Source organism: Evtepia sp. (assembly GCF_056797215.1).
Map to the genome: position 1 here is coordinate 1 of NZ_JBQILM010000007.1, position 54143 is coordinate 54143.

The 54143-nt window shown below is 59.9% G+C and carries 60 protein-coding genes, 1 tRNA gene, 1 pseudogene and 1 other annotated feature (1 of these 63 running past the window's edge); of the genes and pseudogenes, 33 read left to right on the plus strand and 29 right to left on the minus strand.

The genetic code is table 11. The features are described from left to right. A partial coding sequence (gene lysA / locus ACTOZL_RS02635; protein ID WP_482476530.1) for a diaminopimelate decarboxylase occupies positions 1–1258 on the plus strand: 1258 nt, incomplete at its 5' end. Between the two features lie 78 nt (positions 1259–1336). On the opposite strand, the gene ACTOZL_RS02640 is transcribed toward lysA, so the two are convergent. From ACTOZL_RS02640 to ACTOZL_RS02665, 6 genes are all read right to left on the minus strand, one after another. Next, positions 1337–1627 (minus strand): type II toxin-antitoxin system YafQ family toxin, encoded by a 291-nt coding sequence (locus ACTOZL_RS02640; RefSeq protein WP_482476531.1) that lies wholly within the window; start codon positions 1625–1627, stop codon positions 1337–1339. Next, the gene (locus ACTOZL_RS02645) at positions 1624–1899 is read right to left on the minus strand and encodes a type II toxin-antitoxin system RelB/DinJ family antitoxin (protein WP_482476532.1); all 276 of its coding nucleotides are present in this window, start codon (positions 1897–1899) and stop codon (positions 1624–1626) included. Before ACTOZL_RS02645 ends, ACTOZL_RS02640 begins: the two co-directional genes overlap by 4 nt. Before the next feature lie 139 nt (positions 1900–2038). Further along, entirely contained in the window at positions 2039–2299 is a 261-nt protein-coding gene (locus ACTOZL_RS02650) for a Txe/YoeB family addiction module toxin (RefSeq protein ID WP_482476533.1), read from the minus strand. Between the two features lie 6 nt (positions 2300–2305). Then, positions 2306–2557: a type II toxin-antitoxin system Phd/YefM family antitoxin gene (locus ACTOZL_RS02655; protein WP_482476534.1), complete on the minus strand. Its 252-nt coding sequence runs from the start codon at positions 2555–2557 to the stop codon at positions 2306–2308. 132 nt (positions 2558–2689) lie between these two features. Next, entirely contained in the window at positions 2690–4027 is a 1338-nt protein-coding gene (locus tag ACTOZL_RS02660; RefSeq protein WP_482476535.1) for an MATE family efflux transporter, read from the minus strand. Between the two features lie 40 nt (positions 4028–4067). After that, a complete protein-coding gene (locus tag ACTOZL_RS02665) occupies positions 4068–5408 on the minus strand; it encodes an MATE family efflux transporter (protein WP_482476536.1) in 1341 nt (446 codons plus the stop codon). Positions 5409–5553: 145 nt separating this feature from the next. On the opposite strand from ACTOZL_RS02665, the gene ACTOZL_RS02670 reads away from it, so the two are divergent. The 3 genes from ACTOZL_RS02670 to ACTOZL_RS02680 all read left to right on the plus strand — a co-directional run bounded on the left by ACTOZL_RS02670 (position 5554) and on the right by ACTOZL_RS02680 (position 8855). Further along, positions 5554–6408 (plus strand): MerR family transcriptional regulator, encoded by an 855-nt coding sequence (locus tag ACTOZL_RS02670; protein ID WP_482476537.1) that lies wholly within the window; start codon positions 5554–5556, stop codon positions 6406–6408. 147 nt (positions 6409–6555) lie between these two features. Next, positions 6556–8172 (plus strand): Na+/H+ antiporter NhaC family protein, encoded by a 1617-nt coding sequence (locus tag ACTOZL_RS02675; RefSeq protein ID WP_482476538.1) that lies wholly within the window; start codon positions 6556–6558, stop codon positions 8170–8172. A 107-nt stretch (positions 8173–8279) separates the two neighbouring features. After that, positions 8280–8855, plus strand: coding sequence for a Uma2 family endonuclease (locus tag ACTOZL_RS02680; RefSeq protein ID WP_482476539.1), 576 nt, complete (start codon positions 8280–8282; stop codon positions 8853–8855). Between the two features lie 56 nt (positions 8856–8911). Here the strand turns inward: ACTOZL_RS02680 and ACTOZL_RS02685 are convergent, their stop codons facing one another. From ACTOZL_RS02685 to ACTOZL_RS02715, 7 genes are all read right to left on the minus strand, one after another. Next, positions 8912–9493, minus strand: coding sequence for a hypothetical protein (locus tag ACTOZL_RS02685; protein WP_482476540.1), 582 nt, complete (start codon positions 9491–9493; stop codon positions 8912–8914). A gap of 838 nt (positions 9494–10331) precedes the next feature. Continuing rightward, entirely contained in the window at positions 10332–10670 is a 339-nt protein-coding gene (locus tag ACTOZL_RS02690) for a type II toxin-antitoxin system PemK/MazF family toxin (RefSeq protein WP_482476541.1), read from the minus strand. After that, positions 10664–10927, minus strand: coding sequence for an AbrB/MazE/SpoVT family DNA-binding domain-containing protein (locus ACTOZL_RS02695; RefSeq protein ID WP_482476542.1), 264 nt, complete (start codon positions 10925–10927; stop codon positions 10664–10666). The genes ACTOZL_RS02690 and ACTOZL_RS02695 overlap by 7 nt, the downstream gene beginning before the upstream one ends. 84 nt (positions 10928–11011) lie before the next feature. Beyond that, positions 11012–12457 carry a cysteine--tRNA ligase gene (gene cysS / locus ACTOZL_RS02700; protein ID WP_482476543.1) on the minus strand — a complete coding sequence of 482 codons (1446 nt, stop codon included), beginning with the start codon at positions 12455–12457 and terminating at the stop codon, positions 11012–11014. Next, on the minus strand, positions 12444–13133 hold the full coding sequence (cysE, locus tag ACTOZL_RS02705) for a serine O-acetyltransferase (RefSeq protein WP_482476544.1): 690 nt from the start codon (positions 13131–13133) through the stop codon (positions 12444–12446). The genes cysS and cysE overlap by 14 nt, the downstream gene beginning before the upstream one ends. A 398-nt stretch (positions 13134–13531) precedes the next feature. Then, positions 13532–13831 carry a hypothetical protein gene (locus ACTOZL_RS02710; RefSeq protein WP_482476545.1) on the minus strand — a complete coding sequence of 100 codons (300 nt, stop codon included), beginning with the start codon at positions 13829–13831 and terminating at the stop codon, positions 13532–13534. 155 nt (positions 13832–13986) lie between these two features. Beyond that, positions 13987–15117, minus strand: coding sequence for a DUF5022 domain-containing protein (locus ACTOZL_RS02715; protein ID WP_482476546.1), 1131 nt, complete (start codon positions 15115–15117; stop codon positions 13987–13989). Positions 15118–15591: 474 nt separating this feature from the next. Between ACTOZL_RS02715 and ACTOZL_RS02720 the strand changes: the two genes are divergently transcribed. Then, positions 15592–16122 (plus strand): hypothetical protein, encoded by a 531-nt coding sequence (locus tag ACTOZL_RS02720; protein WP_482476547.1) that lies wholly within the window; start codon positions 15592–15594, stop codon positions 16120–16122. Between the two features lie 89 nt (positions 16123–16211). Here ACTOZL_RS02720 and ACTOZL_RS02725 read toward each other — a convergent pair whose 3' ends face one another. From ACTOZL_RS02725 to ACTOZL_RS02740, 4 genes are read right to left on the minus strand one after another with little or no spacing between them, the layout of a single operon-like run. Beyond that, positions 16212–16685, minus strand: a complete 474-nt coding sequence (locus tag ACTOZL_RS02725; protein WP_482476548.1) for a GerMN domain-containing protein — start codon at positions 16683–16685, stop codon at positions 16212–16214. Continuing rightward, positions 16682–18118, minus strand: coding sequence for a sensor histidine kinase (locus ACTOZL_RS02730; RefSeq protein ID WP_482476549.1), 1437 nt, complete (start codon positions 18116–18118; stop codon positions 16682–16684). Before ACTOZL_RS02730 ends, ACTOZL_RS02725 begins: the two co-directional genes overlap by 4 nt. Before the next feature lie 34 nt (positions 18119–18152). Continuing rightward, complete coding sequence (locus ACTOZL_RS02735; protein ID WP_482476550.1) at positions 18153–18851, minus strand: response regulator transcription factor; 699 nt, start codon at positions 18849–18851, stop codon at positions 18153–18155. Further along, entirely contained in the window at positions 18829–19272 is a 444-nt protein-coding gene (locus ACTOZL_RS02740) for a ComEA family DNA-binding protein (protein ID WP_482476551.1), read from the minus strand. The genes ACTOZL_RS02735 and ACTOZL_RS02740 overlap by 23 nt, the downstream gene beginning before the upstream one ends. Before the next feature lie 117 nt (positions 19273–19389). Between ACTOZL_RS02740 and ACTOZL_RS02745 the strand changes: the two genes are divergently transcribed. The 10 genes from ACTOZL_RS02745 to hydG all read left to right on the plus strand — a co-directional run bounded on the left by ACTOZL_RS02745 (position 19390) and on the right by hydG (position 30573). Then, positions 19390–20916 (plus strand): D-alanyl-D-alanine carboxypeptidase family protein, encoded by a 1527-nt coding sequence (locus tag ACTOZL_RS02745; protein ID WP_482476552.1) that lies wholly within the window; start codon positions 19390–19392, stop codon positions 20914–20916. Positions 20917–20967: 51 nt separating this feature from the next. Further along, positions 20968–21702 (plus strand): NAD-dependent protein deacylase, encoded by a 735-nt coding sequence (locus tag ACTOZL_RS02750; RefSeq protein WP_482476553.1) that lies wholly within the window; start codon positions 20968–20970, stop codon positions 21700–21702. A gap of 21 nt (positions 21703–21723) precedes the next feature. Beyond that, entirely contained in the window at positions 21724–22467 is a 744-nt protein-coding gene (locus tag ACTOZL_RS02755) for a Sir2 family NAD-dependent protein deacetylase (protein WP_482476554.1), read from the plus strand. Positions 22468–22503: 36 nt separating this feature from the next. Continuing rightward, the gene (fumC, locus tag ACTOZL_RS02760) at positions 22504–23868 is read left to right on the plus strand and encodes a class II fumarate hydratase (protein WP_482476555.1); all 1365 of its coding nucleotides are present in this window, start codon (positions 22504–22506) and stop codon (positions 23866–23868) included. Positions 23869–23994: 126 nt separating this feature from the next. Then, positions 23995–25164: an NAD(P)-dependent malic enzyme gene (locus ACTOZL_RS02765; RefSeq protein ID WP_482476556.1), complete on the plus strand. Its 1170-nt coding sequence runs from the start codon at positions 23995–23997 to the stop codon at positions 25162–25164. A gap of 163 nt (positions 25165–25327) precedes the next feature. After that, the gene (locus ACTOZL_RS02770) at positions 25328–27040 is read left to right on the plus strand and encodes an S-layer homology domain-containing protein (RefSeq protein ID WP_482476557.1); all 1713 of its coding nucleotides are present in this window, start codon (positions 25328–25330) and stop codon (positions 27038–27040) included. A 110-nt stretch (positions 27041–27150) separates the two neighbouring features. After that, a complete protein-coding gene (locus ACTOZL_RS02775; protein ID WP_482476558.1) occupies positions 27151–27555 on the plus strand; it encodes a hypothetical protein in 405 nt (134 codons plus the stop codon). A gap of 248 nt (positions 27556–27803) precedes the next feature. Next, on the plus strand, positions 27804–28067 hold the full coding sequence (locus ACTOZL_RS02780; RefSeq protein WP_482476559.1) for a TM1266 family iron-only hydrogenase system putative regulator: 264 nt from the start codon (positions 27804–27806) through the stop codon (positions 28065–28067). Continuing rightward, the gene (gene hydE, locus ACTOZL_RS02785) at positions 28064–29131 is read left to right on the plus strand and encodes a [FeFe] hydrogenase H-cluster radical SAM maturase HydE (protein ID WP_482476560.1); all 1068 of its coding nucleotides are present in this window, start codon (positions 28064–28066) and stop codon (positions 29129–29131) included. Before ACTOZL_RS02780 ends, hydE begins: the two co-directional genes overlap by 4 nt. A 23-nt stretch (positions 29132–29154) precedes the next feature. Further along, positions 29155–30573 (plus strand): [FeFe] hydrogenase H-cluster radical SAM maturase HydG, encoded by a 1419-nt coding sequence (hydG, locus tag ACTOZL_RS02790; protein WP_482476561.1) that lies wholly within the window; start codon positions 29155–29157, stop codon positions 30571–30573. A 150-nt stretch (positions 30574–30723) separates the two neighbouring features. Here hydG and ACTOZL_RS02795 read toward each other — a convergent pair whose 3' ends face one another. Both ACTOZL_RS02795 and ACTOZL_RS02800 read right to left on the minus strand, forming a co-directional pair. Then, the gene (locus ACTOZL_RS02795) at positions 30724–30972 is read right to left on the minus strand and encodes a helix-turn-helix domain-containing protein (protein WP_482476562.1); all 249 of its coding nucleotides are present in this window, start codon (positions 30970–30972) and stop codon (positions 30724–30726) included. Between the two features lie 8 nt (positions 30973–30980). Further along, entirely contained in the window at positions 30981–31208 is a 228-nt protein-coding gene (locus ACTOZL_RS02800; RefSeq protein WP_482476594.1) for a helix-turn-helix domain-containing protein, read from the minus strand. Between the two features lie 71 nt (positions 31209–31279). On the opposite strand from ACTOZL_RS02800, the gene ACTOZL_RS02805 reads away from it, so the two are divergent. After that, on the plus strand, positions 31280–31447 hold the full coding sequence (locus tag ACTOZL_RS02805) for a hypothetical protein (protein ID WP_482476563.1): 168 nt from the start codon (positions 31280–31282) through the stop codon (positions 31445–31447). Between the two features lie 88 nt (positions 31448–31535). Here ACTOZL_RS02805 and ACTOZL_RS02810 read toward each other — a convergent pair whose 3' ends face one another. Both ACTOZL_RS02810 and ACTOZL_RS02815 read right to left on the minus strand, forming a co-directional pair. Continuing rightward, positions 31536–31769 (minus strand): helix-turn-helix domain-containing protein, encoded by a 234-nt coding sequence (locus ACTOZL_RS02810; RefSeq protein WP_482476564.1) that lies wholly within the window; start codon positions 31767–31769, stop codon positions 31536–31538. An 11-nt stretch (positions 31770–31780) separates the two neighbouring features. Then, complete coding sequence (locus ACTOZL_RS02815) at positions 31781–32962, minus strand: response regulator transcription factor (protein ID WP_482476565.1); 1182 nt, start codon at positions 32960–32962, stop codon at positions 31781–31783. 253 nt (positions 32963–33215) lie between these two features. On the opposite strand from ACTOZL_RS02815, the gene ACTOZL_RS02820 reads away from it, so the two are divergent. Beyond that, positions 33216–34448 (plus strand): thiolase family protein, encoded by a 1233-nt coding sequence (locus tag ACTOZL_RS02820; RefSeq protein WP_482476566.1) that lies wholly within the window; start codon positions 33216–33218, stop codon positions 34446–34448. Positions 34449–34528: 80 nt separating this feature from the next. Beyond that, positions 34529–35476: a 50S ribosomal protein L11 methyltransferase gene (prmA, locus tag ACTOZL_RS02825; protein WP_482476567.1), complete on the plus strand. Its 948-nt coding sequence runs from the start codon at positions 34529–34531 to the stop codon at positions 35474–35476. Between the two features lie 99 nt (positions 35477–35575). Here prmA and ACTOZL_RS02830 read toward each other — a convergent pair whose 3' ends face one another. The 3 genes from ACTOZL_RS02830 to ACTOZL_RS02840 all read right to left on the minus strand — a co-directional run bounded on the left by ACTOZL_RS02830 (position 35576) and on the right by ACTOZL_RS02840 (position 37227). Continuing rightward, the gene (locus tag ACTOZL_RS02830; protein WP_482476568.1) at positions 35576–36508 is read right to left on the minus strand and encodes a helix-turn-helix transcriptional regulator; all 933 of its coding nucleotides are present in this window, start codon (positions 36506–36508) and stop codon (positions 35576–35578) included. 111 nt (positions 36509–36619) lie between these two features. Next, a complete protein-coding gene (locus ACTOZL_RS02835; protein WP_482476569.1) occupies positions 36620–36976 on the minus strand; it encodes a type II toxin-antitoxin system HicB family antitoxin in 357 nt (118 codons plus the stop codon). Next, positions 36973–37227, minus strand: a complete 255-nt coding sequence (locus tag ACTOZL_RS02840; protein WP_482476570.1) for a type II toxin-antitoxin system HicA family toxin — start codon at positions 37225–37227, stop codon at positions 36973–36975. Before ACTOZL_RS02840 ends, ACTOZL_RS02835 begins: the two co-directional genes overlap by 4 nt. Before the next feature lie 237 nt (positions 37228–37464). Between ACTOZL_RS02840 and ACTOZL_RS02845 the strand changes: the two genes are divergently transcribed. The 5 genes from ACTOZL_RS02845 to obgE all read left to right on the plus strand — a co-directional run bounded on the left by ACTOZL_RS02845 (position 37465) and on the right by obgE (position 40755). Then, positions 37465–38316, plus strand: coding sequence for an AraC family transcriptional regulator (locus tag ACTOZL_RS02845; protein WP_482476571.1), 852 nt, complete (start codon positions 37465–37467; stop codon positions 38314–38316). 169 nt (positions 38317–38485) lie between these two features. After that, entirely contained in the window at positions 38486–38794 is a 309-nt protein-coding gene (gene rplU / locus ACTOZL_RS02850; protein ID WP_482476572.1) for a 50S ribosomal protein L21, read from the plus strand. Beyond that, the gene (locus ACTOZL_RS02855) at positions 38794–39123 is read left to right on the plus strand and encodes a ribosomal-processing cysteine protease Prp (protein ID WP_482476573.1); all 330 of its coding nucleotides are present in this window, start codon (positions 38794–38796) and stop codon (positions 39121–39123) included. The genes rplU and ACTOZL_RS02855 overlap by 1 nt, the downstream gene beginning before the upstream one ends. 2 nt (positions 39124–39125) lie before the next feature. Continuing rightward, positions 39126–39413: a 50S ribosomal protein L27 gene (gene rpmA, locus ACTOZL_RS02860; RefSeq protein ID WP_482476574.1), complete on the plus strand. Its 288-nt coding sequence runs from the start codon at positions 39126–39128 to the stop codon at positions 39411–39413. Positions 39414–39474: 61 nt separating this feature from the next. Then, complete coding sequence (gene obgE / locus ACTOZL_RS02865) at positions 39475–40755, plus strand: GTPase ObgE (RefSeq protein WP_482476575.1); 1281 nt, start codon at positions 39475–39477, stop codon at positions 40753–40755. 75 nt (positions 40756–40830) lie between these two features. Here obgE and rbr read toward each other — a convergent pair whose 3' ends face one another. The 5 genes and pseudogenes from rbr to ACTOZL_RS02890 form a co-directional block, all read right to left on the minus strand. Then, a complete protein-coding gene (gene rbr, locus ACTOZL_RS02870) occupies positions 40831–41373 on the minus strand; it encodes a rubrerythrin (protein ID WP_482476576.1) in 543 nt (180 codons plus the stop codon). A gap of 88 nt (positions 41374–41461) precedes the next feature. Further along, positions 41462–41590, minus strand: a pseudogene (locus ACTOZL_RS02875) (winged helix-turn-helix transcriptional regulator); the annotation flags it as partial. A 57-nt stretch (positions 41591–41647) separates the two neighbouring features. After that, positions 41648–41724: transfer RNA gene (locus ACTOZL_RS02880), tRNA-Val, on the minus strand. A gap of 73 nt (positions 41725–41797) precedes the next feature. Next, positions 41798–42370, minus strand: coding sequence for a TetR/AcrR family transcriptional regulator (locus ACTOZL_RS02885; protein WP_482476577.1), 573 nt, complete (start codon positions 42368–42370; stop codon positions 41798–41800). 18 nt (positions 42371–42388) lie between these two features. Then, positions 42389–42976, minus strand: coding sequence for a TetR/AcrR family transcriptional regulator (locus ACTOZL_RS02890; RefSeq protein WP_482476578.1), 588 nt, complete (start codon positions 42974–42976; stop codon positions 42389–42391). A gap of 144 nt (positions 42977–43120) precedes the next feature. Here ACTOZL_RS02890 and ACTOZL_RS02895 point away from each other — a divergent pair, with 144 nt between their 5' ends. The 10 genes from ACTOZL_RS02895 to ACTOZL_RS02940 form a co-directional block, all read left to right on the plus strand. Beyond that, positions 43121–45151: a coiled-coil domain-containing protein gene (locus ACTOZL_RS02895; protein ID WP_482476579.1), complete on the plus strand. Its 2031-nt coding sequence runs from the start codon at positions 43121–43123 to the stop codon at positions 45149–45151. 15 nt (positions 45152–45166) lie between these two features. Further along, positions 45167–47329, plus strand: coding sequence for an efflux RND transporter permease subunit (locus tag ACTOZL_RS02900; protein ID WP_482476580.1), 2163 nt, complete (start codon positions 45167–45169; stop codon positions 47327–47329). Positions 47330–47394: 65 nt separating this feature from the next. Further along, positions 47395–47655, plus strand: coding sequence for a type II toxin-antitoxin system Phd/YefM family antitoxin (locus tag ACTOZL_RS02905; protein ID WP_482476581.1), 261 nt, complete (start codon positions 47395–47397; stop codon positions 47653–47655). Next, positions 47645–47956 carry a type II toxin-antitoxin system RelE/ParE family toxin gene (locus tag ACTOZL_RS02910; protein WP_482476582.1) on the plus strand — a complete coding sequence of 104 codons (312 nt, stop codon included), beginning with the start codon at positions 47645–47647 and terminating at the stop codon, positions 47954–47956. Before ACTOZL_RS02905 ends, ACTOZL_RS02910 begins: the two co-directional genes overlap by 11 nt. 176 nt (positions 47957–48132) lie before the next feature. Continuing rightward, a complete protein-coding gene (locus tag ACTOZL_RS02915; RefSeq protein ID WP_482476583.1) occupies positions 48133–48555 on the plus strand; it encodes an RrF2 family transcriptional regulator in 423 nt (140 codons plus the stop codon). 108 nt (positions 48556–48663) lie between these two features. After that, positions 48664–48914, plus strand: a binding site (T-box leader). A 111-nt stretch (positions 48915–49025) separates the two neighbouring features. Then, the gene (locus ACTOZL_RS02920; protein WP_482476584.1) at positions 49026–50030 is read left to right on the plus strand and encodes an ABC transporter substrate-binding protein; all 1005 of its coding nucleotides are present in this window, start codon (positions 49026–49028) and stop codon (positions 50028–50030) included. Between the two features lie 86 nt (positions 50031–50116). Further along, positions 50117–51055, plus strand: coding sequence for an ABC transporter permease (locus ACTOZL_RS02925; RefSeq protein WP_482476585.1), 939 nt, complete (start codon positions 50117–50119; stop codon positions 51053–51055). Then, entirely contained in the window at positions 51048–51812 is a 765-nt protein-coding gene (locus ACTOZL_RS02930) for an ABC transporter ATP-binding protein (RefSeq protein WP_482476586.1), read from the plus strand. Before ACTOZL_RS02925 ends, ACTOZL_RS02930 begins: the two co-directional genes overlap by 8 nt. Positions 51813–52066: 254 nt before the next feature. Continuing rightward, positions 52067–53353 (plus strand): O-acetylhomoserine aminocarboxypropyltransferase/cysteine synthase family protein, encoded by a 1287-nt coding sequence (locus ACTOZL_RS02935; RefSeq protein WP_482476587.1) that lies wholly within the window; start codon positions 52067–52069, stop codon positions 53351–53353. Between the two features lie 40 nt (positions 53354–53393). Continuing rightward, a protein-coding gene (locus ACTOZL_RS02940) for a DMT family transporter (protein WP_482476588.1) crosses the window boundary here: on the plus strand, positions 53394–54143 show its 5' portion. Its footprint extends 123 nt past the window's final position; 750 of the gene's 873 nt are visible here — the first part of the coding sequence; it begins with the start codon at positions 53394–53396; its stop codon lies beyond the right edge, outside the window.

Consider the following 54143-nt stretch of genomic DNA (forward strand, 5'->3'; position numbering starts at 1 on the left):
CCTGACCATTGGGGGCCTGGACGCCACGGCGCTGGCAGAGGAGTTCGGGGCGCCCCTGTATGTCCTGGACGAGGACCGGGTCCGGGCCAACTGCCGCCGCTACACCCAGGCCATGGGGGCGTCTATGCCTGCCGGGTCCCAGCCCCTGTTTGCCGGGAAAGCCCTGTGCTTCAAGGGCCTCTACCCTGTGCTGAAGGAGGAGGGCATGGGGGCAGACGTGGTCTCCCCAGGGGAGATTTACACCGCCCTGGCCGGGGGCTTCCCCCCAGAACAGCTCTACTTCCACGGCAACAATAAGACCGACGAGGACATCCAATACGCCCTGGACCAGGGGGTGGGCCACTTCATCGTGGACAACCCCTTGGAGCTGGCTCAGTTGAACCACTTTGCCGGGGAACGGGGGAAGCGGCAAAAGGTCCTCCTCCGGGTGACCCCGGGGATCGATCCCCACACCCTGCAAGCCATCAACACCGGGCGCATCGACTGCCAGTTTGGCGTCCCCATTGAGACGGGGCAGGCCGCTGCCTTCGTGGCAAAGGCCCTTACCATGGAGCACTTGGAGGTGGAGGGCTTCCACAGCCACATTGGTTCCCAGATTTTCGAGGCAGAGCCCTTCTGCGACGCGGTGGACATCCTGCTGGACTTCGCCCAAGGGCTGCGGGAGACCCTGGGCTTTACCGCCCAGGTGCTGAACCTGGGGGGCGGCTTTGGAGTTCGGTATCAGGAACAGGACCCCCAGGTGGACATCCCCGGCAACATCCGGGCTCTGGCGGAGCATTTGGAGGCGGGATGCAAGGAAAAGGGCTATCCCCTCCCCCGCATCCTCTTGGAGCCGGGACGGAGCATCGTAGCGGACGCCGGGGTTACCCTCTATCGGGTGGGCGGGGTCAAGACCATCGAGGGCTACCGCAGCTATGTGACCGTAAACGGCGGCATGACGGACAACCCCCGCTATGCCCTCTACCAGGCCCCCTACACCGTCCTGCCGGCAGACCGGATGAACGATCCAGCAGACTTCCTCTGCTCCGTGGCGGGGCGCTGCTGTGAGAGCGGGGATTTGATCCAGGAGAACATCCACCTGCCCCAGATGCAGCGGGGGGACCTCCTGGCGGTGCTCACCACAGGGGCCTATAACTTCACCATGGCCTCCAACTACAACCGCCTGTGCCGCCCAGCCCTGGTGATGCTCCGGGACGGGAAGGCTCACCTGGCGGTGCGGCGGCAGACCTTTGAGGATTTGACCGCCTGCGAGCTTTGAACAAATACGATAGAATAAGGCCCGCCCTGGGTGTGTTCCAGGGCGGGCCTTGCGTATGCCATTGCGGAGGCTTGCCGCCTATTCTCCAAAGATATCGCTGTGGGAGCCGGTGCGGGATAGGGTCAATATCAGCACATCGTCCTCAAAACGATAGACCAAAAGCCAGTCGGGAAGAATGTGACATTCCCGGTGGCCTACCCATTTTCCCACCAGGGCATGATCCCGGTGCTTTTCCGCCAAAGTTTCGCCCATGGAAAGGGCTGCAACGATGTCCTCTAACAATCCTACATCCATGTGCCGCTTTATGGCTAACTTGTAATCTTTTTTGAATTGCTTGGTTGTTACAACCGTGTAAACTGTCTTTCTCATGCGCGTAAATCAGCAAACAACTCATCTAAATCAGTATACCTTTTTACAGATGGGTCCGTTGCAATCCGTTCCGCCTCCAACATGGCAGCGATGGTTTCTTTATTGGGCCTAGGCATTTTGACCTCAAAGGGCAAGCCCCCTGTGTGGAGGGATTGGCGCAGGAAAACATTGATGGCAGTGGTCAGGGTCATACCCAGTTGGCCAAAGAGTTCCTCGCATTCCTGTTTGATCTCGCTGTCTATACGGACGCTGAAGGTTGTTGTATTCGCCATAGTAAACACCCCTTTGCATTCGGATTTATTGATATTATATGGCATTTGCAGCACAAAATCAATGCATTTGATGAGAGGAAGGCAAAAATACGCCCATCCCGGCCTCCTTCAAACCGCCCATACAAGGCGGCAGAGGGCGTTATTCATAATGGGTCCACATACGCAAGACCTTTACGATTGCCTCTTCCTCATGCACAGAATAGACAAGCCGATGCTGAATGTTGATGCGGCGGGAATAGAAGCCAGACAAATTCCCCACCAGCTTTTCATAGGGTGGTGGATTTTGGAAGGGGTTTTCAGACATAACGGCAAGCAGCGCCTTTGTCCGCTGTTCAAGCCCCGCTTGCGCAATCAACCGCCGGTCCTTCATGGCCTGTTTTGAGAAAACGATCTGGTACATTGTGCATTACCATGCCTCGTCCGGGTTGTAGGGGGTGCATTCCTCTAGTGGCTCAGCGGCAGCGGCTTTGAGCTTTTCCTCCATACCAGGGATGGAGGAGAGATGCAGGGTTTCTACCATGCTGTTATAGTCTTGTTCGCTGATGATGACCGCGTTTCCATTTTTTGTGGTTACGTTGACGACATCACCATAGCTTACGGCCTGATTCACAAATCCAAACACGTTTTTCCGAAAGGCTGTAATGTTTGTGTTTGTCATGTAGCTCACCTCCAACGGTATTATATGTACAGTATAGCGTACATAAGCATGGCCGTCAAGTTTTTTGAAACAGGGGGGATGCGCTGAATGGGCCGCCTGGATACCCAGACGGCCCACGGACCATTGATTTACTTATCCCTGGCTGGCTGCCAGCACCGGCTGGCGGTGCTCCGCCCGCCGCAGCAGGGCGAAGCCCAGCAGGACACTGAGGACCTCCCCCGCCAGGGCGGCCATCCAGATGCCGCTGCCGCCGGTGAGGGCATTCAGGGCCAGGAGGGCGCCGGGCAGGAGGATGAAGCCCCGGCCCAGGGAGAGCAGCATGGAGGAGGGGCCCCGGCCCAAGGCCGCGAAGTAACCGGCCAGGGCGATGGAGAAGCCCGTCAACAGGTAGGACAGGGCGTACTGCCGCAGGGCAGAGACCGCGTCGTCGTAGAGGACGTTCTCCCCTTCCAGGAGGATGGACACCACCGGCCCTGGGGCCAACTGGCAGATGAGCTCCAAAATGACACCCGTTACCACCACGGTGATGAGGCATTTTCGCAGGAAGTTCCGGCTGGCGGCGTGGTCGTTGTGGCCCTCCGCCAGGCTTACCAAGGGCATCATGCCCTGGGCGATGCCCTGCATCAGGAAGAACACCAGGATGGTGATGTAAGAGATCACCGCGTAGATGGGCAAGCTCTCTTCCCCAAGGGTCGCCACGATGACGTGGTTGTACAGCATGGTCAAAAAGCCCAGGACGAACTCCACGGAGCAGTCCGCCACCCCCAGGGGCAGGCCCTCCACCACCTTTCTCAGGTTCCACTTGAACTTACGGAACCGCAGGTTGGACTTGCCGGAGAGGAAGTAGGCCAGGAAGAAGATCAGGCTGCCGGTATGGGACAGCCCTGTGGCCAGGGCGGAGCCCAGGACTTCCAGGTGCAGGTGGAAAATGAAGATATAGTCCAAGCCGATGTGGATAACAAAGCTGATGGCCATGCCGATCATAGCCAGCTGGGGCCGTCCGTCCACCTTTACCATCACCTCTAGGCAGTAGGAGAGGATGACGCACACAGAGAACAGGCACACCACATGGAGGTATTGGGAGGAGTAGCCGATGGTCAGCTCCCGTGCCCCCAGGAGGTAGGCCAGGGGCTTAGCGAAAATGGACACCGCCACACTGATGACAGCGGAGACAATGAGGATGACCACCACGGTCTGGGTGAACAGCTCTTCCGCCTTTTTCTGGTCCCCCTTCCCCAGGGCGAAGGCACATAGGGTGGAGGTGCCCATGGTCAGCAGCACTGCCAGGCCTGACAGCACGTTGATGAAGGGCAGGGAGAGGTTCACCGCCGCCATGGCTAGGTCGCTGACGCCCTTGGCCACGAAAATCCCGTCGATGATGGTATAGGACGAGAAGATAACCATGGCGGCCATGGAGGGGAGGGCGAAGTGGAAGAAATTCTTCCAGGTGGGATTCAACGCTTTGTTCATATACATACACCTCATTTCATGAATTCACGCGATGGGAGTGCTACGCGGCGGCGGCGGCCGGGGTCTGCCCCAGGGCCTGGGAATTGCGCTTTAAGAGAAGCACCGCCAGCGCCAGGGAAAACAGCTCGCCGACCAGGGCGGCCAGCCAGATACTGACGCTTCCGTTCAGGGCGCTGACCAGAAGCACCGCGCCCGGCAGGAAGACGAAGCCCCGGCCCAGGGACAGCAGCACCGAGCTGCCTGCTTTCCCCAGGGCGGCGAAATAGCCGGCCAGCACGATACTCACGCCGGAGAGAAGGAAGGAAAGGGCATACAGCCGCAGGGCAGAAACCGTCTGGGGGAACAAGGGGCTGCTGCGTTCCAGGAGCAGGGCTGTCAGGGCGCCGGGGGCAAGCTGGCACAGCAGCTCCACCACCAGGCCCAGGCCCAGGGTGAGCAGGAGGCCCTGGCGCAGATGCTGCCGGACAACGGCCTCCTCCCCCCGGCCAGCGCACAGGCTTACGAGGGGCATCAGGCCGTGGGCCACGCCCTGCATGAGCATGGTGACAAGGAGGCTGATATAGGCAATGACCGCGTAGGTGGCCAAGGATGCCTCCCCCAAAAGGGAGGGGATCACATGGTTATACAGCATGGTCAGAAAGCCCAGCATCAGCTCAATGGAGCAGTCCGCCACCCCCAGGGGCAGGATCCGCCCCAGCTCCCCCAGCCGCAGGCGGAAGGGGCAAAACCGCAGGGTGCTCTTTTTGCCCAGGAAACGGCACAGGAAAAAGAGCATGCTGGCCAATTGGGCCAACCCCGTGGCCCAGGCCGCCCCTGCCACGCCCCAGTGCAGGCGCAGGATAAAGAGGTAGTCCAGCCCTACGTTCACCGCAAAGCTGATGGCAACGCCAATGACGGAGAGGTGGGGGGCGCCGTCCACCTTCACCATGTTTTCCAGGCAGTAGGAGAGGATGAAGCACAGAGAGAACAGCCCCACGATGCGCAGGTATTCTGTGGTATACGCCGCGGTCTGGGCCCGCGCCCCCAGCAGATGGGCTAGGGAGGGGGCGAAGAGGGAGACGGCGGCGGTAATCAGCAGGGAGAGGGCCACGATCACTGCCACGGTCTGGCTGAAGAGGGCGGAGGCTTTGTCCCGCTGGCCCTGGCCCAGGGCGAAGGCGCAGCGGGTGGAGGTCCCCATGGAGAGGAGGATGGCAATGCCGGACAGGAGGTTGACGAAGGGGAGGGCAAGGTTCACGCTGGCTAAGGCCAGCTCACCCACACCCTTGGCCACAAAGATTCCGTCCACCAAGGTATAGGAAGAGAACAGGACCATGGCGGAGACGGAGGGGACGACGTAATGCAGCAGGGCTTTCCAGGAGCCCTTGGCAGGGGAAGACATGATAACACCTCATAATACAGTTTGGCCTTGTGCCAGGCCTTGTTTTTTGCTATACTGAGGATAAACCATGGTGTTACCCCAGAGTCAAGGGGGGACTGAAAAATTTTTTCTATTTTTTTCTGCGGGTGTTATGGGGGGATATTCAATGGAAAAGCATCTGTTCAAAACCGCGGCCTTTGCAGCCCTGTGCGGGGTGAAGAAGGACACCCTGCTCCACTACGACCACATTGGCCTCCTGCGCCCCCAGGAGGTGGGGGAAAACGGTTACCGCTATTACTCCGCCCGGCAGCTGGCCACCTTTGATATCATCGCCGCCCTGCGGCGCTTGGGCACGCCCCTGTCGGAAATCCGGGCCTATTTGAACCGCCGCAACCCGGAGGGCTTTTTGGAGCTGCTGCGGCAGAAGGAGGCGGAGCTAGAGGCGGAGCGCGGCCGTCTCCAACGCATGGAGGATTTCTTGGCGGAGACGGTGCGGCAATTGGAGTTGGCCGGGGGGGTGACGCCGGGGGAAATCCGGCTGGAAGTGCTGCCGGAGCGCAGCTTGGCGGTGGTCCCTGCCCCCCGGTTTGAGCAGTTCGAGGAGGCGCAATACCTGCTGCACATCCGGGAGCTGTTGGCCAAGGGGCGCAGCGCGGGGAGTGTCTCCATGAACCCCGGGGACATCATCCTCCGGGAGAGCTTGGAACGGGACCGCTTCATGGAGGACTATTATTACTGCCAGGTCCCGGCGGGGAGCCAGGGCGCCTGGATACAGCCGGCGGGGACCTATGCGGTGCTCTACCACCAGGGCTCCTACCAGTCGGAGTACGAGGCCTGCCGCCGGCTGCGGGACTGGGTCTGGGCCCAGGGCTACACCATGGACGGGGACCTCTACGAGGAGGACTTGGTGAGCCGCTTCTCCACCGATGACCCGGAGGCCTATTTGATCCGCCTGAGCTTGAAAATCCGCACGCCGGAGGGCACGGCAGGCGCTTTGGGGCGGGATGCTGTCGATTCTTGACAAACGGTTGACTTTCCTGTCTTTTTCTGCTACGATGGCGGCATGATAGAGGCGCGGAGCGCTGTTGTGATTCATAGCCCATCGTTTTTTTATGAAGTCATGACAGGGGCTGTCATGACTTCATTTCTATTTAAGAGAGGGAACTGTATGAGAAAGTCGAAACTGCTCAAGGGAGGGCTGCTGGCGGTGTTCCTGCTGGCGGCGTTCCTCCTCCCCCTGACCGCCAACAGCGGGGAGAGTGCCGCCGAGGGCGGCGGGTTCTACGGCACCGCCTGGGCGCTGCTGCCCCCGGTGGTGGCCATTGCCCTGGCCCTGATTACCAAGGAGGTGTACTCCTCCCTCTTCGTAGGGGCCCTGATGGGCGGCCTGCTCTACTCGGCCTACTCCTTTGAGGGCACCGTCCTCCATGTGTTTGAGGACGGCATTGTCAGCGTGCTGGCGGATAGCTACAACATTGGTATCCTGGTGTTCCTGGTGGTCCTGGGGGCCATGGTCTGCCTGATGAACAAGGCCGGGGGCTCCGCCGCCTTTGGCCGCTGGGCGGCCCAGCACATCAAAACCCGGGTGGGGGCCCAGCTGGCCACCGTAGCCCTGGGGGTGCTGATCTTCATCGACGACTATTTCAACTGCCTTACCGTGGGCTCCGTGATGCGTCCGGTGACGGACAAATATAAGCTCTCCCGGGCCAAGCTGGCGTACCTTATCGACGCCACGGCGGCGCCGGTGTGCATCATCGCCCCCATCTCCTCCTGGGCGGCGGCGGTGGCCAGCTACGTGGAGGACGGCAGCGGCCTGACCCTGTTCATCAAGGCCATCCCCTTTAACTTTTACGCCATCCTCACCGTGGTGATGATGGTGGGGATGATCCTCATGAAGGTGGAGCTGAGCCCCATGTCCCGCTTTGAGCACCGGGCCCAGAGCACCGGGGACCTGTTCAACGGCCGCAACCCCTACGCCGGCCCCACAGAAGAAGCGCCGGAGGAAAAGGGCATTGTGCTGGACCTGGTGCTGCCCATTGCGGTGCTGATTGTGGCCTGTGTCATTGGGATGATCTATTCCGGCGACTTCTTTGCAGGGGCCTCCTTTGTGGAAGCCTTTTCCAACTCCGACGCCTCCGTGGGCTTGATGCTGGGCTCGGTGTTCGCCCTGGCCTTCACCATTGTCTACTACTGCCTGCGCCGGGTGATGAGCTTCCGCCAGTCCATGGCCTGTATCCCGGAGGGCTTCCGGGCCATGGTCCCCGCCATCATGATTCTCACCTTCGCCTGGACCCTGAAAGCCATGACCGACTCCCTGGGGGCCGGGGAGTTTGTGGAGTCCGTGGTGAAGAGCTCCGCCGGGGCGTTCCAGGCCTTCCTTCCCGCAGTGGTGTTCCTCATCGGCTGCTTCCTGGCCTTTGCCACCGGCACCAGCTGGGGCACCTTTGGCATCCTCATCCCCATCACCCTGGGGGTGTTCCCCCTGACGGAGCCCTTGGGGGTGGTGTGCGTGTCCGCCTGCATGGCCGGTGCGGTGTGCGGCGACCACTGCTCCCCCATCTCCGACACCACCATCATGGCCTCCGCCGGGGCCCAGTGTGACCACGTGGACCACGTCTCCACCCAACTGCCTTACGCCATCACGGCGGCGGCGGTGAGCTTTGTGTCCTACATCATCGCGGGCTTTGTGCCCAATGCCTTGATTACCCTGCCCATCGCCATTGTGCTGATGCTGCTGGCCTTGGTGGGGATTAAGATGGTGTCCAGTAGGAAGGCGGCAAGCTGAGCGCCTTGCATTCCAGGGCACAGTGGGATATAATAGAGTGACCCCATGTGGGGTATCCTGCTATTGTATCCATACCGCCGCCTGCACGAGAGAAGGAGGTCTGACCTATGGCACCTTTACCCGCCGAGAAACGCTATACCTACGCTGATCTGCTGGACTGGGACACGTCCATTCGCTATGAGCTCTACGATGGCCAGCCAGTGGCCTTGGCTTCCCCCTCCGACCTGCACCAAGAGGTCAGCGGAGAGCTGTTCGTCCAGCTCCACGCCCACTTGCGGGGGAAACGCTGCAAGGTCTACGCCGCCCCCTTCGACGTCCGTCTCTTTGAGGGGCAGGAGGACGGCCCGGAGGATGTGGACACGGTGGTGCAGCCGGACCTGCTGGTGGTGTGCGACCCCAAGAAGGTGGACCGCCGGGGCGTCCATGGGGCCCCGAACCTGGTGGTGGAAATCCTCTCCGAGTCCACCCGCCGCAACGACCGGTGGACAAAGTTTCGGATGTACCAGCAAGCCGGGGTGGGAGAATACTGGATTGTGGACCCAATGGCCCAGGTGGTTTCCGTCCACGTGTTGGAGGAGGGCGCTTACCCCTCCCCGGCGGTGTACAAGCGGGACAGCATCCTCCCGGCTGCGGTCTTGGAGGGCTGCCAGATTGACCTGTCCACAGTGTTCCCCCAGCCCTGACAGAATGGCGCTAAAAAGTTGCAAAAAACCCCCGGACGCTGGCGTCCGGGGGTTTTTCATGGGATACGCAGAGGTGGGAGCTCAATCAGCTTTTTGTGCGCCCAGATGCCTTTTAGCTTCCCCAGGTTGGCGGAGAACACCCAGCGGGTCCGCTGGACGATCATCTCTGCCAGAACGGATTCTTCATCTATTCTTTGGCAAAATTCCATGAACCCAATCCTTTGGGTCGGCTTCGTCGTTTTCAGATAAAGTGCCATTTCCAGCTTATAAAGCACCCGCTCCACCGTATCCTCTAACTCCAGCGCCGACACGATCAGCGGCGGCACAGCGCGGCTCTCTGGTGGGATCAGGTCTGCCCGGGAGGCATAGTCATAGCGGGAGGGAGCCGCCGACAAAACCTGCGCAACCGGGTCCAAATCTGGCCGGCAGATGAGGGGGAAGATATGAAGGGTATTTGCGGCAGCTGCCTTAATATCGCTCCGGTTCTCTGTCAGCTTGAGAAACTCCTCCCAGCTCAGGCTGCGGTCCTCCTCCCAATAGTGGGCAAACAGCGTTTCTTGGAGCCAAAAGGCCACATCCAGCATCAACTCCCGCATCTGCTCATGGGTAAACGGATTCACATAGTCGTTCCCATCCACAACGGGGGCTTTCAGTAGAGCATGTTTGCGGCGGATACGCTGAAGCAGGGTATAACGCGGCCGAGAGTTGGGGAACAGGAAGTGCAGTATCCATAGAGTGCTTGCTCTACAGGGAAGTGCCGTAGTCGCAATATGCTCAAACCGTTTCCATGGGCAATTACGCGTATCCAGTCCAGTGCTGAACCACTTGCAGAAGCCATCTCTGGAACAGGGTACCATAAACACACCAGCACACCTCTCTTTCTTATTCAGTTGTGTGTATGCTCCTCTGTCGGGGGCAGAGCTGGAAGGGCCCTTCCAGCCCCACCCCTGTCTCGACGTCGGAGAAAGCAAGAAAACACCATGCAGGCATATTGCTATGTCCTACACAGTGCCTTTTCAACACATACACACAACTGGTGAGGCGTGGTACCACGCGCCCCAAAGAAAGGAGAAGTCCACAAGCCGGAATTCCAGATCTTTTTAGGACTTGCGGAAATGAGCTTAGCTGTGCTATACTGTATATAAGGTTCGGGATAGAATCCCGTTGTGTAGGCGGGCCTTCGCCTGCGCAGGCTATGGGGAGCGGCTACTCCCCATAGCTGCCGAATATGTTTATCTTGACTTTCCTAAAATAAACGGAATGCTACCTTCCAAAACGGGTATGTATTTCCTGACTTTATTCTAACAGAGTTCTCAGGGCTTGTCAATTGTTTTTGCGCCTTGAAAAAGCCGTCCAGAAATGGACGGCTTTTTTTGTGGCCCTGGGTGAGGGACGGGGGGAAGGGGATGTTTTTGCGGATTTTATAATATATCTGATATCATCGAAAATTCAAGAAGCGGGTTTCTTAAATACAAGTTAGCTTGGTTCAATGAAGCGGATCATCAGCTCTGCCACTTCGGAGGTCAAATCAGCAGGGGCCTTTTCCACAAAGGATGCATTGCGGCTTGCCAAATCCAGCATTCGGGCCTGGTCGCAGAGGATCACCCCGTCTGTTTTGACGGTTCCCCGCAAACGCAGATGGAAGGGGTGCCTCCGGTCTGTGTGGGTAATGGGGCAAACCATGGTAAGGCTGCTGACCCGGTTGAATAGATTGTTGCTCACCACCAGGGCTGGACGGCGGCCTCTCTGCTCATGCCCGGCTTGGGGGTCAAAGTCCATGTAAACGATGTCCCCCTGCTCAAAAATACTTACCATAGTTCCCTGCCTCTTGACGGGCCCCAGTCATATTCACCCTCCGTCAAAGGAGGGATTTCGTCGATGGGTTTCCCATAAAAATCCACCAGGTATTCTTCCAGGGTGCGGTGTTTTGTGGCAGCCTTTTTGATATAAATCCCGTCCTCGGCTTGTGTCAGTTCCACGCGGTCGTTTTCCTGCAAGCCTGTGAGGTCCAGAAGGGCTTTGGGCAAGCGTAAACCTTGGCTATTGCCCCATTTCTGAATCGTTGCATACATGGCAAACACCTCCTAGAAGTAGTATATACAAAGTATAAACAAAACACAAGGGGAGGGGCAAGGGAATTTTTGTCTCGGTGTGGGTTACCCCCGCGCCCACTTCGTCCCCCCAGGCACATCTGTGAGGACAATGCCCTGGGCGGACAGTTCGTCTCGGATGCGGTCGGCTTCGGCGAAGTTCTTGGCCTTCTTGGCCTGGAAGCGTTGGAGGACCAGGGCGTCGATGGCCGGGTCTCCCTCCCCGGTGATGGTGCAGCCGTCTTGGGTGGCGGCGGTGGCCTTGGCGGCTTCCTGGCGCTTGGCCTCGGCCTTCGCCAGGAGGTCCAGGCTCAGGACCTTGTCATAGTCCCCCAGGGCCGCCAGCTTGGTGGCGCCGTTGGTCTTGGCTTTCAGCACGTCATAGACGCAGGTGACTGCCTGGGCGGTGTTCAGGTCATTGTCTAGGGCGGCCTTGAACCGCTCCACCAGGGCGGTTTTCTCCCCTTCGTCCACAGGCCCGTCGTCGGGCTTTAGGGCGGCGATGCGGCCCAGGAGCTTGGCAAAGGTCCCGGCGGCGTTGTCCAGGTTTTCCCAGCTGAACACCAGGGCCTTGCGGTAGTGGCTTTGCAGGCAGAAGAAGCGGTACACCAGGGGGTCATACCCCTTTTCCTCCAAAAGGGTCACGGTCAAAAACTCCCCCTTGGACTTGGACATCTTCCCCCCCTCGGTGTTCAGGTGGTGGACATGGAACCACTGCTTGCACCAGGGGTGGCCCAGGTAGCTCTCGGACTGGGCGATTTCGTTGGTGTGGTGGGGGAAGGCGTTGTCGATGCCGCCGCAGTGGAGGTCCAGGTATTCCCCGTTGAATTTCATGGAGATGCCGGAGCATTCGATGTGCCAGCCGGGGTAGCCGATGCCCCAGGGGGAGTCCCACTTCAGGGCCTGGTCCTCAAACTTGGACTTGGTGAACCAGAGGACGAAGTCGTTGCGGTTGCGCTTGTTGTTGTCCTCCTCCACGCCCTCCCGGACGCCCACGGCCAAGTCTTCCTCGTTGTGCTCGTTGAACACGTAGTAGCGGGACAGCTTGGCGGTGTCAAAGTACACGTTCCCCCCGGCTAGGTAGGCATAGTCTTTTTCAATGAGGGTGGACACGATTTTAATATACTCGTCGATGAGCCCCGTGGCGGGTTGGACCACGTCGGGGGTTTTGATGTTTAGCTTGGCGCAGTCGGCAAAGAAGGCGTCGGTGTAGAACTGGGCGATTTCCAGCACGGACTTGTGCTCCCGCTTGGCCCCGGTGAGCATCTTGTCCTCGCCCTCGTCGGCGTCGCTGGCCAGGTGGCCTACGTCGGTGATGTTCATCACCCGGTTTACGTCGTAGCCGGAGAAGCGCAGGTGCTTTTCCAACACGTCCTCCATGATATAGCTGCGCAGGTTCCCGATGTGGGCGAAGTGGTACACTGTGGGGCCACAGGTGTACATCTCCACGTGGCCGGGGGTGTGGGTCTGGAAGGGCTCCCGCTTATGGGTGGCAGAATTATAGAGCTGCATTCACATCTTCTCCTTTTTCTTCGGTGTCAGAGGGCAAGCCCTCCTGGTATTTTTCATCCAGCAGCCGTTCCACCAGCTCCAGCCGGGAGGAGACGGCGGCCAAGCGCTCCAAAATGGGGTCGCGGACGTTGACCTGGTCTACGCTGTCGGCATAGGCGGTGGCGGCGCCGTGGACCCGCACCACCTGGGCAGGCACGCCCACAGCGGTGCTGTCCGGGGGCACCTCCCGCAGCACCACGGAGCCGGCGGCGATGCGCACGTTGTCCCCCACGGTGAAGGGGCCCAAAATCCGGGCGCCGTTGCCCACCAGGACGTTGTTGCCCAGGGTGGGGTGGCGCTTGCCCTTGTCCTTGCCGGTGCCCCCCAGGGTGACGCCGTGGTAGATGAGGCAGTCGTCCCCGATTTCGGCGGTCTCGCCGATGACGATGCCCATGCCGTGGTCGATGACAAAGCGCCGGCCGATTTTGGCGCCGGGGTGGATTTCAATGCCAGTCCAAAACCGGCTCCACTGGGACACAGCCCGGGCCAGGAAGCGGCAGTTGTGGGTATACAGCCAGTGGGCAATGCGGTGGTTGATGGTGGCGTGGACGCCGGGGTAGAGGAGGAATACCTCCAGCTTGCTCCGGGCGGCGGGGTCGCGGGCCTGATAGGCGGCCAGGGTCTCGATCAAATGCAATGCGGTTCACCTCGAACTAGGTGGGGCGAAAAAACGCCCCCTTCTCCTTTGGGAGAAAGAGGCGATCATAATCGCGGTTCCACTCTTTTTTATCACTTGAAAGGCGGATAACGGGGCCAAACCGGAGGGCATCTGCATCCCTCTCGCTCCCGGGCGCACATTCCCAAAGGGCCTTGCAGGGTGGCTTGCAGCCGGTGGCCACCCCTCTCTGTCCAGGCCATATCTGGTACTCTTCCCGTTCAACGCGAGATGAAATTGTCTTATCCAGTATATTACCATGGGGGGCAGGAGGTGTCAAGTAATTTCCTGCCACTCCTTACGAGCCCCCAGGCCCCCACAAAAACGGCTCCTTTCAACAGGAGCCATTTTTGTGGGGAGTTATCCGTTTGCAGTTTTCTCTACTCTAAATAAAGCTTAGATTTCAAAGGGCTAACATCTAGTAAATCCATCAAATCCCCTTGAAGAGAATCTCCATCTACTATCCTACACTTCAATTTTCCATAGGATTCATAGCTATAACTTGGATTTCCTATTGTAATCCACTTGCTCTGGCCTACATCTTCTAGTAGAATTTCGAATGCGATAGTACGGCTTGCTTGACATTCATTTGCTTTTGCCAAGCTTTTTTGTTCCTTATATCGACGTAAGCAAGTCAGTATCTCTTTCTCATTTTCAGGAGATATGTATAAATTTACCATATCACTATCCACATTTTGCCCATAACAGGGATTATAAAGAAAAGATTTGATATGACTTGTTTCCGTATTTTCCACTAGTGGGCGGGGATATAATAAATAAACTAAAACGATTAGAGTGATAGTCCCTATTATATACCGCAGATGTTTACTACTCATTAACTCTTTCCGTTCAGTATGACAGTAGTACCGTAAATCTTACACCTAAGATAGTCATCCCATCCAGTGCGCGATAATGTCGCTTCATTATCGCTCCAATATTTGGAAAAATGTTCCTTATTTACTATCGGTTTAACAAGCGCAGATTCTCCATTTTTTTTATGGAATTCATAGCAATCTAATCTGTTAACCCAAACTTTATGTGTTACTTTGCCTGGCATATACCCGTTCGTTGTGCCAGTAATATAGCTTTGAGAATCCTTTTCAATTCTATCAAAAATTATGCTTACTGATAAATAGTCTTCTCCCGTACATTCAACTACTTCTCCACGAAGATTTTTATATAGACCATAGATGCTCGTTGCTAATCCTGCTGCTGTTGCTAACTTAGCTACCTTTGAAATTCCACCTAACGCTGAGATTGTGATATCTCTAATTGACGTAGCAATATCCTTTGTTTTTTCTCCCTTTTTCTCTATCCACGGCGAGCGCAGATTAGAATATTTTGTTGAAATATCCCTCATCTTCCATGTATATCCAGTTTTGTCTTTATAAGTATAGTAGCTAGTATTTGTTTCCCCTCTTAAAGGCATTATTTCATTAGTTAAATTTTCACTCGGCACATAAATATCAATTGAAATCTCATCATTTCCCATAGCTACTTGCGATGCAATTACTTCTTCCATTTCAAGAATAGATTTTTGGCTAATATTAAATTTCTCAAAAACTGGTTTATAGTTTTCAATATTATTAGTATTAACTGCTATTTTGTCACTCAGGAGATATGAGTTTTCTGTAGCGCGAACCAAGTATTTACCGTCTGCCGTCTGAAAAATCTCGGAATCACTTGTTGGGACTACAGAAATATACTCTCCCTGTTTTACGTTTGTTGATACATTCGCCATTCTCCTCATCGTAATATTATCTGAATCAATTATTATAAATTCACCATGTCCTACAGATTCCATTATCCAACCGGATTTAATCGGCGTATTAACTATTTGTATTTTATTTTCTTCTTTTACCTCAGCAGATACTTTATCAGATTCTACTGCTACTGCGGCTACAGGAATAATCAAAGTTGAGATGAGTACCAATACTAGGAAAAATGATAAATAACGAGTCTTCATAATAAAACCTCCTTATGAAATCTATATCTTTCGCTTTTGCTGTATCATTTTCTTCATTCGCAACCTCCTTGCCCGCCGCTAAACGGGCATCTCTGAATTAAGGCCTCTATATATACAGAGCACAAAATGGGGTAAAGTGGACATATTTTTTACTTTTTTAATAAAATTCCCCAAAGTGCCCCCTCGCTCCGCATGTGTCTTTTGTTTCCTACCTCGTCAATTTCTTCATTGGCACCCCTCCCCGCCCGCCGCTAAGCGGGTCTCTCAATTGAAGCTTCTATCTATATATTCCTCCAAGCGCCAAAAAGTGGACACATTTTTTGAAAATTCCCGAAAAAATTTTTCCCTCGAACTATAGTGTAAAATCTCTTTTTTGTGGTCCCGGCGGAATTTTGTCCACATTGCCCCCACAGGCTTGACAGCGTCTTGGAGACGTGCTAAAATAAAGATACCAAATTGATAGGAGGAACCGCTATGAGACGTTGGATTGCTTATACTATGGTGGCGCTGTGTCTGCTTTTCTGCGCTGGTTGCGGAACCCAATTGGCGGGTGCGCCCCTACCCCTGGATGAACTGCCCAACAACTACAGCTTGGCGCAGGCCAAGAAGGACGGTTGCGTGGTGTTTGAGGACGGACGGATGGTCTCCGGGCAGGGCGTGTGGGATTCCTTTGTGGAGGCATCGTCCCATGGCAAGGCTGCCGAGGTGCGCCTATGCCGCTACGAGTCCCGGGGGAATGGGATTTACTTCCATGATTTGAGCTATGACGGCGAAGCCTATACCGTCCGTGCCTATGAGAACGGCCGGGACCTGGTGGAGACCTACCCCTATATGATGTACTATGCCGGGCGGGCTGAGGCCGCCAACGCGCAATATTCCTCCTACGTTAGATACGTCATGACCAAGGACAACAGCGTGACCTGGGAGGAGATCGAGGCCGGGCGGATGAGTTCCCAGCCGGAAAAGGACATTGCCCACCATGTGGTGTATGAGGAGTTCCGTTGAGGGTGCTTCCCTCGCCAGATACCCAATTAGAATATTCAAGGGCCGCCGGATTCGGCGGCCCTTTTCCCCCCTCCCGCTGGGAGGTTTTTTTATTCCGTGGCAATCCAGGCATCCGCCGCCGTCAGCCGCTGGTGGTCCCGGTAGGGGATGGGTTCCCCCTCCGCGGTGATGGTCACCGTCTCCACCCCCTCCACCTGGCTCAGGGTCTGGACGATGCTGTAGTCCGCCAAGGTCAGGTCGATGCCGGACAGGCTGGCGTAGCGGCTGGAAAGGTCCACCGTCAGCAGCCCGTTTTCCAGGGTGGTGCCCCGGAGGGTCACGCTGCTGGGGATGGCCCGGCTGAGGTCCTCCCCCTGGGGCCCCTCCAGCAGGAGGGACAACAAGCCCTCCACTGGGTCGTCGCAGTCCTCTGGGAGGCAGCGGGGCTCTGCCACCAGGGCGACCTCTCCCTCCTGGGCCCGGAAATAGAGCTGGTATGCCCCCTCCTGGGCCCGGGGGACCCCGCAGCCCACCAGGGACAGCAGCAACAGCAGCGCTGCCCCGGGGCACAGGTATCGTCTCATGCTTCCCCCTCCTCTTGCGTCCAGGCGGGGAGGGTGGCGGTGAAGCAGGAGCCCTCCCCCAGGGTGGATTGGACCGTCACGTCCCCGTCATACAGCCGTACCGTGTCCAGCACAATGGACAGGCCCAAGCCTGTGCCCCCGGCGGCCCGGGACCGGGCCTTGTCCACCCGGTAAAAACGTTCAAAAATCCGGGGCAAGTCCTCTTCCGGAATGCCGACCCCGCTGTCCGCCACCTCCAACACCACTTGGCCCCCCTGGCAGTGGGTGGACACCAGGACGTGGCCCCCAGGGCTGTTGTACTTGATGGCGTTCTCAATCAGGTTGCGCAGGATTTGGTTTACGTCCTCCTCCCCACAACAGGCTACGCAGTCCGGTTCCAGGGCGGTTTCCAGACGCACCCCCGCCTCCTCCGCCAGGGGGGCCAGGAGGCGGCAGAGCTTCTCCGCCTGGGCGTTCACCGCCACCGGCTCCCGGCCTACAGTCTGCCCCTCGTCCAGGCGGTTCAGGGAGAGGAGGCTCTCGCTGATGTGGATGAGCCGGTCTGCCGCCTGGCCGATGTCCCCCACAAACTCCCGGGTGGTGGCTCGGTCGATGGTCTCATCCTGAAGGATGGAGTCCGTCAATAGGCGGATGGAGGCCAGGGGGGTCTTGAGCTCGTGGGAGGCGTCGGAGACAAAGCGCCGCCGCCGGGCCTCCGTGGCCTGTAGGCGGCCGGTGAGCTGGTTGAACTCCTCCGCCAGCTGCACCAGCTCGTCGTGGCCCTTCATGGTCACCCGGTGGGTATACTCCCCCGCCCGCACCCGGCGGATACCCCCCAGCAGCACCCCCACCCGGCGCGCCAGGAGGTTGGAAAAGGCGGCAAACAGCACCAGCACCGCCAGGCACACCACCAGGGAGATCAGCCGCAGGTTCCCCTGTAGCTGTTGGAGCAGGGCACCCTGGGCGGCGTCCTCGTTGAACAGGCACACCGCCCCCACCACGGTGTTCCGGGTCATCACCGGCAGGGCGGCGCTGCTGGTGAAGCTGCCCCCGTCATAGCGGCCGAAAAAAGCGTTGTTCCCCTCCAAGGCGGAGACCACCGCCCCGGTGAGGGCATAGCGCCCGGCGCTGCTGTCCGCTTGGTCGGAGTCGTAGAGCACCAGCCCCGCCTCGTCGGTAATCAGCAGGCGCTGGACATCCAGCTCGTCCAGGGGCCCGAGGGCCTGTTCCACCGTCTCCGGGGTGAGGCTGTCGGCGGTGGTGAGGCTGTTGGCGATGAGGAGGGCTTGGTTTTCCAGGGCGGTCTGCTGGGAACGGAACATCAGGTTCTGGCTCATCAGCAGGGGATAGGTGTTCATGAGCAGCAGCAGCACCGCGATGAGCAGGGCATAGCCCAGGGTCAGGCGCAGTTGGAGGGAGTTTTTCCAGCTGGACCAGGTCTTGTTTTTTGCCACAGGCTGTCCCTCCTCTCTGGGGTGGGGGAGGCCCTCAGGCGTCCTCCCCCTTCAAATAGTAGCCCACCCCCCACTTGGTACACAGGATGCTGGGCTTGGCGGGGTCCGGCTCGATTTTCTCCCGGAGGCGGCGGATGTGGACGTCCACCGTCCGGTACTCCCCGGTGTAGGCATACCCCCACACCAGGTTCAAAAGCTGCTCCCGGCTGTACACCCGGTCGGGGTTTTTCATCAGCAGCTCCAATAGGTCAAACTCCTTGGCGGTGAGCTCCACAGGCTTGCCGTCATACCAGGTAGTCCGGGCGGCGCTGTCCAGGGTGAGGCTGCCTTGTTTTAGGCGGTCGTCCGCCCCTGCCGGGCTCCGGCGGGGGGCCGCCGCCCGGCGCAGCAGGGCCTTTACCCGGGCCTTCATCTCCAAAATGTTGAAGGGCTTTGTGATGTAGTCGTCTACCCCATATTCAAAGCCCAGGAGCTTGTCCGTGTCCTCCCCCCGGGCGGTGAGCATGATGATGGGGACGCTGGAAAAGGAGCGGATTTCCATGCAGGCGGCCAGGCCGTCCAAGGCCGGCATCATCCAGTCCAAAATAATCAGGTCGTAGTCTGTGCCCCGGGCCATGTCCACCGCCTGGCGGCCGTCATAGCCCACGTCCACCTGGTAGCCCTCGTTTTCCAGGTTGAAGCGGATGCCCTTCACCATGACCTCCTCGTCGTCAACCACCAAAATCCGCGCCATGGCTGCCTCCTCTCTCCCCCAGGGGGGACACTGTGATGTACGCTTGGATGCGTGCGAAAATGCCCGGCCCGATGCCGGGGACCTCTAGCACCCCTTCGGGGGTGGGAAAGCCCCCCTGGGCCTCCCGCCAGGCCACGATATCCGCCGCCCGCTTTTCGCCGATGCCTGGCAGGCGGGACAGGTCCCCTTGGCTGGCGGTGTTCAGGTCCAGGACCTCCCCTTCCAGCATTCCGGGGGCGTCCACTGTCTCCAACTGCCAGGGCTCCGCCCCGGGGAACTGGGGCACCACCACCGTGGGGGAGGCTGGGGCCTGGCTCCAACGGAGGAGACACAGCAGGGCAAACAGGGCGGTGAACAGGAGGACAAGGCAGGCAAAGGGGCTGGGTTTTCGATTTTTCCGCCCCATCCACCATCCGCCCATTGCGTCTTTTGCCTCCCTTTGCTATAATGACAACTAGATTGACCGTTTTTTTGCCTGTCCTGGGGCCGTATGCCCCAGGGGTTCCCTGTATTATACCATAGAATGAGGATATTTCCTATGAAAAAATGCCCCTTTGCCCCCCTTCTTTTGCTGCTGTGCCTGCTGGTGCAGCTCCTGGCCCCCGCCGCCGGGGCGGTGGAATACCGGGGGGTGGAGCCTCTCACCCTAGAGGCCACCGCCGCTGTGCTCATCGACATGGACAGCGACCAAGTCCTCTTTGAGCAGAATGCCGACGAACAGCGCTACCCCGCCAGCATCACCAAGGTCATGACTGTGCTGCTGGTGTTGGAGGCCATCAGCCGGGGGGAACTCTCCCTGGACACGGTGGTCACCGTCTCCGCCGCCGCCCTGGATGGCCTGCCGGCGGATGCCTCCCACGCCAACCCCCGCCTGGTGCTGGGGGAGCAGATCAGCGTCAAGGATTTGCTCTACTGCACCATGGTCCGCTCCGCCAACGAGGGGGCCAACGCCCTGGCCCTCACCGTGGCAGGGGATATGGCCAGCTTTGTGGAGCGGATGAACCAGCGGGCCCAGGAGCTGGGGATGACGGGGACCCATTTCGCCAACCCCAACGGCCTCCACGACCCCAACCACTACTCCACCGCCCGGGACATTTACCGGGTGTGTAAGGAGGCCATGGGCCACTCCATCTTCCGGGAGATTGTGGGGACAGGGCAGTACCAGGTCCCCGCTACCAACCTTACCGCCCCCCGGACCCTCTACACCACCAACGGCCTCCTGGCCCGGTATTCCTACCCCGGCTATGTCTACTCCGGCACCATCGGCATCAAAACCGGCAACACCGGGGAGGCAGGGCACTGCCTGGCCTCTGCCGTCACCCGGAAGGGCCACACCCTGGTGGCGGTGGTCCTGGGGGCGGGGGAGGACGTGAACGCCGCCGGGCAGGTTACCCTGCGCAAGCACTTCTCCGAGAGCATCCGCCTCTACGACTGGGGCTTTGACAACTTCTCCGCCGCCACCCTGGTGGATGCCGAGGAGTGGCGCAAGGAGCTCCCCCTGCGCTTCTCCCTGCAAACCGCCCACGTCATCGTCCAGCCCAAGGAATCCATCAACGTGCTCATCCCCGGGGAGTATGACCCGGAGAAGCTGGAACTGCGGGAGGACCTGGGGGAGTACGCCTTCGCCCCCATCTCCGCCGGGCAGGTGCTGGGCACCCTCACCGCCGTGTACAACGGCCAGGAGTACGGCACCGTGGAGCTGGCCGCCGTCAACGGCGTGGAGCTCTCCCCCTTCCTGGCCTTTGTGGACAGTGTCAACAGCTTCTTCGGCAACCGCTTCGTCCAGGTTTTGCTGATTGTCTCCCTGTTCTTCCTGGCCCTGGGGGTGGTGCGGCGCATCCGCAACAACCGCCGCCTGATCAAGCAGCAGGAGCGCCGCCGCCGGCTGGAACACAAGCGCCAGCAGGCGGAGGAAAAGCTGGCCCGGGACGAGGCCCGGCGGCAGTCCCCGGACTTCCGCCGGGAGCGCCGCCGCGGCGGCCGGGCAGAGCCCCCCCCGGGAGGCCCCCGTACCCGTCCCCCTGCCGGGCGGGGCAGCGGCCGGAACCATCCCCGGGGGCATTGACCCCCAGATACCCAAACCACCCGCGATATTTTATATAAGGAGGAACCCATCATGGAGGAAAGCATCGCCACCTTGCAGCGGTGGATCGACGAGAGCAGCCGCATCGTCTTTTTCGGCGGCGCGGGGGTGTCCACCGAGAGCGGCATCCCCGACTTCCGCAGCGTAGACGGGCTGTACAACCAACAGTACGACTACCCGCCAGAGACCATCCTCAGCAGCAGCTTTTTCGCCCAGGAACCCAAGGAGTTCTACCGTTTCTACCGGGAAAAAATGCTCATCGACGGCGCCCAGCCCAACCCCGCCCACCAGAAGCTGGCGGAGCTGGAAGCCGCCGGGAAGCTCACCGCCGTGGTCACCCAGAACATCGACGGCCTCCACCAGGCCGCCGGGAGCAAGACCGTCTATGAGCTCCACGGCTCCACCCTGCGCAACTACTGCCCCCGCTGTAAGAAGAAGTTCCCCACCTCCTACATCGCCCAGAGCCAGGGGGTGCCCTATTGCGACGAAAAGGGCTGCGATGGCATCGTCCGCCCGGACGTGGTGCTCTACGAGGAGGGCTTGGACGGGAACGTGATCTCCGATTCGGTGACTGCCATCCGCCAAGCGGATATGCTCATCATCGGCGGCACCTCCCTGGTGGTGTACCCCGCCGCGGGGCTGGTGAACTACTACCGGGGCAAGCGTCTGGTGCTCATCAACAAGGCCCAGACCAGCATGGACAGCCGGGCGAACCTGGCCATCCACGCGCCCATCGGTGAGGTGTTTGCCCAGATTCAAGTGCGCTGAGGGCGGGGAGGCAGGACAGAGATGACATCGGAGCAATATACCCTGCAAAAGTGGATCAACGAGACGGACAACCTGGTGTTCCTCACCGGCCCGGACTTCTCCCGGGAGGCGGGGTTCCCCGACTACCGCCGGATGGAGGAGGGCTTTTTGGACAGCTATCAATTCCCCCCCGACGAGATCCTCTCCCTGACGTTTTTGAAGCGCAACCCCTTTTACTTCTACCGCTTCTTCCGGGACCGGATGCTCCAACCCATGCTGGACGCCCAACCCAGCGCCGCCCACGACTTCCTGGCCAAGCTAGAGGAGGACGGGCGATTAAAAGCCCTGCTGACGGTGAACATCGACGGCATCCACCAGGAGGCGGGCAGCCGGAATGTTATGGAGCTCCAAGGCTCCATGATGCGCAACTGGTGCGCCCGCTGTGAAAAATTTTTGGATTTTACCTACATTATGGACAGCCCCACCCCCATCGCCTACTGCAACGTGGACATGTGCGGCGACTATGTGCGCCCCGCCATCGTCCTGAAGGAGGAGCCCTACGACCTGGCCCTGCTGAGCCAGGCCATGGAGGCGGTGCGCCAGGCGGACGTGCTGGTGATTGACGGCTCCGCCCTGGCCCATTTCCCGGCGGCCAACCTGATGCAGGCCTACCAGGGCCATAAGCTCATCCTGTTCAACACCGCCCCCATGGTCTTTGACGCCCGGGCGGGGCTGGTGATCCGGGGGGAGCCGTCGGAGCTGTTGGGCGCTGTGGCCCTGCAATGACCCGCCCACTGATTTTTGACTTGGAGGCAACATATTTTGGACTATCGAATGGAACACGACACCATGGGTGAGGTGGCCGTCCCGGCGGACCGCCACTGGGGGGCCCAGACCCAGCGCAGCCTGGAAAACTTCCCCATCGGGGAGGAGAAGATGCCCCCAGACCTGATCCGGGCCTTCGCCCTGCTGAAGCTGGCCTGCGCCGCCGCCAACCGGGACCTGGGCAAGCTGGACGAGGACCGCTATGCCCTCATTGAACGCGCCTGCCAGGCCATCCTGGCCGGGGAGCTGGCGGGGCACTTCCCCCTCTCTGTCTGGCAGACCGGCAGCGGCACCCAGACCAACATGAACTGCAACGAGGTCATTGCCCACTATGGCAACGACCTGGCTGGGGCCCAGCTCCTGCACCCCAACGACCACGTGAACATGTCCCAGAGCTCCAATGACACCTTCCCCACCGCCCTGCACCTCTCGGCGGTGCTGGCGGTGCGGGAGCGCCTGCTCCCGGCCCTGGAAAGGCTCTGCGCCTGCCTGGCGCGGTTGGAGAGGGAGAACTGGGATGCGGTGAAAACCGGCCGCACCCACTTGCAGGACGCGGTGCCCATCACCTTTGCCCAGGAGATCAGCGGCTGGCGGAGCATGGTGGAGCACGCCCGGGAGATGCTTGTCAGCTCCCTAGAGGGCCTATATGAGCTGGCCTTGGGGGGCACCGCCGTGGGCACGGGGCTTAACGCCCCGGCGGGCTTCGCTGAGTCTGCGGCAAAGCACGCGGCGGATTTGACCGGCTATCCCTTCCGCACCGCCCCCAACAAGTTCCACGCCCTCACCGCCAAGGACGCCCTGGTGTTCTCCCACGGGGCCCTCAAGGCCCTGGCGGCAAACCTGATGAAGCTTGCCAACGACGTGCGCTGGTTGGCTTCCGGCCCCCGCTGCGGCCTGGGGGAGATTTTCATCCCGGAGAACGAGCCGGGGTCCTCCATCATGCCCGGGAAGGTGAACCCCACCCAGTGCGAGGCCCTCACCATGGTGGCCGTCCAGGTGATGGGCAACGACGCCGCCGTGGGGATGGCCGCCAGCCAGGGGAACTTTGAGCTCAACGTCTATATGCCCCTGCTGGCCTACAGTTACTTGCAGTCCGTGCGCCTTTTGGCCGACGGGGTGGACTCCTTCACCCGGCGCTGCTTGGAGGGCCTCCAAGCCAACCGGGAGAAGATGGCGGAGAACTTACACCGCTCTCTCATGACTGTCACCGCCCTCACCCCCCTGGTGGGCTATGAGAACGGGGCCAAAATCGCCAAGAAGGCCCACAAGGAGGACATCTCCCTCAAGGAGGCCGCCGTGGCCCTGGGGCTGTTCACCCCGGAGGACTTCGACGCCGCGTTCCACCCGGAACAGATGATATAATGCGTTTTCAGAAGAGAACACGCATCGAAAAGAACCAAAAACCCGCTTCCAGGGCTGGCGATGAGGGGAGGTACCCACAGAGTGGCGGCCCAGGGAAGAACAAGATAAGAAAAGAGGCAATCCCGTATGGATATCAGCGCACAATCTCTCGCTCTGCACGAAGAGCTCAAGGGGAAGCTAGAGGTGGTCTCCCGCTGCCCCATCCGCACCCAGGAGGACCTGTCCCTGGCCTACACCCCAGGGGTAGCGGCCCCCTGCTTGGAGATACAAAAGGACCCCATGCGCGCCTACGACCTCACCCGGCGGAAAAACATGGTGGCGGTGATCACCGATGGGTCCGCCGTCTTGGGCTTAGGCGATATTGGCCCCCTGGCAGGGATGCCAGTGATGGAGGGCAAATGCGTCCTCTTCAAGGAGTTTGCCGGGGTGGACGCCTTCCCCATCTGCGTGGACACCCAGGATGTGGACGAGCTGGTGCGCACCATCGCCCTGATCTCCAAGAGCTTTGGGGGCATCAACTTGGAGGACATCTCCGCCCCCCGCTGCTTCGAGGTGGAGCGGCGGTTGAAGGAGCTATGTGACATCCCGGTGTTCCACGACGACCAGCACGGCACCGCCGTGGTCATCACCGCCGCCCTCACCAACGCCCTGAAGGTGGTGGGAAAGAAAAAGGAGGACGTGCGGGTGGTTATCAACGGCATCGGCGCGGCGGGGGCCGCTGCCGCCCGGCTGTTGTTGGATTTGGGCTACCACCTGACCCTGTGCGACAAGGACGGCATCCTCTGCCCGGGGGATCCCCAACTGGCCCCCCACCACGCCCAGTTGGCGGCGCTGACCAACCAGGAGAAGCGCAGCGGCAGCCTGGCGGAGGCCCTGGTGGGGGCGGACGTGTTCATTGGCGTGTCCCGCCCCGGCCTGGTGACTGGGGAGATGGTGGAGGCCATGGCCAAGGATGCCATCATCCTGGCTATGGCGAACCCGGTGCCGGAGATCATGCCCGACGTGGCCAAGGCCCACGGGGCGGCGGTGGTGGGCACCGGCCGCTCAGACGTCCCCAACCAGATCAACAACGTGCTGGTGTTCCCCGGGCTGTTCAAGGGGGCCCTGAGCTGCGGAGCGGTGCAGATCACCGAGGCCATGAAGCAGGCGGCGGCCCAGGCCCTGGCGGAGACGGTGCCGGAAAGCCAGCTCTCTGCGGAATGTATCCTGCCCTCCCCCCTGGAAAAACGGGCCACCTATGCCGTGGCCGCGGCGGTGGCCCGGGAGGCCAGGAAGAGCGGGAACGCTCGGTTTTAAGCGGAGCACCCCCGGACGGTTTTGATATCGTCCGGGGGTGCTTTCCTGCGACGCTGTTTGCCCATGCCCGGGAATTTGACAATCTCCCCACCCTGCACTATAATGAAAAAATCGAAATCCCGCCTCACCCAGGCGGAGCGGATAGAGAAGGAGAGAGAGACCGATGAAACGAACCCTCGCGGCCTTGCTGGTCTGTGCCATGGCCATGGGCACCCTGCCTGCCCTGGCCTTAGAGCCCCAGGAGCAACCCACTGCCCCCCAAACGTCTGTGGAAACCGAGCCCTCCACCCCAGAGGACGGCTCCTTGCTGGGCAAGCCCACCGTCCCCGACGACTCGGAGGACGGCTCCTTGTTGGGCAAGCCTACCGTCCCCGACGACTCGGAGGACGGCTCCTTGTTGGGTAAGCCCACCGTCCCCGACGACCCGGAGGACGGCTCCCTGCTGGGCAAGCCCACGGTCCCCGGTGCCCCAGAGGAGGACGAAGGGGAGGACCCGCCCCAGGAGGCCACGGCTGTACTCACCAAAAACCATGTGCTCTATCTGGCGGGGTTCTCGGACCGGCGGTTCCAGCCGGACCAGACCCTCACCCGTGCCCAGGGGGCCCAGATTGTCTACCGTCTGTTGGAAAACCCCAACGCGGGGACCAAGCCCTGTACCTACACCGATGTGCCCGACGGCCAGTGGTACACCCAGCCGGTGCGTGCCCTGTGTGCCCTGGGCCTCTTTGACGACGGGACCCGTTTCCGTCCTGACGATGTCATGACCCGGGCTGAGCTGGTGGACCTGCTGGTCCGTCTCCGGCCCGACGCGGAGGGGAAGGTCAGTTTCCAGGATGTTCCAGCGGATCACTGGGCCGCGGCCCAGATCGGGGTAGCCGCCGCTCTGGGATGGATCGGCGGCTACCCCGATGGGACCTTCCGCCCCGAGGGAGGGCTGACCAGGGCGGAGGCCTGTGCGGTGGTCAACCGCATGACCGGCCGCAGCGGTGACAGCACCCAGGCGGCGAAGCTCCTGGCCCTGGGGCTGTTCCCCGACATGGGCCCCGACCACTGGGCGGGGAGCACTGTGGCGGAGGCCGCCGTGGCCCATACCCCCAATGCCGCCGGCGGTGGTGAGCGCTGGGGCGGGGTGGATTTGTCCAGCCTGCGCTTCACCCCGGGGTTCCACGATGTGGGGGCTGAGTTCTTCTATGTGGACCGCAACGGCAAGCTGGCCCTGGACAGCCAGGTGGGGGCCTATACCGCCGGCCCCAGCGGGGCCTTGAGCCGTACCTCCGCCGGGTATCAAATGCCCTCTGTGCCCTATCACAGCCAGATCGATGGCATCAATGCCTGGGTGGGCTGTGAGGCGGTGTCCACCCTCGGAGGCCTTCAGGCCAAGGGCTTCGCCGGGGATGTGGCCCTGCGCAGCTTCTTGGACAACCTGCCCCGGAGTCAGTCCGACCCGGAGAAGGGCTTTGTGGGCTCCCCCTATGTCCCCGACACCAGCAAGCGCACCCGCACCACCATCTACCCCGCCAAGCTGGCGGAGTATTCCAACAGCTACACCGGCGGGGCGAACCCCTGTGCCGACTTCCGTGGGGCCAGTATCACGGACCTACAGCGGGAGCTTTTGGCGGGAAACTGCGTGGTGGGCTATATGACCCTCTGGTGGGCCAAGCCCTATTATCGCAACTACAACATCGAGGGCAGCATCCAGCGTCTGGTGAGCAACAACCACGCCGTGCTGGTGTGTGGCTATGACCCGGAGAAGGGGTATTTCATCTCCGACCCCTATAACTATTACAACCGGGGCCAGGTCCACCAGTATTGGGAGAACGCCGCCACCTTCGAGTCCATCTGGAACGAGCGGAAGGTGGGGATGGTGATTCGCTGAGGCGAACGATGGGAGCTTTTAACGTGCAGCCTTGAGGAGTTTATTGACATAGCCAGGATCCATGGTAAAATGGAGGAAAAGGACGGTTTATACAGGAAGGAGGGAGTTCCGTGGCAAACGAAGAAAAGATTCTTGCCCTGCTGGGACAGATAGCTGCGGATGTTTCCGAGGTAAAAGTGCGCATGGGCTCTATGGAGGCCCGTATGGATTCCCTGGAGGCTCGCGTGGGTTCTGTGGAGGCCCGCATAGATTCCTTGGAAGCTCGTATGGATTCGATGGAAGTCCGCATGGACAGAATGGAGGCGGATATTTCTGGCATTAAGATTCGACTGGATGTGGACGTTGAGCGGAACTTCAAGCTGCTGGCGGAAGGGCATGAGATGTTGCGGGAGCATGTCGAGCGGACGTCTGTGCCGATGGACCGGGTGGAGCGCATAGAAAATGATGTAATCGTGTTGAAATCAGCCTGCAAGGACCTGAACCAAAGGGTCTCAGTGCTAGAGGCTGCACAATAAAAGAAGAAAGCACGCACACCCTGTTATGAATTTGACGGGGTGTGCGCTTTTTGTGTACGCTGGAAACAAATTTCATCATTTCCCTATTTACAAACCGGGCATTTGGGGATATACTAAGAGACAGAAACCTGACGTGGAAGGGCACGCCCTGACAGGGAAGGGGACACAGCAGCCTGAACACAAGGCTTTGGTTGGCGTACCCTTCTTAGGGTACGCTTTTTCATTGTTTGAGAACGGAGGACGCGAACATGACAAGAAACCGTGTGGCTCTATTGGGGGTCATTGTGGACAGCGCCGACGCTGTGGAACCCCTGAACCAACTGCTCCACGACGCCAGGGAATATATCATCGGGCGCATGGGCATCCCCCACCGGGAACGGGGGCTGAACATCATCAGCATCGTCCTGGATGCCCCGGAGGATGTGGTCAGCGCCCTGGCGGGGAAGGTGGGAATGCTCCCCGGCGTCACGGCCAAGGCGGTCTATTCCAAGCTCCCGGAGGAGGGGAAATGACCTCCCGTCTGGATCGCCTGGAGGCAGGGGAATCCCTCACCCAAGGGGAGTTCGCCGCCCTCCTCCGGGGCCGTACCCCGGCCCTGGCCCAGGACCTCTTTGGACGGGCCGTCCGCCTGCGGCGGCGGTATTACGGGGATACGGTGTATGTCCGGGGGCTCATTGAATTCACCAACGTCTGCAAAAACGACTGCCTCTACTGCGGCATCCGCCGCTCCAACCCCTGTGCCCAGCGCTACCGGCTCACCCAGGAGGAGATTTTGGCCTGCTGCCGGGAGGGCTATGCCCTGGGCTACCGTACCTTTGTCCTCCAAGGGGGGGAGGACCCCTATTTTACCCCAGACCGGTTGGAAACGCTCATCCGGGCCATCAAGGCCGCCCACCCGGACTGTGCCCTGACCCTCTCTGTGGGGGAGCACAGCCGGGAGGACTACCAGCGCTGGTATGACGCCGGGGCAGACCGCTATCTCCTGCGCCATGAGACCGCCAACGACGCCCACTATCGGAGCCTCCACCCCCAGGGCATGTCCCCGGAACGCCGGAAGCGCTGCCTCTGGGACTTGAAGGAGATTGGCTATCAGGTGGGGTGCGGCTTCATGGTGGGGACCCCCGGCCAGACCCTGGAACATCTGGCGGAGGATTTGTGCTTTTTGCAGCGTTTCCAGCCGGACATGGTGGGCATCGGCCCCTTCCTCCCCCAAAAGGACACCCCCTTTGGTGGGGAGCCCCCGGGAGAGCTGGAACTGACCCTCTTCCTCCTGGGCCTCACCCGGCTGCTGCTCCCCAGTGTCCTGCTTCCCGCCACCACCGCCCTGGGGACCCTCCATCCCCAGGGCCGGGAGCTGGGGGTCCAGGCGGGGGCCAACGTGTGTATGCCCAACCTCTCCCCGGCCCAGGTCCGGGGGAAGTATGCCCTCTACGATAACAAGCTCAACACCGGGGCCGAATCCGCCCAGGGCCGGGACGGCCTGGCGGAACGCCTGGCCGCCATCGGCTGCCAGGTGGTGGTCCACCGGGGAGACAAAAGAAATCAACCAAGAACTGACGGGGAAGCTATGTGCTGACCGGAAAGAAAGGAAGAACAAGTATGTACGATCCCAAATCCAGACAGGCGGAGGAGTTTATTGACCACCAGGAGATTTTAGACACCCTGGCCTACGCCGACGCCCACAAGACCGACGCCGCCCTCATCGACCAGATCCTGACCAAAGCCCGGGAGCGCAAGGGCCTCAGCCACCGGGAGGCCTCCGTCCTCCTGGCCTGTGAGCTAGAGGACAAGGTGCAAAAGGTGTATGCCCTGGCGGAGCAGATCAAAAAGGACTTTTACGGCAACCGCATCGTCATGTTTGCCCCCCTGTACCTGTCCAACTACTGCGTCAACGGCTGCCTCTACTGTCCTTACCACCTGAAAAACAAGCACATCGCCCGGAAAAAGCTGAGCCAGGAGGAAATCCGGGCCGAGGTGATTGCCCTTCAGGACATGGGCCACAAGCGCCTGGCCTTGGAGGCCGGGGAGGACCCGGTGAACAACCCCATTGAATACATCTTAGAGAGCATCCAGACCATCTATTCCATCAAGCATAAGAACGGGGCCATCCGCCGGGTGAACGTGAACATCGCCGCCACCACAGTGGAAAACTATCGAAAGCTCCACGAGGCGGGAATCGGCACCTACATCCTCTTCCAAGAGACCTACCACAAGGAGAGCTATGAAAAGCTCCACCCCACCGGCCCCAAACGGGACTATGCCTACCACACCGAGGCCCACGACCGGGCCATGGAGGGGGGCATTGACGACGTGGGCTTGGGCGTCCTCTTCGGCCTAGAGGGCTACCGCTACGAGTTCGCCGGGCTCTTGATGCACGCGGAGCATTTGGAGGCGGTGTTCGGCGTGGGCCCCCACACCATCAGCGTCCCCCGGGTCTGCCCCGCCGACGACATCGACCCCGGCGCCTTTGACAACGGCATCTCCGACGACCTCTTTGCCAAGCTGGTGGCCTGCATCCGGGTGGCGGTGCCCTACACCGGCATGATCGTCTCCACCCGGGAGAGCGCCAAGGTCCGGGAGCGGGTGCTGCACCTGGGCATCTCCCAAATCTCCGGGGGCTCCCGCACCAGTGTGGGGGGCTACGTGGAGGAGGAGCCGGAGGAGGAGAACTCCGCCCAGTTTGACGTCTCTGACCGCCGCACCCTGGACCAGGTGGTCCACTGGCTCATGGACAAGGGCTATATCCCCTCCTTCTGCACCGCCTGCTACCGGGAGGGCCGCACCGGGGACCGTTTCATGTCCCTGTGCAAGTCCGGGCAGATTCAAAACTGCTGCCTGCCCAACGCCCTGATGACCTTGCAGGAGTATTTGGAGGACTACGCTGCCCCAGACACCAAGGCTGTGGGGGAACGCTGCATCCAAGAGCAGTTGGAGCACATCCCCAACGAGAAGGTGCGCAGCTTTACAGAGGATAAGCTCAGCAAGATCGGCCAGGGGGAGCGGGATTTCCGCTTCTGATCGATAAAATATTGATATCCAACAAGAAGGAGGGGGACACAACTGCTATGTTGTGTCCCCCTCCTTTTGGTGTGAGAAACTTGTAATCACCCGTCACGGGCCTTCATCTTGAAAAGAGGGCTCTTGCTGGGGGCCTAAGCCATAGCGTCTTTAATGCCCCAAAGATAGCCCCTCAAAAAATTCATCGAACGTTGCACCATACAACTCTTTTAACGCAACCAATATCGTGACCCGTATATTGTACCGTCCCAGCTCCATTTGGGAGAGCATCTCCCGGCTAATGGAAATGCCTTGCAGTTGCAGTTTGGCCGCTACAGCTTCTTGTGACAGTCCTGCCCGATGCCGTAAACGTTTTAAGTTTTGCCCTATGGATAAATCCTGCTTGATTCCTTCAGACATTTTCTTCACTACTTATCAAATCGGACGACATCGTTTGGGGTGCAATCAATGATCTTGCACAGACGTTCCAGTGTAATCATGGTGATATTCCGATTCTTTTTCAGGGAATCCAGCGTCTTGTTGTCGATCCCTTGCTTGATGAGTTGGTATTGTGTCACGTTCTTCTTCCTCATTGTCTCCCACAATGGCGCATAGTCAAAGATCGTAATCACCACCCATCCAGCTCTTTTGCCCATTATATTGGGGATTGTCAAAAATGGATATTGTGGGTATAATCACAATATCGCTAACATAGGAGGATGAGGAAATGTTGGATTACAAAAAGATGTACCATATCATGGTGAAAGAAACAGAAAACGCCATCAACACCTTAATTGCTGCCCAGCGCAAGTGCGAGGAGCTGTTTTTGGAGGCGGAGGACCCAGAGCTTATCTTGATGGAACCCTCTGATGGAGCAAGAGAGAACGAACGTTAATGAAAAAATGATCCGCAGGAGGGCAAGTCCTCCTGCGGATCATTTACAGGTAGTCAAGAAGCGAAGCCATTTTTGAGGCATTGTTTTTTTAACGCTTCGCTGTAGGTTCCCCTCTGGGATAGGGTGCTTCCTGGTCGGTGAGCCCTGCCAGGTAATCCATGCTGGTGTCCAGGGCTAGGGCAATGCGCTTGCACTGTTCCAAGCTGTAGTACCGTTTTCCGGTTTCCAGCTTAGAGTAATCGCTCTGGTCGATGCCTGTGAGCATTTGCATCTTGACTTGTGTGTAGCCCCGCTTTTGGCGTAGTTCCCTTAGTCGGTTCATGTTTCTCTCTCTCACAGAGCAGTGTTTTCGTGCTTCCCTGCCTCCTGCTCCTTCAAAATGGGTTGCAGGCGCATGAGCAGGTCCACTTTGTTGTTGACCTCGAACTTTTTATAGATGTTGGCAATGTGGGTGCGCACGGTGTAGATACTGATGTGGAGCTCCTCGGCGATCTGTTCGTTTTTCATCCCCGACGCCAGGTAGTAGACAATCCGCCGTTCCTGCTGGGTCAGGGCGTTGTAGGGGTGGTTGCGGCTCTTGGGGAGCTGCTTGGTCTGGCAGGTGATGAGCATCAGGTGCCAGGTCTGAATGAGGCCGGCGGAGCTGGTGGAGAGGAAGGAGGTGTGGTAAAAGGTGATATCCCCCGCCAGGGAGGTGATGGTCTGGCTGCTGCCCCCCTGGGTGCTCAGGCGGTCGCTGACCTCGTTGATCATGGTCTGGACTTCTCGGAACTGGGCGTCCCCCTGGTAGTTGCTGCGCAGGAAGTGGCCCTGGTTGTGGCGGTACTGCTCCCAAAAGATCTGGCTGATCTCCTTGGCGGCGCTGTTGGCCTGAAGGACGGTCATGTCCTGGTTGAGGATCACCGCCCCCAGCTTGATATCCTGGTAGAAGAGGGTGAAGCTGTCGTGGAAGCGGGCCTCGCCGCTGTGGCGCAGATAGCTCTGGTAGTTGGCCTCGATGAGCTCGGCCAAGTATTCCAGCAGCCCCCGCACCTGGGAGAAGGGCCCCTCCTCCTGGGAGCGGAACAGGCCCAGGGAGCCGATGATCTGTTCGTTGGCGTAGAAGTACAGCACAGCCTGGTGGGCCATGTCCTCCGCCGCCAGCTGCTCCCCAAAGGAGCTGCGGCGGAACTCCGCCTGGGTGGGCAGGTCTTCGGTGCAGATTACCCGCTGGCCTTGGAGCTGGGCAGGCAGGCGGGCGTAGCGGAAGGCGTCCTCCCGGTGGAGGCGCTCCTTATAGTCGTACATCAGGCCGTAGCGGATGCCATAGGTGACATAGTTGCTCAGCCCCCCGGCCCGGCGGGTCTGGCCCCCGGCGAAGATGGCGCGGCTGCAGGGGAAAAAGATGCTGCGGCGGAAGCCAAAGTGCTTGTCCAGGAGGGAAAGGGCCTTCTTGGGGAAATTTTCGCTGTCTCTGGCCAGCTCCAGGGAGAAGCCCAGGGTGGCGTCGAAATACTGTTCGGGAAGTTTGGGCATAAACGTACTCTCATTTCTGTAGGATAAGCAGGCGAGAAAAAACCTGGCTCGGTGGACATCTTTTCCCCATTATACATAGTTTGTATGATAAATACAAGGTTTTCCCCTCCAAAAACACCAGCGAATTTTCTGAACAATTCCCGTCCTTCCCTTGACAGGCATCTGTTTTGATGTATAATATAAGCACCCCAGAATTGAATCAGTCCATTTTGGTACAAAATGAACAAATAAAGTATTAGGAGGTTATCTCATCATGCAAACGAGAGAGGTAGTCATTGTCAGCGCTTGCCGTACTGCAATCGGTAAGTTCCAGGGTCAGTTTAAGGACGTTTCCGCCAGAGAGCTGGCCATCACCGCCGGTAAGGAGGCCATCAAGCGCGCTGGCATTGACATCAACACCATCGACGAAGTGGTTATGGGCGAGTGCTATCCCGGCATGCAGGGCTCCCTGCCTGCCCGCCAGGTGTCCATGCGTATCGGCCTGCCCCTTGAGAGCAGCGCTGTCACCGTGAACCAGAACTGCGCTTCCGGCCTGCGCGCCATGGAAATTGCTTGCCAGAACGTCATCCTGGGCAAGACTGACATCGGCCTGGTCATCGGCGTGGAGAACATGACCCAGGCACCCTTCATGCTCCCCAAGGCCCGTATGGGTTACCGCATGGGCGGCATCCCCACCGAGGGCGGCGCGGAGCTCTTCGACAGCCTGATCCACGACGCCCTGTATGACTCCCTGGTCCCCGGCCACATGGGCGTTACCGCCGACAACGTGGCAAAGCTGTGCAACGTCACCCGTAAGGAGTGCGACGAGCTGGCCGTCATCAGCCACAACCGTGCCTGCGCCGCCATCGACGGCGGGAAGTTCAAGGACGAGATCGTGCCCATCGTGGTCCACAACAAGAAGAAGGGCGACATCATCCTGGACACCGACGAGCACCCCATCCGCAACTGCAGCTATGACACCATCTCCAAGATGAAGGCCGTGTTCACCCCCGACGGTGTTACCACCGCTGCCAATGCCTCCGGCATCAACGACGCGGCAGCTGCTGCCATCATCATGTCCGTGGAGAAGGCCAAGGAGCTGGGCCTGAAGCCCATGGCTAAGTACATCAACAGCTGCTCCGCCGGCGTGGAGCCCAAGTACATGGGCATCGGCCCCGCCTATGCCATCCCCAAGTGCCTGAAGGGCGCGGGCATGACCTTCTCCGACGTGGACTACTGGGAGATCAACGAGGCCTTTGCCGCCCAGTTCCTGGGCGCTGGCCGCAAGCTGAAGGAGAACCACGGCTGGACTGTGGACCTGGACCGTACCAACGTCAACGGTTCCGGCATCTCCCTGGGCCACCCCATCGGCTGCACCGGCATGCGTATCCTGGTAACCATGCTCTACGAGATGGAGCGCCAGGGCACCACCATCGGCGGCACCTCCATGTGCGTCGGCGGCGGCCCCGCTATGGCGTCCGTCTGGACCCGCGACTGCGGTTTCTAAGCCAAAGAATAGCAAGAGCCCCCGGCGCTCCATCAGCGCCGGGGGCTTTTTCTAAGGGATATGATTTAGGAGGACACACCATGGAAGACAGTATGTGGCTGGAAATTATCCTCGACGCCAAGGCGGAGGAGCTGGACGGCATTTGTGCCCGGCTCATTGCCAACGGCGTTCCCGGCCTGGTGACGGAGGAGGAGGGGGAGTTTCAAGCCTTCCTGGAAGAGAACCGGCAGTATTGGGACTATGTGGACGATACACTCTTGGAACAGATGAAGGGCGTCTCCCGGGTGAAGTTTTACGTCACCGACGACGCCGATGGGCAGAAACAGCTTGCCCAGTACCTGGCGGGGCTGGACCGGCCCTATACCTCCCTCCGCCTGCGGGAGTACGACTGGGCCCATAGCTGGCAGAAGTATTACCGGCCCCTGTCCATCGGCCAGCGGCTGTACATTGTCCCGGAGTGGGAGCGGGATACGTCCCCGGCGCCAGAAGGGCGGGTGCGCCTGCTGATGAACCCCGGCCTCACCTTCGGCACCGGCTCCCACGCCTCCACCCAGCTGTGTCTGGAAGGGGTGGAGGACTATGTGGTCCCCGGTCGTCCTGTGCTGGACTTGGGCTGTGGCAGCGGCATCCTGGCGGTGGCCGCCCTGGCTTTGGGGGCCAGCCACGCCACTGGGGTGGACATCGACCCCAAGGCGGTGGATGTGGCCTACGAGAACGCCGCCCTCAACGGCTTGGGGAAGGACCGCTGCCGCTTCCTGGCGGGGAACGTCCTCAGCGACGACGCCCTGGTGGCGGAGCTGGCAGCGGGACGGGCCCCCCTGGTGCTGGCCAACATCGTGGCGGATGTGATCATCCCCCTGGCCCCGGTGGTGCCCAAGCTGCTGGAACAGGGGGGCACCTTCCTGTGCTCCGGCATCATCGACACCCGGGGGGACGAGGTGGCCGCCGCCTTGGAGGGCAGCGGGCTGCGGCTCTTGCGGCGCTTGGAGAAGAACGGATGGGTGGCGTTGGCGGCGACGCTGAAATAAGATGGAATCGCCCCATCCCGACGCCCCGTTTGACAAAAAATCACAGCAGGACTTTACGATAAACCCTAGCAAAGCCCTGCTGTGTTGTTTTTATGCCAGCTACGATTGGATACCAATGCTCCCCTCTTTGAGAGAAATTCTGTCCGAGGAACAGCAGATAAAATAAATGTAATACGTGCCGTCTTCCACGGCCTGCACACAATAGCGGCCGCGTTCTGCCCTTTCGTGTACGGTGGCACGACACAGCATCCCGTTTTTGATGGAGCCAACGGACAGGGTTTGAGCGCGGCCGTCGAAGAAGGGATATGTTTCAAAGTCCCAATACAGGGTTTCTCCCGCCTTGAGGGTCCATCCGCTGCCATCATCTTTGGTGAATATCCCCATCACACCATTGGGGGCCATCAGTTCAGGGGTCTTTTTGCCCTGCATCTTCACCTCCTGTATCATGCTGGGAAGCAGAATTTCATCACTTTCCACGAAAGAAATGATGGGCCCTGGGAGTGCCGTTGGGGATTGCCCGTCAAACTGGAGCACGGTCTCCTGGCCGATCTCCTGCCGGTTCGATGCAGAGATCAATGCAATCGAGCCATCCTGGGAGGGAGATATCTCTGGGTGGTTCCCGGGTACAGCGGCAACCACCACCCTAGGTTCATCGGGGTCACGCTCCAAAAGCGTATAAACACCATGTGCCGTGAATGCAAGGAGGGCCAAGATACAAAGGCCCAAGCTGGCCTGAAGCCGCGCCCATGAAACAGCCTTGCGGGGAGGGGCAGGCCGTTCGTTCCTGCTTGCCTCCCCTGGAATGTCTGCAACGATGAGGCCCTCTTCAAGGGTGGCCGCAGAATCCACCAGTAGGTGTAGGGGAACCTGGAACAATTCCGCAATCGCAATCAAATTTTCCGTGGATGGCACGGATTTTCCGGACTCCCACCTGGAAATTGCCTGCCGGGTGACGTTCAACTGTTCCGCAACATCGTCCTGGGACAGCTTTTGTGCCTTTCTCAACGCAAGTAGTTTTTCCTGTAAACGCATGTCAACCACACCCTTTCCGCTTGTTTTACGCAAGGCTATTCTACACAAAACAAAGGGAAAAGGGAAGAACACCTATGTTCCATTTTCCGCAAGTATTGGTTGCGGCCGGCCTTATGCCCCCCGGGATTCCTTTCGCGCCAGCACGGCCATCTGAATCGACTGTTCCACAAAACGGTTCAAGGACATCTGCTGGGCCATGGCTGTGAGCGCCGCTTGCTTGTGGAGCTCCGGGGAGATGCGGACATTGAAGCTGCCCTTGTATGCCCGTTCCGGTTCAATGCCTTCCATGGCACACAGCTCCAAATATTCATCCACAGCAGCGTGAAAGCTATCTACCAAAATGCGGGCGCTTTCCCCTTCGTAGGAGATCAATGCTCGTATCCCCATCACCTTGCCGAACAGCAATGCGTCCGCTTCGGAAAACTCAACGCTTCCAAGGTACCCTTTGTATTCCATTGTGTTGCTCATAGAATACCCTCCTGTTTCAATAGTTCTATCAATTGCTTTACCTGATAGTCCAGCAGTTCTTTTCTCGGATGGGGCTTGTGCAGCAAAATGGGCGGATGCTCCGGAGAAATAAACATGACTCTGGACCCACTGGTTTTCCCTTTGTTGGACCGGCGGTAAGCGAAATAATGTAACAAGGCTTCCGCCTCATCAAAGGTAAAATCTTTGGGTCGCGTTTTTAAGCGTTTCAGTAGTTTTTCTTTTTGTCCCATAGGGTACACCCCCGCTTATGATTATGATACTATAACCCACTGCAATATGCAACTGTTTTTAGTTGCATATTGCGTTTCAGTGCTCTAACCAGTTCCTTTATTTGCCCCGGATATCATTCGGCATAGACCTGGCCAACGTAGCTTGCCTCTCTTTTTTGTGCAAGGATAGAGAGGAAACCGGTTAGAATACGCTTTATAATAAAGCACAAACCACATATATGGATCGGGAGGTATCTCATGGAATGGGTGGAACGATTGAACCAAAGCATGGCGTATATTGAAGAACATTTGACGGGTGAAATTGACCATGAACAGCTTGGGCGGATTGCCTGCTGCTCCACCTACCACTACCAGAGGATGTTTACGTATATGGCGGGCATCACGCTGGCGGAGTATATCCGAAGGAGAAAGCTGTCCTTGGCAGCGGTGGACTTGCGGGGTGGGGGCGCGCGGATCATTGATATTGCGGAGAAGTACGGCTACCGTTCCCCCACGGCGTTTAACAGGGCGTTCCAGTCTTTTCACGGAATAGCCCCGTCGGCCGCAAAGGATGAGGGCGTGCCTGTGAACTCTTTTTCCCCCATTGTGTTTCGTATTGCTGTAAAAGGAGCGACAGAAATGAAGTATAGAATCGAAACAAAGGAAGCATTCCGTATCATGGGGGTGTCCGCACCCCTGGACAAGGAGCTGGAAAATAATTTTATGGTTGTGCCAACCATGTGGCAGGAGGCGTCTGCCAATGGGACCATAGAGAAGTTGGCGGGGATGATGGATACGCCGCCCATGGGGCTTTTGGGCGTAAGCGTCTGCAATGATGAGGAAGCATGGAGATATTTCATTGCCGTTTCCAGCACAAAGACAAGCAATGAATGGGAAGAATATACCGTGCCTGCATCTACCTGGGCCATCTTTTCCGGGGCAGGGACCAACCAGTCGATACAGGAATTGGAACAGCGGGTGGTCACCGAGTGGCTCCCCACCTCCGGATATGAATACGCCAACGCCCCGGATATTGAGGTCTACTTAAACCCAGACCCACAGAACGCACAGTATGAGGTGTGGATACCTGTGGTAAAGAAAACGGAATAACGCCGTCGGGCGCTTTTCCTGCCTTTTTCTCCAAAATCCCTTGACAATTCCCTGCTGCCTTGCTATACTATCAAAGCCGCTTTGACTGGGTTATGTAAGCAGGCGGGCCACCCTTGGCCCCCTCGCCCCCGACAGCGAGCCCGTATTTAAGGAAAGAGGTGCAATTAGCATGACAGCAATCATCGAGACCGGCGGGAAGCAGTATAAGGTGGCCGAGGGCGACACCCTCTTCATCGAAAAGCTCCCCAACGAGGCCGGCGACAGCGTGAAATTCGACAAGGTCCTGGCCGTGCTGGGGGACAAGCCCGTGTTCGGCGCTCCCGTGGTGGAGGGTGCCAGCGTGGACGCTTCCGTGGTGAAAAACGGCAAGGGCAAGAAGGTCGTTATCTTCAAGTATAAGCCCAAGAAGGGCTACCGTCTGCGCCAGGGCCACCGTCAGCCCTACACCAAGGTTGAGATCAAGAAGATCAACGCCTGATGACTACCGCTTCCTTCGCCATTGAGGCCGGGCGCATGGTCTCCTTCTCCGTGGAGGGGCACAGCGGCTTGGCCGAAGCGGGAGAGGACGTCCTGTGCGCCGCCATCACCAGCGCCGTCCGCCTCACCGAGTGCGCCATCAACGACGTGCTGGGGCTGGAAGCCCCGGTGAAGGTCAGAGAGCGGGACGCATCCATTACCATCAAGCTCCCCCGCAAGCTGGAGGGAGAGGCCGACGGGGTGTGCCAAACCTTGCTCACCGCCCTGATGGTCTATTTCGTCCAGCTCCAGGAGGAATATCCCCAACACATCATCGTCATGGAGGTGTAACTATGCTTCATATCGGACTTCAGTTCTTCGCACATAAGAAGGGCGTCGGTTCCACCCGGAACGGCCGTGATTCTATGGCGCAGCGCCTGGGCGTCAAGCGGGGCGACGGCCAGTTTGTGCTGGCCGGGAATATCCTGGTCCGCCAGCGCGGCACCCATATCCATCCCGGCACCAACGTGGGCATCGGTAAGGACGACACCCTGTTCGCCCTGAAGAACGGCCGCGTTAAGTTTGAGCGGCTGGGTAAGGACCGCAAGCAGGTTTCCATCGTGGAAGCCATTTCCGAATAACCCCAAAGCCCCGAACGAGCTTCGTTCGGGGCTTTCCAGATTCCCTGACAAGGAGGGCCCTATGGCAAACACATTCATTGATACCGCCCGGATCACCGTCAAGTCCGGGGCCGGCGGAAACGGCGCGGTGGCCTTCCACCGGGAGAAATATGTGGCCGCTGGCGGCCCCGACGGCGGCGACGGCGGCCGGGGCGGCGACATCATCCTGCAAGTGGACGAGCGCATGTCCACCCTGATGGATTTTCGTTACAAGCGCAAGTATGTGGCGGAAAACGGCGGCAACGGCTCCGGCAAGCGCTGCACCGGCAAGGATGGCGCCCCTCTCATCATCAAGGTCCCCCGGGGCACCGTGGTGCGGGACGCGGAGACGAAGGAGATCATCCGGGACATGTCCGACGACGCCCCCTTCGTCCTGTGCCGGGGGGGCAACGGCGGCTGGGGCAACAAGCACTTCGCCACCCCCACCCGGCAAACCCCCCAGTTCGCCAAAGCAGGCCTGCCGGGGATCGAACGGGTGGTGCTCCTGGAACTAAAGCTCCTGGCAGATGTGGGGCTGGTGGGCTTCCCCAATGTGGGGAAATCCACCCTGCTGTCTGTGGCCACCAAGGCCCGGCCTAAAATCGCCGACTACCATTTCACCACCCTCTTCCCCAACCTGGGGGTGGTCTTTGTGGACGAAGGGGTCTCCTTCGTTCTGGCGGACATCCCCGGCATCATCGAGGGGGCCGCGGAGGGGGCGGGCTTGGGCCACGACTTCCTGCGGCACATCGACCGCTGCCGCCTGTTGATCCACATTGTGGATGTGTCCGGCAGCGAGGGACGGGACCCGGTGGCGGATTTCGAGGCCATCAACGAGGAGCTCCGGGCCTACAACCCAGACCTGGCCCAGCGAAAAATGCTGGTGGCTGCCAACAAGACAGACATTTTGGAGGACCGCAGCCTGTTGGAAGCCCTGAAAGCCCACGTGGAGGCCCAGGGCCTGCCCTTCTATGAGCTCTCCGCCGCTGCCCACATGGGGGTGCGGGAGCTGATGAAGGCCGCCGCCGGGGAGCTGGCGCACCTGCCCCCGGTGCGGGTGTATGAGCCGGAGTATGTGGAGCGTCCGCCCCAGGTGGACACCTCGGAACCCCTCACCATCCGCCACGAGGACGACGTGTGGATCATTGAGGGGCCGTGGCTGCAAAAGATCATGGCCAACGTGAACTTTTCCAACTACGAGTCCCGGAACTGGTTCGACCGGATGCTCCGCTCCGCCGGGCTCTTTGACCGCTTGGAGGAAATGGGCATCCAGGATGGGGACCTGGTGAGCCTCTATAACCTGGACTTTGAATACCAGCGCTGACCCCACACCACCACAACAGACAACCCCCTCAGCCCATGCCGAAAGGATGGGCTGAGGGGGTTGTGTTGTACGGCTTTAATAGTTCTCTGCCCGCAGCTCAAAAAAGCTCTGGGGATGGTTGCAGACAGGGCAGTGCTCTGGGGCCTTGGTGCCCACCACGATGTGGCCGCAGTTGCGGCACTCCCAGACCTTGATGTCGCTTTTGGCAAAGACGGTGGCGGTCTCCACGTTGTTCAGCAGCGCCCGGTAGCGCTCCTCGTGGTGCTTTTCAATCTCCCCTACCATGCGGAATTTTTTGGCCAGCTCTGGGAAGCCCTCTGCCTCGGCGGTTCGGGCAAAACCGGCGTACATGTCCGTCCACTCGTAGTTCTCCCCCTGGGCGGCGGAGAGAAGGTTGGCGGCGGTGTCCCCCAAGCCTCCCAGCTCCTTGAACCACAGCTTGGCGTGCTCCCGCTCATTTTCGGCGGTTTTTAAGAACAGCGCCGCAATTTGTTCAAAGCCCTCCCGCTTGGCCACAGAGGCAAAAAAGGTGTATTTGTTCCGGGCCTCGGACTCCCCGGAAAAGGCGGTGCGGAGGTTTTGCTCCGTCTGGGTCCCGGCGTAACGATTGCTTGACATGATGGTTCCCCTCCTTTGGTGTTTGGGTTCATTGTACCCAAAGTGGGGGGAGAAAAACCATGAAGGGCGGAAGGGTTCAGAGGTTTTGGGCTTTGTAGGCCTCCCCCCAGCGCTTGGCACCGGGGAGCAGGTCCCGGAGGGTTGGTACCTTCCGCTTGCTGCTGATGAGGGCTAACGTGGTCTCCACCGGGCAGGCGGGTAAGGTTTTCTCTGTCATGGGGGGCCTCCAATCTTCAAAAAAGCCTTGAAACACAATGGTTTCAAGGCTTTTTTCTGGTGGACGATACAGGACTTGAACCTGTGACCTCCCGCACGTCAAGCGGATGCTCATACCAGCTGAGCTAATCGTCCCTCTCTTGTGGAGCGAATCCTATTCTAGCTGATATGTGCGGATTTGTCAAGACATTTTTTCAGAAATTTTGTTTTATTTTGCGTTTGTGCTTTCCAGGGCCCCCTGACGGAAAAGCTCTGCCGTGGTCTGGGTCCCCAACTGGCACAGCCGCCGCAGCTGGGGCCGTAGGTCCTCCCGCATCCCCTCGCTGAGCCAGGCGATGATCTGGCCGAAGCAGGCGGTTTGATAAAAGCGCAGCAGGACCTCCTGGTCCTCCGGGGGCAGGCTGGACGGGCCGAAGGCCGCTGTGGCGTAGCTCTCCACCACCTGGCGGCAGAGCTTTAACAGGTGCTGGGCAAAGAGGGGCCAGTGGGTGGACTGGCTGATGTGCAGGAGCTTTTGCCGGTGGTCCAAGGCCAGGGAGACCAGGCCGTCCAAGAAGTCTGGCAAGGAGGGGCGGGGACCCTGGGCGGCCAGGAGGGCGGCGGCCTGTTCGGCCACGATCTCTTCCAGGAGGGTGGGGATGTCCTTAAAGTGATAATAGAAGGAGTTGCGGTTGAGGCCGCAGTCCTGGACGATGTCCTTCACGGTGATGTCCCCGATGGGGTGTTCCTCCAAGCGTTGGAGGAAGGCCCCTTTGATGGCGGCGCGGGTGGCGGATGTCATAAAAGCAGCTCCTTTCTCTCATGCTCTGGGGAACAGCCCCGCCGTGGCCCCGTCGGCCAGGCGCTGGGCAGCGGCAATGAGCTCCTCTTGGGGCAGGGCCATGTCCTGGGCGAACCACTCCTTCAAAAGGCCAATGAAGCCCCAGGCCAGGAAGGTCAGCAGGTAGTCCCCCAGCTGGGAGTTCTGGGGATGGAACCAGGTCTCCACCACCCCCGCCCCCTTTTTTCGGATCAGACGTTGGAGCCCTTGGCTGATGCCGCTGGCGTCGTCCTCGTCAAGGAGCACCGCCCAGGTCTCTTGCCGCTCCACCACAAAGTCCAGCAGGGGTTCCAGCAGGGGCCGGACGCTGCCGCGGTCCACGGTCTCTTGGAGGTGGGCGTCGATGAGGGCTTCCAGCTCCTGCAATAGGTCCGCTTCCAGGCTTTGCAGCAGTTCCACCGTGCCGGTGTAGTGGAGATAAAAGGTACCCCGGTTCATGTCCGCCTCGTCGGTGACGTCCCGCACAGAGATTTGGGAAAACGCTTTGCGTTTCATCAGTACCAGCAGGCTTTCTTTCAGCAGCCTGCGGGAACGACGGGCCCGGCGGTCGTCAGAATTTTTTGCCATAGCAGTGTGCCTCTTTCCCTTTGGGCAGTTGCCCTCTTTTGTCTATTGACTGGATGCCTTGGCTTTATTATAATCAACACAGCACGATAAATCAACAAAAACTTTTTAATCAACTTATGTTGATGATTTGGAGGTAATCTGACCATGAAGAGGAAACCCCATACAAAGCTCCTGCCCCTCTCCCTGGCCCTGGTGTTGGGGGCGTCCTGTGTCCCCTGGGCTGCCGCCGTGGGGGACGGCGTGGCCCCCAGCTGTGACGAGGCCTACTACGCCACCCTGGACTACTACGGAAACCTTCAGGAGGGCAGCGTGGTGAAGAGCTACGCCCTCCATGGGGCGGAGGCCATCACGGACTATGGCGCCTACGACGAGGTGGTGAACCTCACCGACGGCACACCTGCCGATACCCGGGACTATGGCACCACCTTCCATTTTGAGGACGGTGCCCCAGATCACTTTTATTTCCAGGGCCGCACCCAGGCCCCCTTTGCCCAGCTCCCTTGGAGTATCACCCTCCACTATACCCTCAACGGCGTCCCCACCCGGGCCGAGGACCTGGCGGGGCAGCAGGGGGTGGTGGAGCTCCAAGTGGATATTCTCCCCAACCCCTCTGCGGCGGACTACGCCCGGAACAACTACACCTTGGAGGCTATGGCGGTGTTCAACCAGGATGATATCCTCTCCCTGGAAGCCCCCGGGGCCCAGGTGCAGCTGGTGGGCAACCTGCGCACAGTCCTCTTTGTGGCCCTGCCTGGGGAGGAACGGCACTATACCATCCGGGTGGGCAGCAACGACTTTTCCTTTGGGGGCATGACCTTCCTGATGGTCCCCGCCACCCTGGCCCAGTTGGAGGACGTGGCGGAAATCGGCCAGCGCAAGGAGGATATCGAACGGGACTACCAGAACATATCCGGCAGCCTCGACGGCCTGCTGGACGCCATGGGCAACATGCAAGGGGGGCTGAATGCCTCCGCCCAAGGCCTGGACCAGTTGAACCAGGCCCGGCAGACCTTCTCCAACGGCAAGGGGACCCTCTATGAGGGGACGGATACCCTCCGGGGGGACCTCACCGCTGTGGCGGAAGCCCTGACACCAGTGGAGGAGCGGGTAAAACAGCTCAGCCAGACGGTGACGGAGGCCAACGGGGTGCTAAACGAGCTGACCGATACCACCGTCTCCCTGAAGCAGCAGCTTCAGGACATGGAAACCGCCCTGAAAACCCTGGAAAATGGGGCCGGGGACGTGAAGGACCTGCTGCGCAGTGGGGCGGATATGCAGGATAGTTTGGAACGCCTGGAAAAAGCCCTCAACGACATTCCGTCTGTGAGCCTCTCCACCCCGCCCCGCCCCAGCCTGCCCAGCTTGCCGGAGACCATCCCGCCGGAAATCCGCCAGGCTGTGGAGGCGGTCCTAGGCCAGATCAACGGGGCCCTGGATAAGCTGGACCGGATTCAGAAACAGATTTCGGATGTGCTCAGCGCGGTGAAACATGCCAGCAATGCCGCCGGGGACGTGGCGGGGGACCTGGCAAAGCTGTGCGGCCAGTTGGACGAGTTGGTGAAGCTGGTGGACGGCGCCACGGACCTCTCCGCCGCCCTGCGCCAGGCGTCGGGGAAGATACAGGCCATCCTGGACGATGCTGACGCCCTGCGCCAGGTGCTCAACGCCTATGAGCCAGTGCTCCAAGAGGGCTTGCGGAACCTGGGTAGCCTCAGCACCACCGCCGCCGCCACAGTGACGGATACGGAGACCCTCCTGGGCAACGCCGAGGACTTGTTAAAAACCACCGGCGTCCAACTGGATGCGGGCACCCAGCAGAGCCTGTCTGGCATCGCCGCCAGCCTCCGCCAGGCCGCCAAGGCCATGGGGGCCACCAGCGACGTGAAGCGGGGGAAAAACGCCCTCACTGGCATCCTTGAGGACAGTTGGCAGGAGTACACCGGGGAGAAGAACAACCTTCTGCTCATGGATGCCAACGCCCAGCCCGTCTCCCTCACCGACCCCCGGAACCCCGCCCCCGCCAGTGTCCAGGTGCTCATCCGCACCCAGGAGATTCAGGTGGAGGAAGCGGCGGAGGAGCAGACGGAGACAGAATCCAAGAGCAGCAGCTTCTTCGGCCGCATCGGCCAGATGTTCCAGGATTTCGGCCACGCCATTGCCAGCATCTTCCGCTGAGGGGAAGGAGACCACATGGTAGAAAAGATTGCCCATAAACTCACCCGGAAGCCCAAACTGGTGCTGCTGGTTGCCCTGCTAATGCTGATCCCCTCGGCCCTGGGCTTCCTGGCCACCCGGATCAATTACGATATCCTCTCCTACCTGCCCCAGGACCTGCCCTCCTCCCAGGGGGAACAGCTTTTGGAGGAGCCCTTCCACATGGCGGCCACCAGTATGCTCATTGTGGAGGATATGCCCGCAGGCTACACCAACCGCCTCTTGCAGGACATCAAGGCCGTCCCTGGGGTGTCCAACGCCGTGTGGATCAGCAACCTGGTGGGCATCCAGATTCCTGTGGATATGATCCCCGCCGAGTTCCGGGAGCTGTTCTTCTCCGGGGAGGCCACCATGATGCTGATCCAATACGACCACGCCGGCGCCTCCGACGAGACCATGGAGGCCATTGAGCAGGTGCGCAGGGTGTGCAACGAGAAGTGCTTCCTGGCGGGTTTCTCCGTGGTCATCAAGGACACCCGGGATGTGATGGACAGTGAACTGCCCCTTTTTGTCGGCCTGGCGGTGCTTCTGGCCCTGGGGGCCATGTCTGTTACCCTGGAATCTACCGTGCTGCCCCTGGTGTTCCTGGCCAGCATCGGCCTGGCAGTGGTGTATAACTTTGGCAGCAACCTCTTCTTGGGGGAGATTTCCTACATCACCAAGGCCATCGCGGCGGTGCTCCAACTGGGGGTCACCATGGACTATTCCATCTTCCTCTACCGCCGCTACGAGGAGGAGCGCCGCCACTACGACGACAAGCGGGACGCCATGGCCAAGGCCATTGAGGCGGCCTTCCGGGCCCTCTCCGGCAGCAGCCTCACCACCATTGCGGGCTTTTTGGCCCTGTGCTTCATGCGCCTGACCCTGGGCCGAGACATCGGCATTGTCATGGCCAAGGGCGTGGTGCTGGGGGTGGCCACGGTGGTTTTGGTGCTGCCCTCCCTGGTGCTGGTGTTTGACCAGCGCATCGACAGGCACAAGCACAGGACCCTCATCCCCTCTTTTGACCGCCTGAACCGGGGAATCCTCCGTGGCCGGGTCCCCCTGGTGGTGCTGACGCTGCTGCTGTTCCTGCCGTCGGTGTACGCCCAGAACCACGCGGACATCTATTACAAGCTGGACGAATCCCTCCCCCGGGACCTGCCCTCCATCGTCAGCAATGAGAAGCTCAAGGACGCTTTCGACATGGCCACCTCCCACTTCGTGGTCCTCCGGGACGACCTCTCCGCCACAGATATGGCGGACTTGGAGGAACAGCTCCGGGGGATACCGGGCATCACCTCCGTGGTATCCTACCACAGTATGTTGGGGGTGGGCATCCCTGATTTCTTCATCCCCGACGCCGTGAAGGAGATGCTCCGCCAGGAGGGGTGGCAGCTGATGATGATCAATTCCAGCTACGCCCCCGCCACAGACCAGGTGTCAGAGCAGTTGGACGCCATGAACGCTGTCCTCCACGCGGTGGACCCCAAGGCCATGATTACCGGGGAGGGGGCCATGTACCGGGACCTCATCGACACCTCCGCCGTGGACTTCCAGGTGACCAACTACATCTCCGTGGCGGCAATTTTCCTCATCATCGCCGTGGTGTTCCGCTCCCTCACCATCCCGGCGGTGCTGGTGGCCACCATTGAGCTGGCGATTTTCATCAACCAGGGGTGCAGCTACTTCACCGGGGCCCAGGTGCCGTTCATCGCCCCCACCATCATCAGCTGCGTCCAGCTGGGGGCCACGGTGGACTATGCCATCCTCATGACCTCCCGCTTCCAGGAGGAATTGCGGAAGGGGCTGGACCGGAAGGAGGCCATCCAGGTGGCCGCCAGTGCCTCCGACGCCTCCATCGTCACCAGTGCCCTGGTGCTTTTCTGCGCCACCCTGGGGGTGTCCTTCGTGTCCTCCATCGACCTCATCGGGGCCATCTGCATTATGCTGGCCCGGGGGGCCCTGATCTCTGCCCTGGTGAGCATCTTCCTGATGCCGGCCATCCTCTGTGTCTGCGAACCTCTGTTCCATAAGACCAGCTGGCACTGGCGGGGGAAGCCCGTCCCGGCCTTGGAGGCGGGGGCGCCCAGCTTGCCCGCTGGGGCGGGGGAGGAGCCGGTGATATCAGAGCAGAAGGAAGAAGTGGAAGTCCAGTGAACGGGGTAGGCCCTTGTGTTTGTGATATAATTATGTTATAATTGGGACACAAGGGAGGCGATACTATGCCGCGTATTATTCCCATCCGTGATTTGAAGGACACGGCCACAATCTCCCAGATGTGCCAGGAGTCCAATGATCCCATCTATGTAACCAAGAACGGATATGGGGACATGGTCATTATGAGTATGCAGGCCTATGAGGAAAAACTCTGCCTTCTGGACGTCTATGAAAAGCTGGCAGAGGCGGAGGAGGACTTGGAGCAAGGGAGGACCCTGGATGCCCGAGGGGATCTGAAGAGCTTGAGAGAGAAATATGGCATATAAGATTGTTGAAACCCAGCGTGCTGCCCAGGACTTAGACCACATCCTGCGTTATCTTGCGGTCTCCCTGGCCAACCCTTCTGCGGCATCCGCTTTTGCGGATGCCATCGAAGAATGCTATCGGAACTTGGAGGTCATGCCTCTGCTGTACCCCCTGTGCCGGGCTGCCCGCCTGCGCAGGTTGGGGTACAGAAAAGCGGGGATCAAGAACTATATCATGATCTACAAAGTCAGGGAAGTGGATCGAAGCGTACAGGTTCTGCGTTTTTTTCACGGAAAGCAGGCGTATGAGAGGTTAATTTGATGGTATGTGGCCAGACGACCAGTAGCCCATGAAAAATCCTGTTGACAAAGTAGGTAGTTCGTGATACTATCTCCCTTGTATTTTTATCCGGTATACCGGTACAATATGGAATGAGACCGAATGCGGGGACGCTGTCCCCGCATTTTCGCCGGATTTTTTAAGGAGAGACACGTACTATGATGATATCCACCAAAGGCCGCTATGCCCTGCGGGTGATGATTGAGTTGGCCCAGCGCCAGGAGGAGGGGTATATCTCCCTGAAGGAGGTGGCCCAGAACCAGGAGATTTCGGAAAAATACTTGGAGGCCATCATGAAAAACCTGGTGACAGCAGGCCTGGCTGTGGGCATGCGGGGCAAGGGCGGCGGCTACCGCCTGGCCCGTCCGGCGGCGGAGTGCAGCGCCGGGGAAATCCTCCGGGCGGCAGAGGGCAGCCTGGCCCCGGTGGCCTGCTTGGAGGAGAATGCCGAGCCCTGCCTGCGCCGGGACCATTGCGCCAGCCTCCCCCTGTGGCAGGAGCTGGAAGACGTGGTCCAGGAGTTCTTAGCCGGCTATAGCCTGGAACACCTGATGCAGCAGAGTGCGGCCCCGGAGGCGTAACGGGGGCTGGCGGGGCCGGGAAGGGCGTGGCGGTGCAAAGAATTTGTGCAAGCTGACCATTGACGGGCCCCGCCTATCGTGCTATGATGAGAGCCAAGTAAACAAGGAACAAAACCTGAGAGTAAGAATAGTACGTCTCTGTTTAACCCTTCAGAGAGCCGCGGGTGGTGGGATCGCGGCGGGACCGCAGGGGAGGAATGGCCTTACGAGGGCGGAACGAACGCCGGTGCTCCACCGGTTCAGTAGTGACCGACGGGGACCGCACCCGTTATCCGGGCGGCACGTATGATGGTACGTGAAAAGAGCGGGCGCTATGCGCCAAGTTGGGTGGTACCGCAGGAGTCAGTCTTGTCCCATTTCGTTGTGAAACGAGTGGAGCAGGGCTTTTTTTGTTGCCCACCGCGCCATCAACAAGACAGCGCCCCCACCGGGGGCAAAGCATTGGATAAAAGAAAAGGAGCGTAACAAACATGAAGAAGCAAAGCAAGAAGCTGCTCACCGCAGCCCTGGCCCTAACCTTGGGCCTCTCCCTCACCGCCTGCGGCACCCCCGCCGAAGGGGACGGCGGCGGACAGACAGAGGGCAAGCCCGCCATCATCGGCATCAGCCAGTACGGCCAGCACGCCTCTCTGGACAACTGCCGGGAGGGTTTCCTCCAAGGCCTGAAGGAAGCGGGGCTGGAAGAGGGCACCGACTACACCATCGACTACCAAAACGCCGGCTTTGACGACAACATGGCCATCCAGATTGGCCAGGCCTTCTCCGCCGAGGACGCCGCCATGATGGTGGGCATCGCCACCCCCTCCGCCACCGCCTGCTACGCCGCCGCCGAGGACAAGGACATCCCCGTGATCTTCACCGCCATCACCGACCCTGTGGGGGCCAAGCTGGATTCCGGCAACATCACCGGCACCTCCGACGTGCTGCCGGTGGAGGGGCAGCTGAAGCTTATCCGGGCCCTTCAGCCCGAGGCCAAGACCGTGGGCATCATCTACACCACCAGCGAGGCCAACTCCCTCTACTCCGTGGAGGTCTACAAGGGCCTGGCAGACCAGTACGGCTTCACCATCGACGCCATCGGCGTCACCGCCCAGTCTGAGGTCACCCAGGCGGTGGATACCCTCATCAACCGGAAGGTGGACTGCCTGTCCAACCTCACCGACAACAACGTGGTGGGGGTGCTGGGCTCCATCCTGGAAAAGACCAACGACGCAGGCATCCCCGTCTACGGCTCCGAGATCGAACAGATGAAGCTGGGCTGCGTGGGCGGCGCGGGCCTGGACTATGTGGCCCTGGGGGTCCAGACCGGCAAGATGGCTGCCCGTATCCTCAAGGGGGAGGCGGCTTGCCAGGATATCCCCTATGAGGTGATTGAGAACTATGCCCTGTATATCAACAGCGAGGTTGTGACCCAGCTGAACCTGACCCTGCCCGACGAGGTGAAGGCGGAGGCCCAGGACGTGGTGAACGCCTAAAGGCGCTGCCTCTCCACGCTGCCACCGGCTGAAACAGGTGGACGAAACCTTGAATCTTTGCTCAGACAGAAAGGGAGCGGAACCCCATGCTTGACCTGATCTCCTCCACCCTGACCCAGGGCCTGATCTATGCCCTGCTGTCCTATGGGGTGTACATCACCTATTCGGTCCTGGACTTCCCGGACCTCACCGTGGACAGCAGTTTCCCCCTGGGGGCCGCTGTCACCACGGTGCTCCTCATCGGGGGGATGAACCCCTGGCTCACCCTGGTGTGTGCCACCCTGGCGGGGGCCGCGGCGGGGCTGTGTACCGGCCTGATCCACGTGCGCCTGGGAGTGCGGGACCTGCTGGCCGGGATCATCACCATGACGGCCCTGAGTTCCATTAACCTGCTCATCGGCGGCTCCAACCAGACCGTGGACCGGGGCACCGACACCATCTTTACCTCCGCCCCGGTGATGGGCCTCTTTGGCGGCCTGACCCTCTCGGCCCGGAAGCTTATTGTCTCCCTGGTGCTGGCGGTGGTGGTGAAGCTGATCCTGGACGCCTATTTCCGCACCAAGTCCGGCCTGCTGCTCCGGGCGGTGGGGGACAACGGCACCCTGGTCACCACCCTGGCCCAGAACAAGGGCAACATGAAGATATTGGGCGTGGTGATGGCCAACGCCCTGGTGGCCCTGTGCGGCGGCGTGCTGGCCCAGGAGCAGCGCAGCTATTCCGCCGTCATGGGCATCGGCCAGGTGGTGTTCGGCTTGGCCACCGTCATCATCGGTGTGACCATCGTGCGCTTTTTCACCAGCTCCAAGCCCGCCCAGGGGATGGGGAAGGTCCCTGTCCTCCGGGTCCTGGCCACCCCCCAGGGGACCACGGCGGTGCTGCTGGGGAGCATCCTGTACAAGTTCTGCATCCAAATCGCCATCAACCTGGGCCTGCCGGCCAACATGCTCAAATTTATCACCGCCGCCCTGTTCCTGCTGGTGCTGGTGCTGGCGGGACGGAAAGGGGAGGAGATCATCCATGCTTGAGATCCGCGGCCTGAAAAAGGTCTACAATCCAGGGACCGTCACCGAGATGACCCTCTTCGACGGCTTCGACCTCAGCGTGCCCGATGGCCAGTTCGTCTCCATCGTGGGCAGCAATGGTTCCGGGAAAACCTCCCTGCTGAACATCATCTGCGGCAGCATCCCCATGGACGGGGGCGACGTGGTGGTGGACGGGAAGAGCTTGCGGAAGTTGAAGGATTTCCAGCGCTACGGCACCATCGGCCGGGTGTATCAGAACCCCTCCCTGGGCACCGCCCCCAACCTGACCATGCTGGAGAACCTCTCCCTGGCGGACAACAAGGGCAAGGGCTTTGGCCTCACCCGGGGCATCAACCGCAAGCGCCAGGATTTCTACCGGCAAGAGCTCTCTGGCCTGGGGCTGGGCCTGGAAGATAAGCTGGATGTGAAGATGGGGGCCCTCTCCGGGGGCCAGCGCCAGGCGGTGGCCCTGCTGATGGCCACCCTGACCCCCCTGCAATTCCTCATCCTGGACGAGCACACCGCCGCCCTGGACCCCCGCACCGCCGAGGCTATCATGGTCCTCACCGGGAAGCTGGTGCGGGAGAAGCGGCTCACCGCCCTGATGGTGACCCACAACCTGCGCTACGCCGTGGAGTACGGGGACCGGCTGCTGATGCTGGACCGGGGCAAGATCGCCCTGGACCGGGCAGGGGAGGAGAAAGCCGCCACCACCACCGACGATATTTTGCAGATCTTTGGACAGATCAGTATGCAGTGAGTATGCCGCCCCTGGGCCCATGGCCTGGGGGCGGCTTTTGCGTTGGACCCCGGCAGGTGGGCGGCAAGTTCTAGCAGTGTACTGGTAAAACTGGCAGGGCTCTGGTATGAACTGTCCAGGGGGCTGCCATGGCCCTTTGGGGGCGGCTGTGGTATCATCAAAACAGTGGAAAAAGAGGTGCTTGACCCTGGGTGCGGAAAGGCGTATAATAGCTCATCCTATATTAAAAAAGCATATTCAGGAGGTTTTCGGCTATGCGCAACTATCAGCAGGGAACAGACTGTCTCCACGCCGGCTATGTGCCGGAGAGCGGCGAGCCCAGGAACATTCCCATCATCCAGAGTACCACCTTCCGCTATGGCAGCAGCGCCGCCATGGGCGCCCTCTTCGACTTGGAGGCCGCGGGCTACTTCTACACCCGCCTGCAAAACCCCACCTCGGACCGGGTGGCCGCCAAGATCTGTGCCCTGGAAGGGGGCAGCGCCGCCATGCTGACCTCCTCCGGCCAGGCCGCCAACTTCTTCGCCCTGTTCAATATCTGCTCCGCCGGGGACCATGTGGTATCCTCCACCACCATCTATGGGGGGACCTTCAACCTCTTCGCCGTGACCATGAAGCGCATGGGCATTGACTTCACCTTTGTGGACCCCAACTGTTCCCCGGAGGAGCTGGACGCCGCCTTCCGGCCCAACACCAAGGCGGTGTTTGGGGAGACCTTGGCAAACCCCGCCCTCATCGTCCTGGACATTGAAAAGTTTGCCCAGGCCGCCCACAGCCACGGGGTGCCGCTGATTGTGGACAACACCTTCCCCACCCCCATCAACTGCCAGCCCTTCCGCTTTGGGGCGGATATCGTCACCCACTCCACCACCAAGTATATGGACGGCCACGCCAACTGCGTGGGGGGGGCCATTGTGGACAGCGGGAAGTTTGACTGGACCCGCTATCCCGACAAGTTCCCCGGCCTGTGCACCCCCGACGAGAGCTACCACGGGGTGACCTACACAGAGCGCTTCGGCTTGGAGGGGGCCTTCATCACCAAGGCCACAGTGCAGCTCATGCGGGACTTCGGGGCCTCCCCCGCCCCCATGAACGCCTACCTCCTCAACGTGGGGCTGGAGACCCTGCACCTCAGGATGCCCCAGCACTGCGCCAACGCCCAGCAAATTGCCCAGTATTTGGAGAACCACCCCAAGGTGGCCTGGGTATCCTACCCCGGCCTGGCAGGGGACAAAAACCACGCCCTGGCCCAGAAGTATATGCCCAAGGGTACCTGCGGCGTGGTGGCCTTTGGCCTGAAGGCAGGCCGCGCCGGGGCGGAAACCTTTATGGCCGGGCTGAAGCTGGCCTCCATCGCCACCCACGTGGCGGACGCCAAGACCTGTGTGCTCCACCCCGCCTCCTCCACCCACCGGCAGATGTCCGACCAGGAGTTGGAGGCCGCCGGGGTGGGTGCAGACCTGATCCGCCTGTCTGTGGGCATTGAGGATCCGGCGGATATCCAAGGGGACTTGGAAGGGGCCCTGGCTGCTGTCAACTAACTGCCCTGGACAGCAGGGCAGGAGAGAAAGGATGTTTGGTATGAACAACAAAAAGGGTCTGATTCTCATGCTCACCTGTGCCCTGCTTTTGAGCCTTGGCGGTGTATGTGTCAAGCAAATCCCCTGGAACCCCCTATCCATCAACAGCTTTCGCAGTATCATCTCTGTGTGTATCCTGTTTGGCTTTGCCAAACTGACCCGCAACCGCTTCCAACTGACCCCTGGTGTGCTTGTGGGCACGGTGGGGGTGTGCGGTGCCACCGTGTTGTATACCGTGGCAACCAAGCTGACCACGGCAGGCAGCGCGGTGCTGCTCCAATTCACCGTGGCCCCGGTGTTCATCCTCCTCTTTACCTGGCTGGTGTTCCATGAGCGGCCCAAGGGGCTGGATGTCATTGCCTGCCTGTGTATCGTGGGGGGTGTGCTCTGCTTCTTCCTGGACAGCCTGGGCAGCGGCCGCTTGGTAGGGGACGCGGTGGCGGTGTTGTCCGGGGTATCCTATGCCCTGGTGTTCCTCACCAACAAGCTCCCCGGCGGCAACGCCCTCTGGGCCACCATCCTGGGACAGAGCATAGGGGCCCTCATCGGCCTGCCCTCCCTGGTCCAGGAGACCCAGTTTGACAGGGGAACCCTGTTTTATGCCATCATCCTGGGGGTGTTCCAGTTGGGCCTGGCCTATGTGTGCCTCACCACAGGGGTGAAGTATGTGAAGCCCGTCACCGCCATTCTGGTGACAGGGATCGAGCCGGTGCTCAATCCCATCCTGGTGGCTGTGGTGGTGGGGGAGACC

Excerpts from the sequence above, each read along its gene's own strand:
- ACTOZL_RS02800 (WP_482476594.1), bottom strand. The coding sequence starts at position 31,208 with ATGGGCAAAAGAGCTGGATGGGTGGTGATTACGATCTTTGACTATGCG.
- ACTOZL_RS02895 (WP_482476579.1), top strand. The coding sequence starts at position 43,121 with ATGAAGAGGAAACCCCATACAAAGCTCCTGCCCCTCTCCCTGGCCCTG.
- ACTOZL_RS02645 (WP_482476532.1), bottom strand. The coding sequence starts at position 1,899 with ATGGCGAATACAACAACCTTCAGCGTCCGTATAGACAGCGAGATCAAA.
- ACTOZL_RS02720 (WP_482476547.1), top strand. The coding sequence starts at position 15,592 with ATGAGACGTTGGATTGCTTATACTATGGTGGCGCTGTGTCTGCTTTTC.
- ACTOZL_RS02810 (WP_482476564.1), bottom strand. The coding sequence starts at position 31,769 with ATGAACCGACTAAGGGAACTACGCCAAAAGCGGGGCTACACACAAGTC.
- ACTOZL_RS02910 (WP_482476582.1), top strand. The coding sequence starts at position 47,645 with ATGGCATATAAGATTGTTGAAACCCAGCGTGCTGCCCAGGACTTAGAC.
- ACTOZL_RS02655 (WP_482476534.1), bottom strand. The coding sequence starts at position 2,557 with ATGACAAACACAAACATTACAGCCTTTCGGAAAAACGTGTTTGGATTT.
- ACTOZL_RS02640 (WP_482476531.1), bottom strand. The coding sequence starts at position 1,627 with ATGAGAAAGACAGTTTACACGGTTGTAACAACCAAGCAATTCAAAAAA.
- ACTOZL_RS02840 (WP_482476570.1), bottom strand. The coding sequence starts at position 37,227 with ATGGGACAAAAAGAAAAACTACTGAAACGCTTAAAAACGCGACCCAAA.
- ACTOZL_RS02755 (WP_482476554.1), top strand. The coding sequence starts at position 21,724 with ATGACATCGGAGCAATATACCCTGCAAAAGTGGATCAACGAGACGGAC.
- ACTOZL_RS02900 (WP_482476580.1), top strand. The coding sequence starts at position 45,167 with ATGGTAGAAAAGATTGCCCATAAACTCACCCGGAAGCCCAAACTGGTG.
- ACTOZL_RS02890 (WP_482476578.1), bottom strand. The coding sequence starts at position 42,976 with ATGGCAAAAAATTCTGACGACCGCCGGGCCCGTCGTTCCCGCAGGCTG.
- ACTOZL_RS02740 (WP_482476551.1), bottom strand. The coding sequence starts at position 19,272 with ATGGGCGGATGGTGGATGGGGCGGAAAAATCGAAAACCCAGCCCCTTT.
- prmA (WP_482476567.1), top strand. The coding sequence starts at position 34,529 with ATGGAAGACAGTATGTGGCTGGAAATTATCCTCGACGCCAAGGCGGAG.
- ACTOZL_RS02920 (WP_482476584.1), top strand. The coding sequence starts at position 49,026 with ATGAAGAAGCAAAGCAAGAAGCTGCTCACCGCAGCCCTGGCCCTAACC.
- ACTOZL_RS02715 (WP_482476546.1), bottom strand. The coding sequence starts at position 15,117 with ATGAAGACTCGTTATTTATCATTTTTCCTAGTATTGGTACTCATCTCA.
- ACTOZL_RS02680 (WP_482476539.1), top strand. The coding sequence starts at position 8,280 with ATGGCACCTTTACCCGCCGAGAAACGCTATACCTACGCTGATCTGCTG.
- ACTOZL_RS02805 (WP_482476563.1), top strand. The coding sequence starts at position 31,280 with ATGTTGGATTACAAAAAGATGTACCATATCATGGTGAAAGAAACAGAA.
- rbr (WP_482476576.1), bottom strand. The coding sequence starts at position 41,373 with ATGTCAAGCAATCGTTACGCCGGGACCCAGACGGAGCAAAACCTCCGC.
- ACTOZL_RS02905 (WP_482476581.1), top strand. The coding sequence starts at position 47,395 with ATGCCGCGTATTATTCCCATCCGTGATTTGAAGGACACGGCCACAATC.
- ACTOZL_RS02745 (WP_482476552.1), top strand. The coding sequence starts at position 19,390 with ATGAAAAAATGCCCCTTTGCCCCCCTTCTTTTGCTGCTGTGCCTGCTG.
- ACTOZL_RS02915 (WP_482476583.1), top strand. The coding sequence starts at position 48,133 with ATGATGATATCCACCAAAGGCCGCTATGCCCTGCGGGTGATGATTGAG.
- ACTOZL_RS02765 (WP_482476556.1), top strand. The coding sequence starts at position 23,995 with ATGGATATCAGCGCACAATCTCTCGCTCTGCACGAAGAGCTCAAGGGG.
- ACTOZL_RS02780 (WP_482476559.1), top strand. The coding sequence starts at position 27,804 with ATGACAAGAAACCGTGTGGCTCTATTGGGGGTCATTGTGGACAGCGCC.
- ACTOZL_RS02665 (WP_482476536.1), bottom strand. The coding sequence starts at position 5,408 with ATGTCTTCCCCTGCCAAGGGCTCCTGGAAAGCCCTGCTGCATTACGTC.
- ACTOZL_RS02690 (WP_482476541.1), bottom strand. The coding sequence starts at position 10,670 with ATGGTAAGTATTTTTGAGCAGGGGGACATCGTTTACATGGACTTTGAC.
- rplU (WP_482476572.1), top strand. The coding sequence starts at position 38,486 with ATGACAGCAATCATCGAGACCGGCGGGAAGCAGTATAAGGTGGCCGAG.
- ACTOZL_RS02795 (WP_482476562.1), bottom strand. The coding sequence starts at position 30,972 with ATGTCTGAAGGAATCAAGCAGGATTTATCCATAGGGCAAAACTTAAAA.
- ACTOZL_RS02820 (WP_482476566.1), top strand. The coding sequence starts at position 33,216 with ATGCAAACGAGAGAGGTAGTCATTGTCAGCGCTTGCCGTACTGCAATC.
- ACTOZL_RS02725 (WP_482476548.1), bottom strand. The coding sequence starts at position 16,685 with ATGAGACGATACCTGTGCCCCGGGGCAGCGCTGCTGTTGCTGCTGTCC.
- ACTOZL_RS02650 (WP_482476533.1), bottom strand. The coding sequence starts at position 2,299 with ATGTACCAGATCGTTTTCTCAAAACAGGCCATGAAGGACCGGCGGTTG.
- ACTOZL_RS02695 (WP_482476542.1), bottom strand. The coding sequence starts at position 10,927 with ATGTATGCAACGATTCAGAAATGGGGCAATAGCCAAGGTTTACGCTTG.
- rpmA (WP_482476574.1), top strand. The coding sequence starts at position 39,126 with ATGCTTCATATCGGACTTCAGTTCTTCGCACATAAGAAGGGCGTCGGT.
- ACTOZL_RS02815 (WP_482476565.1), bottom strand. The coding sequence starts at position 32,962 with ATGCCCAAACTTCCCGAACAGTATTTCGACGCCACCCTGGGCTTCTCC.
- hydE (WP_482476560.1), top strand. The coding sequence starts at position 28,064 with ATGACCTCCCGTCTGGATCGCCTGGAGGCAGGGGAATCCCTCACCCAA.
- ACTOZL_RS02660 (WP_482476535.1), bottom strand. The coding sequence starts at position 4,027 with ATGAACAAAGCGTTGAATCCCACCTGGAAGAATTTCTTCCACTTCGCC.
- ACTOZL_RS02935 (WP_482476587.1), top strand. The coding sequence starts at position 52,067 with ATGCGCAACTATCAGCAGGGAACAGACTGTCTCCACGCCGGCTATGTG.
- obgE (WP_482476575.1), top strand. The coding sequence starts at position 39,475 with ATGGCAAACACATTCATTGATACCGCCCGGATCACCGTCAAGTCCGGG.
- ACTOZL_RS02930 (WP_482476586.1), top strand. The coding sequence starts at position 51,048 with ATGCTTGAGATCCGCGGCCTGAAAAAGGTCTACAATCCAGGGACCGTC.
- ACTOZL_RS02750 (WP_482476553.1), top strand. The coding sequence starts at position 20,968 with ATGGAGGAAAGCATCGCCACCTTGCAGCGGTGGATCGACGAGAGCAGC.
- ACTOZL_RS02835 (WP_482476569.1), bottom strand. The coding sequence starts at position 36,976 with ATGAGCAACACAATGGAATACAAAGGGTACCTTGGAAGCGTTGAGTTT.
- ACTOZL_RS02830 (WP_482476568.1), bottom strand. The coding sequence starts at position 36,508 with ATGCGTTTACAGGAAAAACTACTTGCGTTGAGAAAGGCACAAAAGCTG.
- cysS (WP_482476543.1), bottom strand. The coding sequence starts at position 12,457 with ATGCAGCTCTATAATTCTGCCACCCATAAGCGGGAGCCCTTCCAGACC.
- ACTOZL_RS02710 (WP_482476545.1), bottom strand. The coding sequence starts at position 13,831 with ATGGTAAATTTATACATATCTCCTGAAAATGAGAAAGAGATACTGACT.
- ACTOZL_RS02925 (WP_482476585.1), top strand. The coding sequence starts at position 50,117 with ATGCTTGACCTGATCTCCTCCACCCTGACCCAGGGCCTGATCTATGCC.
- ACTOZL_RS02770 (WP_482476557.1), top strand. The coding sequence starts at position 25,328 with ATGAAACGAACCCTCGCGGCCTTGCTGGTCTGTGCCATGGCCATGGGC.
- ACTOZL_RS02670 (WP_482476537.1), top strand. The coding sequence starts at position 5,554 with ATGGAAAAGCATCTGTTCAAAACCGCGGCCTTTGCAGCCCTGTGCGGG.
- ACTOZL_RS02675 (WP_482476538.1), top strand. The coding sequence starts at position 6,556 with ATGAGAAAGTCGAAACTGCTCAAGGGAGGGCTGCTGGCGGTGTTCCTG.
- ACTOZL_RS02735 (WP_482476550.1), bottom strand. The coding sequence starts at position 18,851 with ATGGCGCGGATTTTGGTGGTTGACGACGAGGAGGTCATGGTGAAGGGC.
- ACTOZL_RS02845 (WP_482476571.1), top strand. The coding sequence starts at position 37,465 with ATGGAATGGGTGGAACGATTGAACCAAAGCATGGCGTATATTGAAGAA.
- hydG (WP_482476561.1), top strand. The coding sequence starts at position 29,155 with ATGTACGATCCCAAATCCAGACAGGCGGAGGAGTTTATTGACCACCAG.
- ACTOZL_RS02885 (WP_482476577.1), bottom strand. The coding sequence starts at position 42,370 with ATGACATCCGCCACCCGCGCCGCCATCAAAGGGGCCTTCCTCCAACGC.
- ACTOZL_RS02855 (WP_482476573.1), top strand. The coding sequence starts at position 38,794 with ATGACTACCGCTTCCTTCGCCATTGAGGCCGGGCGCATGGTCTCCTTC.